Raw genomic sequence first — 57,671 nt, forward strand, 5'->3', positions numbered from 1 at the left:
TCAGCTTGTTTTGCTTGTAATTCTGCTGCTTTTTCTTTTATTCTCTCTTTTATATTTTCCGGAGCATCCGGATTAACATAAGGATTTGTTAAAACAATGGCATCTAAATTCTTTTTAGCTTTATAACGCCAAGCTCCAGCATCAACATAAGGTTCACCATTTTCACTATTTTGCAAAATAAATGTGAAATTATTTTCTTCATTTGGATTAAACTGAATCAGTGTAAGTGAATCTGTTGTAGATAATGTTTTTGCTTGATCTTTAACTAATAAAGTTAAAGATCCTCGCAGTGCTCCGTTAACTATTAATTTATTTCCTAATGAGGAACCTATGTTTGTATTAAAATCTAAGACACCTTGCCCATTGAGATCATTTTGAACAATTAAATTAGTATAACCATTACGACGGCTTTTTAGTACAATATGAGCATTATCCTCTAAAGTTAAATAACCTACTTGACTGTTTTGTGTTAATTCCCACAGACTATTGGAAAAAAGATTTATATGTGTTCCTGCTTTAGCAATAGCCCTTCCTTGAAATATTACATTACTTAAATTAGCTGTACTTTCATTGTCTAGAATAATATGTCCTTTCACTAATGTTTGAGGAATAGTATTTAGAACCTCTTGAGAATAATTTGGTTTATTGCATTGTGTATTACCATTATAGTTTGAACGATAACAAACATCCTGCCCTGACTGATATCCTAAATTTAAAACAGCTTTGTCAGTTACTGAAAAGATCGTATTTACTTCACTAACATTACGACCAATCGTCAAAGTAGCACTGTTTTTAACTATCATTGCTGACGTAGTATGAGATGTATTTATCCACTCATTATCCAATATCACTTCTTTATTATTAATGTCTCTTGCGTGTGGAACTGGACGCCCAGAAATAATAACATTGCCCTCTTCAACCTCTAAATTACCATTCAAATTTATCGTTCCATTAAGTAAAAGTGTTGAATTAGCTATTTTGGGGCGATAAATAACATCTAATGCTCCATTACTACCTTTGTTAAAATCAGTTTCTCCTAAAGTTCCTTCAAAAGTTTTATAACGAAATTCTGTTGATGTATTTTTACTATCAACAATAAATTGCATAGCTGTTGCTTTATCACTGCTGATAAACTTCCAATTTTTTGAACTATCTTGATTGGTTGGATAGTATCTCCAAGGTTCATCACCAACTAACACAAAATAATCTGTTCTGCCAGCAGCCCATTGATTTTTATATTCATACAGATCTTTACCTTTTTCTCCGTGTTGTCCCCATTGTATCTGATCAGCAGTGAAAGGTTCTGTTCCTGTAAGTGTTAGTGTTGCACCTATGTTAGTATTATGGTTAACAATCTGTGCCCCAGAATCACTATGGCGAATATATTGCATAGTTAAGCTATTTCCATTTAAATCTAGACGCCCACCACGAAAACCAAAATAAAGATTATCAGGATTAATTTGATCCTCACTATTTAAAGTTAAAATTGGTCGCCCACTAGTGATGCCTACTTTATTGAATGCCTGTTTTAGCCCATTCTCATCTTCACGCTGATTAAAAATAACAGTGCCATCACCGATACTGATATCCCCTAAATTCTTGCCTTTACCATTTACATAAAGCATTCCAGCACCAATTTTTGATAAACGGTCATTTTCTGGATTTTTCACTTTCCATACAACATACTTCCCTTCGGCTATGGAAATACCACCACCAAGCCAAGTTTGATCTTCTTTTGGTGCAACTGTAAAATTGGTATTAAAATAAAGTGCTCCCGCTCCTTGATTAATATCTTGGTTTAGGATTAATTTTCCATCAGTATCACCATTAAAAATTACATCTTGTCCATAATCAATTGATGGACGAGATTGGTGACTATCATTGGCGGATAAAGATTCATTATATAAATTCACTTTTAATGATGCTTGCTCAGAATGAATATGGCTTGTTGATTTGTCATTATCATCTACTGCCCACTCCCATTCTGTATTTGTATTATTTTGAACAATGCCAGCAGTAAACTTATCCTTAACCAATTTAATATAACCTGGGTAATGTATGTTAAAAACAGTGATATACGGTGCATTAGGCGGTTGTGTTCCACCAATTAATACACCAACAGCCACCCATTTCTTTAACTTAGAATCATAACCCAGTAATGGTGAACCGCTATCTCCAGCATCTCCCCACGTTGGCATTACTCCATAATCAGTTCCAAATAAGCTTCTTGAATCCTGTACCCAAGTGTTATCCGGTAATTTGTTTCCTTTTGACCATAATGTATGCCCTTGCACTGAATGAACACCTAGTATTCCACCACCTGTTAGAAAATTATAAGCATCAGTTATGTTTGTAATCTTATTTTCTACTAGATCATAAACAGATTGATCTCCACTTCCTACACGGACATAACTTAAAAAACGTCCACTACCATTAATGCCATAAGTGTTATAATTTTCTTTATCATTATTTTCAATAAAAGCATCTGTTACCGATATAGGCGCAACTTCTGTTACTAACTTATGCAAGCGCGGAACGTGATAATCTGTTTCGTATGCCCTAGGTTTTTTTAAGTATCCATTTTCTCCTGACGTCATTTCATTCCTGCTAGTCAGTAAATAATCAAAAGTATGAGAATCAGGTTTATTATCCTGATCACCAAATTGGACACTGCCATATCCTCTATTATGTTGAACACTACTTACAAAAGCATTATCAATTAATGAGGCAAATCCACCATTTTTGTTAGCGATGTTTAAGTCAGGCATAGGTATTCCTTGCATCATTATCCCAATTTTTTCATTATTTTTATTAAAAATAGGAATATTACTTGCACCAACTGTAAATTGACCTTTATTTTCTGCAAAATCACGGAAATATTGATAATCAATATCCGCACGAACTCGAGAAGCATTTGCCACCGCACTTGCTAAAATAGATGAAACAAAAAATGCAACTTTAGTATATTTAAATCGAAGAATAGAGTGTAATAGCATAAATTTTATTAGATATTAAAAAAAGTGGTGAAGTATATAGAATCTCAAATAAAGAATTGAATAGATAAGATATTTTTCATTAAGATTTTTATATAGTTTTTCATAAAAATGAAAACTTGATTATAAATATATAATTTCTTTTTCCAATACATATAAATATTAAATAAATGAAAGTTTTCATTAAAAAGATCAAAGTTGATGGATTTTTGACTACTTACTATTTCTTCTAAAGAAGACAAATTTAAAAAATATGATTTATAACAATTCAAATCTAAACTTTTTGATAAAAATGCTATCTTTTTAAGCGATTGATTCTTTTCTATTAAAAAATCTTTTGCAATTCTTTTTTTTCACTCTATAATAACGTCCGTTTTTACAATGCGACCGTAGCTCAGTTGGTTAGAGCACCACCTTGACATGGTGGGGGTCAGTGGTTCGAGTCCACCCGGTCGCACCATTGTAAAAAATCCATCCTTTTTAGCTTTGTGATCTGTTGCTTTTTATTATAATAAAGTGTTGATTTATAACGCTTTTTGTTGCTTTTGTTACTTCTATTTTTTCCGTTGTTGTGATCTGGTTTTGCGTGTAATAACATCAAATTGCACCAGAATTACAATCGGATTACACCGCTTTTCACAAGTTAAATAGGATATTTTCAATATGGCAACCTTTATTAAGCGTAATGGGCGTTGGCGCGCTCAAATCAGAAAAAAAGGCGTTTCAAAATCTAGAACTTTTCGCACTAAATCAGAGGCGATTGTTTGGGCTAATAATATTGAGGCTCAAATCGACACCGGTTTATACCTTGATGTGGTTGATGTGCCATTTTATGCGGTGATTGACCGTTACATTGAAGAAGTGACACCACGAAAACGTGGGGCAAGAAAAGAGGCGCAAGTGCTTTGTCGTTTTCAGCGGTTGCCTGTCGCTCAAAAGTCGCTTAAAGATATTTCTGACCTTGATTTTATTCGCTGGCGTGATGACCGGCTTAAATCGGTTTCTCCGTCAACTGTTCGTCGTGAATGGTCGACATTAAGCAATATTTTCAATGTCGCTATCAATGAATGGAAACTGTTGCACGCCAACCCAATGAAAGGCATTAGAAAACCTGCCGCTGCCAAACCTCGTACTCGCCGTTATAGTCAAGCGGAAATCAAGGCGTTGCTTGATAATTCGGGCTTTTCATTTGATGAGGTGCCAACTACCGCCACGGCAAGAGTCGGTGCAGCGATTTTGTTCGCCATTGAAACGGCAATGCGTGCCGGTGAGATTGTCGGCTTAACCTGGAATAATGTTTATTTTGAAGACCGCATTGCACACCTGCCGCAAACGAAAAACGGCTGGTCGCGTGATGTGCCGCTTTCTAAAACGGCAATTGCTATTTTGCAACTGCTGAAACAGATGCGGCGTGATGATAGCGTTTTCCAGTTAAAATCCTCTCAATTAGATGCGTTATTTAGAAAATTAAAAAAACGGTTAATGATTGATGATTTGCATTTTCACGACACCCGGCGTGAGGCATTGACAAGGTTGGCAGAAAAAGTTGATGTGATGACGTTGGCCAAAATTTCGGGGCATCGTGATTTGTCTATTTTGCAAAACACCTATTATGCCCCTGATATGAAAAAGGTTTCGTTATTACTTGATTAATGCTTCTCTATATGCCAATTTTGTGGCTGCCTTTTTCTTCGCTCTGCGTTTGGCAAAGGCAACCACTTCTCCAGCCATCCAACGTTGTCGCGGTTTTGGCTCTGGTTTTGTTTTCTGTTCTGATTTCGTTTCTTGCTCTGCTGTTGGCTTTGACTCTTGCTCTGCTGTTGGCTTTGACTCTTGCTCTGCTGTTGGCTTTGGCTCTTGCTTTTTCTGTGCCTTCACCTCTATTGCTTTTGGAAAATCCGGATCTGCAAAAATCACTCGATACAAATGCCCTTGCGAGAATTGGAAATAATCGGCAACATTCTGCACTGTCCATAGTTCGGTGCTGGTTTCATCCACTTCTTTTGAGCGGATTAAAAATTCTATCACTCGCAATTTGTCATCCATTTTTTTCAATTTGTTCCAAATCATTTCATTAGTGATAGCTTGTTGATTGTTTTCTTGTTGCATTTTTTACTCCTATTGTTGCATTAAAGTTAATCAATATTTTTAAAAAGATACTTCTTCGCTAATATTTAGTGTGTTTTTGTGGCTTCTTGCCCATTCTCGCAAGCGTTGCTCGCTGTCATTTTCTGAATTTGGTTGTAAATCAAACATTAATAACCGTTCATTTTTTAACTGAATGTATTGTTTTCGATTAATAATTAGCCTATTTCCCTCCATTAAGTAATTGATATGTGCATTTGTACAGTATCCTAAAAGCTGTTTTAGCTCATTTTTTAGTTTTTGTTTAATTTTTAGGCGGTTACAGTTACTGACACAAGTCCTAGGGCGGGCAAGCCCGCCATTGTTTAATTCGTGCCACGTGACAACGTCATTTTCTTCTATCACGTCTTGCACTTCTGCTGATGCGTCACTCTGCGTGCTGATTTGCTGCTCTTCCGCTGTTTTTTTGACGATGCGCCATTTTTTTGTCTTGGTGTAGACAATTTCCGGATTGACAACCTTTTTCGGATTTTCTTGCACGCCAACTACTTTTCTATAGGTTAAGCCGTCTGCGTTCGGATCACTGTCAATGTAGTGCAGTACAATTTGTTGTTCTTTACGACTTGCACCTGCGCCACCCTGCAACTGCAGCATTGAGGCAAAATCGCCCACGTCGGCAATGGCTCTGCCTTTGTCAATCGTGTCATTCTCTTGCTTTTTGGTTAATTTGCGTAATTCACGCCATACACCAATGCTTGCCACACCGAAGAATTGAAATTGACGAATACCCCAAATGCTCGCCCACGCATTGGCGCGTTTAGCGTTGTCTTTGAAGGTGATGTCGGCTTCATCACTCATTGCGTTATCTGTGGCAAAGCCGTCTAAGTTTTTTTGTAAATATTTCATTATGTAACCTACGGCGGAACGTTTCGGATTGCCGGTTTCAACTGCCATTACTTTAAAACGGTGTTTTTCTGCGCCTTTTTCGTCGCCATCTTCTGCAAAAGCTTTTTCTTTAAAAATGGTTAAGGCTTGTTCCGCTTGATACGGCTTGAAGTAAACCAATAAATGCCAATGCGGCGTGCCGTCGTGATGTGGTTCGGCAACACGCACGCCGCTCAAGCTGATATCGTGCTTTTTTAGCAAGGAACGATATTGCGTCCACACTCGGTTAAGATATTGGTGCGTTTGTTTCGGGCTTGCGCCGTTGTATTTTTTATTGTCTGTACCGTTGATTTTTTTAGCGTGATATTTTGATGGGGCGGTCAAGGTGATAAAGTAACCTTGCAAGCCGTTTTCTTCCGACCACTCTTCGATACCCTTAATCTGAACGGTCATCTCAATGCGGCGAATTTGTGGATTACTGCAAGAACGTTGATACATACTTAATAAATCGGCGCGTTCATCCGGATCATCAATGTTTTCTAATGCCATTGATTTTAGAAAATCAAAATTGCTTTTTTTGGCTGCGCGCCATTCGGAAAAGCATTGGTTTGATACATAAGGTGCTATTCTTTTTTGCACTTCTCCAGCGGCGATAGCAACGTGTTCAAGCTGTCTTCTGTGTTCTCGATATAGACGGCGTTTCCAGCGGTCTTCTTTGCTGATGGTGATCAAGGCTCTGTCTACCTGTTCCGGCTTTAACGTGCCGGTGCGGCGGTATTGTTCCCATTTTTGAATGGGCAAACCGATATTTTCCAGCACTTCACCGCAACGGTGATATAGTGCTAAAAAGATTTCGTTTTTTTGTTCGTTGCTGTAAGCCTCGTTTTTTTCGGCTTGTTCTTTGATGAATTGATATTGCATATCGCTTAACTTTAACGCCAATAATGCCGCCAATTCGTCGAGGCGTTTTGGCGTGAGTAGAAAAAAGGGTAATCGGCTATCTTTCAACGCTTTTTCTTTTTTGGCGTGCTGTTTTGCCTGATCTGCTTGCTCTTGTTGATGCAATTCGTACAGTTCGTTTTGGTATTCTGCGTTGATTTCTGCCACTTGTTCCGGCGTTAAGCGTTCACGGCTGTTAAGCTGTTTTTCGTAACGTTGCCTTGCCGTTTGCAAGGCTTTTTGTTTAGCTTCTTCCATTGCTTGGTCGTATTCATAAGCAAAGCCTTTAGCGTCCAGCCAGTTTAAATTGATGTGATATTGTGACAACACCAATGCGAGGCGATGCTCGACAAATTCGCGTAAGGTTTCGTTAGCGTGTTTGCGTTGTTTGTTGCCAACTTTGTAGGCTATTGAACCGTCATCTTTAACAGATTTATATGCCTGCACGTATAGTTTGCGAAAATGCTCTCGCTGTTGCTGACGCGGTAAAATTTCAATCCACTTTTCAACGCTGCTTAAACTTTCCGGCGACAACAACATAATTTCTTGTTGTGCCGGGGTAAGGTGAGGTGCTGACAACGATCTCTGCGTTGCTTTCGGCATAGCGTCCGCTATAACGGGCGATTGCTCGTTATGGCTTGGCTTTGCCTGCTCCTGCTGTCTGCACCCAAACATTGCATTACTCCTCTGATTGCAATCTTATGCGTTCATTTTTGAACTGTTCTGCTAATTCAATGAATTTGTTGATTTGTGCTTCCAGCGTATCTTCTGCCGTTGCTAACTCACCGGCAGTGAGGCTTAATAGCATTAGATTAGGGCTTTTAAATTCAGTGCTATGCACTTCTTTCCACATCCCTAAATTTAGATCCAGGCGGTAAATAGTTTGTTGATAACCGGTTGATGTGGCTTCAATTTTGATGCGGTCGGTGCTGTCGATAAAAATGGCTTGCATTAGCGCACCTCCTCACTGTTTAAGGCGACAATCGTTTTTTTCAAGGTTTGCAATCTGTTCAGCTCTTTGAGGTGATATAGTGTCAATTCCTGTGCTTGCTCGTCGTCAATATTTTGCATTACGTCTTCAAGGCAAAATTTCACGACGCTGCGACGGTGATCGATTAGTCTGTTGAGTTGCGGTAAGTTAATATGACAAAGCACTGTGCGTGCCGGTTTAATATGATCATATGCTGCGTTAATTTGTACTTTCATTCTCTCACCTTGTTTTGTATTAATAGAACATTCTTAAATTTAAGTGTTGTGGGTATTTGTGGCGTAACCTTGACAACATTGCCACCGCTTCACCAATGCGTTTACGCTCTTCCGGCTCAAACTCGGAAAGCAGCTCTCGTGTTGGTAAATCTGCCAAACTGCATAGCAAGTTTTTTTCGGCGTGGGAGTTATGTTTGTAACAACACTCGACCAAATCGCCCGGTTCATCTAGCTTTTCTTGTCGTAACTTAGCAAAATAGCCGGTTACTATGGCTTTGTGTCTTGCCTCCGCTGTTTGTCCGCTTGTTTGTGGCAAGCGGAAAAATGGAGTGTGTGTGGTTGTTTGCATCATCACTTTCTCCACCCATCAGCCGACTTTAAAAAAATGCCGCGTGCGTTTAACGCATCTTCTAACAAGATATGCGTCATATTTGCTACAGTGCGGCGTTCCTCTTTCGCAAGCCGCTCAACGGCGACACTCGTCGCTCTGTTTAGTCGAACTATCGGCGTACTTTTAGCCTTGTTTTCCATTGGAAATCCTCCCCTTTTGTGCTATGTTTGTTTCTGTTGTAACTAATGTTGCTTTAATTTACTTTATTTAAATTATAATTTAAAAGATTTAAATTGTAAATAACATAGGAGTACCTCTGTGAAAAACACTATTGAAATAAATTCATCTGAAATAGTGGATCGTATGAAAAAAATTTCTAATGTATTTCAGGACAAAGAACTCGCGGAAATTTTAGGGCTTACGGCTGCATCAATAGTTTCTTGGAAAAAGCGAAACACAATCCCACTAGAAAATCTGATAAAAATTTCCAATCAATTTAATGTTTCTGTGGACTTCTTACTGTGGGGAGAACAAACAGAACAGCTCTCTACTCAAGAAAAAATGGCATTGATTGCGTTTAATGATCTTGATGAAAGAGGGAAAGTAGATGCAATAGCCTATATGTCAGGCATTAAAAATAAGGCTGCTTCTATTTCCCAAACCGTGCAAGGCTCTTCCAACAATGTGGTTGGCAATGGGAATATTCATATTATAAAGGATAAGTAAAAATGTCTGATAAAATTGAGCAAAAAGTGCAAGGGAATAATAACAATATTCTTGGCAAGAATGGAGATATAAAAGTAACTCGTTCTCCAGTAAAGGTTCCTGTTTTTTATGAATTTCAGAATACTTGCGTTGATAGTGTTGATGTTGATAGCGAAATTGATCATTACTTAAAAAATGGGTGGGAATTAATAGGAATGGAGTCAATTAATGGTGTAGTTAGACGACGCGGGAAAATTCTTTATTCTCCAGTGAAGTTAAGGTTTAGAAGAAAAATTAATTATTAATGATCAGTTGTAGCTGCTTTTATTGGGATGTAAGGAGATAAAATGGCAAAGAACAGTGATTAATTTTTATACATATTCTAAATGAGCTGTTTACGGTATAATGACTAAAAAACGAGGAGGTTATTATGTCGAAAAAAAATCAGTTTTTAAAATTTGAAAAATATCAAGAGAAAGAGGTTTATCAAGATGCTGTATTGCATCTTGCTGAAACTGAACAACGATTAAAACAAAAACGCAAGGAGTTTGAAGATGTCAAACAATGTGGAGCAAGACTTACTAAACATAGATTTTCTTACTGATTTTATTTATATTGATGAAATTAAAACGCGAAATTTTCTTGCTCAATTTATTAATCAGGGCGTGCTTTCCTCTCTTAAAGAAGAATTTAGCGAAAGCGATTCCTATTCTTCAAAAGTTGGTCTCAATAACGTTTTTGTTGCTGAGAAAGGCGGACAACAACTAGACTCACAAAAATATTCTCGTGAATATGATGCCTCTTATTCTTTGCCGCTTACTTTACTAAACCTCTTAAGTCAACATAGTTTTATTAAAGATAAAATTACAGAGGCTGATATTGGAAATATTGTTCATATTTCTGGAGAATATCGAATCTTTGATATTTCTTTGTTAGATAAAGCTCTTCCTCTTTTGCAAATGATTACCGAAATAGATAGCGATAATAGTGAGGTTCCCCCTATTCATGTAATGTCTCAATTTATGCAGCTTTTCCCTAAAAGCTTGCAAATTGATATACGTGATGAATATGGACACCATTATTGGTTACCTTTAAAAAAAGAGGCGATGAGAATTAATCCTGAAGATATCGTGCTTTCTAATGGCGTCATTAATCGTGATCGTTGGCACGTTGTGGGCATTCTTGAAAACAAACCTGATAATGATCCAGCTATGCGAAAAGGCACCCAGCCTTATAAATTTTTAGATAATAAAGCAGATTTACTTCAAATGAGCTCCGCAATTAAGGAAATGATGGGGCGTAATATACACAGCTATTCGATTACCCCTATCTTAATCTTTAGAAAAATTTCAAAATAAGGAGATTGCAATGAAAAATTTAATTTCTTCTGTCGTTAAAGAAGATGGCTATGATGAATTTTTGACAAAGAAAATTGAACAAGGTAAGAAAGATATTGAAAATGGGCATTTTGTGACACTTGAACAATGGAAACTGGAAACCGAGCAACAACTTCAAAACAAGGCGACTGAACTAGAACAATTAAAACGCGAGGAAATGTTGGGATATGCTTAAAGCGTTTGTTATTTCCGAACAAGCAAAAAAGGATTTAAGTAATATTTTTGATAGTGTTTCGGATTATACCGGCTCTGTCACTTCTGCAGCAAAATTAAGGGAAGCATTTTTTGATAAATTTGAACTTATCCGCCTTTTACCCAAAACAGGCAAACAACGAAATGACGACACAAGAGAAACTTTCTGCCGTCATTATCGTGTTGTTTACCGTGAATTTGATGACCGAGTTGAAATTTTGACGGTTATTCATTCTCGCCGGAAGTATCCGCAATAACGAACAATTAGGAGATGGCAATGAAAATTTTAATTTCTCTTGCTGTTAAAGAAGATGGCTATGATGAATTTTTGGCGGGAAAAGTTAAAAAGGCAATTAGCAACGCCGACTCCTGCAATGTGGTAAGCTTTGATGATTGGCTCGCTGATATTAATCAGTTTTCTGATAAGTTGATCATTGAGCTTGAGCAAAAAATCTCACTATAAAACCTCACGTAATTTATTGTTTTCTTTTCTATTTCAATAATTTATCTTATTTCTTTTGTTTTTTTACTATTTCTTAAACTGAAAACCGCTGTAATTCACTGAAAAAATTTCAGTTAAGATCGTTTTAACGTGATCTGTTTCACGCCGCTAACGACAAGCAACGGTGCAATATTGCCAACTGAAACTTAACTGAAAAAACATAAAAATTTATTATAAAAAACGAGGGTGAGCGAGTGAATTTTTCGTGCCGTACGTTTTGACGTGGAAAATTTTACGCAACAAAAAAGGGCTTGCGCCCTTTATATATGTTATTGTTTTTATTTATTATTTCTTGTTGGCCAACTATTCAATTATTGGCGTTAACTTCGCTTTCTCCGTTGTTGCTCTGCTTGACTGGTTTGCAAATGCTGATGATTGTGATGGCGTTGGCGAGCTGCCGTGAGTGTGACTTGCTGCAGTTGCGGCAACATCGGCAATAATCTGCAATGCTTCCTCTAAGATTCTGTAAATATTCTGCCCCTCTGAACCGGCGTAAGACTTCGGCGCAATGTGTCGGATTTTCTCCTCTGAAACCACCTGCATTAACCCACTTATGCGCTGCTCCAACGTACCACCAACGCCAACTGTCATATTGCTGGCACTGACTTGCGTAATATTGCCCACAACCGACGTTGTCAAGTTTCCGCCAACTTCCACTGTTTTGTCTGCGTCAATCTCGCTTGTGCTTGTGCCGATTTGCTTTGTTTCCGTGTCGGTTTTGATAACTCTGTTGAGCGATTTATCTGTGATGGTTTGATCTGTTTCACGTGTTTTATTGCCTGCTGCGTCTGTGCGTTCGTACACCTCCGGTCGTTGCTGCTTGAGCTGTTCGCCAATCGCTACCGCCGGCACGGTTTTGTCTTGTGCTAACATTGTGCGCACAAACGGCATATCCTGCCGACCATAAGCAAAGCCCAGTTCGACAATCGTCCCCACTTCCGGAAATGCAAAATCACCGCCCTGCGACCCTGTACTGGTTACCGGCAACGGCACTGCGGAATAAACGCCGACCTTTTCATCGTTGCCGTTTTCATCCAGCAACTGCACCTCCACCGCATACTTCGGGCGAAATGGATCAGATATATCACCGCCTGCACTTGCGTCTGCAACACCAACAATTCTTGCCAGCCGTGGCAAGTGATAACCACCTGCCAGTTCCGGAAACTCTTTCTCTATCATATTGCGCCCCGGTGATTTTCGTTCCGGCTTGCCGTTGCTGTCACTTTCTCGCCAATACAGAACCAACTCATCGCCGACTAATTCCGTTTTGCTGATCACTTGATTATTAATAATCGCACCCGGTCGGATTGCTGCATAAATTGGCAAGGTGATAGTATTGCTGCCGCTTGCTAGCATATCAGCACTGTCAACAGTAATGGCTCTGCTTGCCCAACGGCTGTCGTTATGACTGCCGACATAAACCGAACCGTCCGGCGACTGCTGCCAAATGTATTTGGGAATATTAAATAAATCACCCAATTTATTAATTAACTGATAGCCCGACCCCGAATGGGTAAAATTCGGAATTGGCGTGGTCGCATAAGATTGCGCCGGCGTTTTAACGGCTATTCCTGTTTGCTGTGTCACAAAAGCGCAAACATCGTTCAGCGTGGCGTGTCGAATAGAACAATTTAATGCACGCTCTAACTTAGCGGCATTTTCTTTAATCAACAATTTTTTATAGCCCGGCTGCTCGTCCTGCTCTTGCTCGACAAAACCCTGCAAATATTGATAAAAATAATCATAAGTGCCGACCTTAATCGTAACCGGCTTGCCGACAAAATCACCCTCATCTGCGGCAATCACTACATAGCCACGCCCAGTGTTATTCAGCTCCAGCACCACCATTAAATCGCTGATATGATACTCTTGCCCTGCTATCCAGCATTCTTTGATAATTTTCACTACTTAATCTCCTAAAGGGGTATTTTTCCCCAAATATTTATCAAACTTAGTTCGCAATGGATTTTCTTTATTTTGTGTTGATTGAGATTGCGTTGTCTGTGCTTGCGTGGCTTTCTCTTCGGTTTGTATCTTCGTTGTTGGCTTCTTTTTGCGCTGTTCTTTTTTCTCACTCACACTGTTGACCTCGCGCAATTTAAAAGAGACTTGCCACGCCAATAAATTAGGCTGCTCTACGGCGGAAATTTCCTCGCTGAACTGCACTTCACGCATATTTACCGCCTCTGCGCTGATAGCTGCAACACGATATTTCACCTGTTGCCCTTTGCTGTCGACCGCTTCCGCTAAATTAAACAGATCAGTAAGGTGCTGCTTGTCCCGATAGGCAATGTTTCCCACTACATCAATCTCTTTCGCTTTCACTCCCTTATCTGTTTTTTTGGTGCTGGATTTCTGTCCGCTCATATCTTTTTCCTCACGGCGCATACTGACGGTGAGAATAATATTTGACATATAGATCGGCTTGCCGTTTAGTGACAATTGCACTGACGGTCTACGTCGTTGATTTAATAACCCCACTGAAAAACTCATATGATCATCCCTCTAATATTTGATAAATCCGCGCCCACATAAACAATCAACGCGGTAAAAATATATTCTGACGACGGCGCACCGCTATTTAATCTTAATGCGATTTGCGCCAATTCGCCTGTTTCACAAAAGGCATAAACTTGCGCTTTCGTTGATAACAATTTATCCAGCTTTTGCTTATTCTCCGCTTCTCGCTGTTGCTTTTTTTTCAATAAATTTTTTATTAACGTTGACGGATCGCCACGCACTGCCATTGCAACCGCATTAGCGTTACGCATTATGCCGTTTAGCGTTTGCGCTGATTGCGGTGTAATATCCGCGCCCGGTGAAAAAGCCGGATAACCTACGGTTGGCGTTTTAACCATTTTTGTTGCCGCTAAATCTTTTTGTGATTTCGCATAGTCGTAAGACTGTTTAAACACTGGATCGGGCAACAACACCGCTACCTGCTCCAACTGTGCAATAAACGCATCAATATTTTGTGTTGTAATCATAATGCCGACCACATCCACACTGCCTGCCGGTCGGTTAGCGTCTGACTTGTCGACAAACTTATCCGCGATCGCCTTGATAGCATTTTGCGGCGACAAATAGCGACCGTCTTTGGTTTTGCTGCCGTGCGTCCAGTTATGCACCCCCAACTTCGTGCCGGCTACCGATAAATTTACCTGTTGCGCCTTGCCGCTTTGTATCTGTTTTAATTTTTCTTTCGTATCCTGATTAAGTTGCAAGGTTGCCAATCGCCACATAATATCTCCTAAAAAATAAGCGGAATATTCCGCTTATTATTAAAACTTATAAACCATATTATCTTGATAATTCACATTATGATTTACCCTTACATTAATTTTTTGTTCAACCGCATCAACAAAATGCCGATAATTTTTCTCCTTGTGTTTTATTAAAAAATCAATATAACGATTGAATTCACTTTTCGCAGAAGAAAACATAATAAAAGGCGGTCTGATTAATCGCATCAATTCCAGAAAATCAATTAAATCAAAATAGGTTTCTTTTTTATATGTTGACTGTTCGGTGCAGATATACGGCGGATCAAGTAAAAATAACACCTTTTCTTTGTGTCGGTGCTGATTGATTAAATCTTTAAAATCCATCCTTACAATATCCAACCCATTCAAATAATCGTCCGCAACTGGATAATCTCGCTTTGTCAAATTATTCCACAATGACTTTTTAAATAATGCCTCAAGGCTTTTAACATCGTTGCCACTAAATAACAACCAGCTAGTCAACGCCTTAATATCTTTATAACCATCAAAACGGCGAATAATATCAATAATTTCTTTTTTCTTTTCGTTTGATAATCTCGCTTCCGGCTTAACATCAATTAAACAATAGGCAAGTTGCTGTCTTAATTGATTGGTCTGTTTAATATTTGCCAATCTTTCCGCATAATTATCATAATCGTTAAAAATAACCCGCGCTTTTGAGCAAATATCTTTCGCATTTCCGGCTAATAATCCCGACCCTCCAAATACATCAATAATTGTCCAGCCTTCGCCATCATTATCAATATTTTCTATTAACGCCTTTTCAACCAGTTTTAAAAAATTCCGTTTTTGTCCGGTAAATGGTAACGGCGCTTTTGTGTATCGTTTACGCACTGAACTTCCCCTTTTATTGTTATTATTATTTTTAGCAATGCGATTAAATTAAAAATTAAATAGCCTCAAAATCCTCCGGATACTGTCGCCGTTTCAGCTCGCTTTCGTAAGCCGTCTGGCAATGTTTCGGGTCACGAAATAAGGCATTGACAAAGCGAAACCAAAAACGCCAACGGGCTTTTGGCTTATCGGCAAGTACCGCTCGGCGGTAGCAACGGCTGGAAAAGGTTTCATCCGCCCCACCGCCGGTTAAAGCATTAAACCATTGGTCGGTGGCAATCAAAACGTGATAACCCCAACGTTTAAATTTACTTTTGTGTTTGCGCATTTTTATGCTCCTCATATGTTTCTGACCAGCCAATCGACCAATCGTATTCAAGCGGTTTTTCGGCTTGTTCGAGTAAAATTTTGTGCATGTAGGCGTTCTCAAACATTGACTCTTTCAGCTTCGCCGCCGCATTCCACACCGCTTTAAATTTGTCAAAATCCAACGGTTGCGCCGTGTTGTCTGCGCAAATCAGGGTAAAAATACGTGGCTCTCCGTTGCTTTCGGTTTTGCCGTTTAAGTCAAAATCGGCTTTGATTTCTACCAACGTGGCACGCCCTTTTTCGTCTGTATCGACCCATTTGCCAATCTCCGGCACATACACACCGCCGTTTACACACGCATCGCGTTTAGTATTGATAGCGTTACGGATTTGTTGGCGTTGTTGGGTAAGTAGCTCGGCTTGTTTTGACTCATCGAGCCTCCATTTACCATCCTGCCAAATGTGCGAAAAGCTTGGAGCTTTGCCTGACCAACGCAATTTACCACTTTCCACCCAAACTGTACCGCCTCTTGTTATACTTTCAGAAATAGCATTAATCTCATCTTGTGTTTCTACCAGATAACATCCAACAGGAATTGGCTCAACTACATCTCTAAAACAATAATTGTTAATATCAAATAATCTCATATTAATTACTCCAACCGATGCAATGTACTTGTATAGTCACATTTGACCCTGAACAAAACACTTTAACTTGATTACCACTTAGGCTTACTATACCGAGACTGTATTTACCGACCCCAACATCTGTTGCCGTCGGTATATAAAAACCATTAAAAGATTCGGGCAACCAAAGTTCGGTATCTCTACTTATATTTACTTGCATGATAATTATTTTTAAACCAGAACCATCAGCCCTAATTGGTATTTTGAACACTTGCGCACCTAAATAATGATTGGGATACCAGTTGTCATAGGCTTTTGTTTTGTCCATAAATCTATCGCCAAGCCAGCCGTACATCCTTGACCAAATATTACCTTCGTGCGTCACAGTCATGACATGCTGACGACGGTCAGTGTTGTAATCGTTGCCAGGCGGTGTTGCAAAGATACGTAATTCATCAGCCCAACCCCCGACGTCAAATGCATGTAAAGATACTTGCGGATATCTCCCGTTATGATTTATAAAGTCGATTCCGCTTGCCGCTTGTCCTGTGCTTTTAATTGTTAACCAAGCGCCCGTGTTTTCTATCCCCAACCAGTTCATTGTATCGCCAGTTTTATGTACAACTTCATGGTCTATCGCTAATGTACCTGATTTAGCAGGTACAAAAATTTCGTGTGCATCTTGTGTCCAAAATTTCCACCGTTTATCTGGCAATGCTTCAAGCCTACTTAACCAATTACCAGCATTACCTTGCCTAATTACATCAAATCCTCCAAATTCGCTATTAGGTGTATTAACAGATATATATCTACCCGTTACGTTAATGTACGGCGCTGTTAAATTACCCGTTAGATTTCCCCCAGTTATCGGCAAACTTGCTGCTTTCGCATTACTTTCGGCTGTTTCGGCGCGTATATATGCATCTACAGCTTTGTCATAGGCGGTTTTAACCGCTTTACTGGTCGCCACCGTATCGCTGCTGGCTGAGGTGACGGAATCGGATTTTTTACTGCTTGGAATAGCGGCATTGGCGGTCGTTTGTGCCTTATTCGCCGCCGTTTGTGCTGCATTGGCTTCATTCACGCCATCCACCGCTTTGTCATAGGCAGTTTTAACGGCGTAACTTGTTGCTACTGTCTCTTTACTTGTTGATGACACCGAACTGGATTTTTTGCTTTCCGCAATATATGGCGGAGCGTTATCTGTTAAGCGCCTATCTGTAATTGTGCCGTTACTGGCAATATCTGCGATAATTTGCACATAGTGCTGGTAGCCATCCGATCCAACATAATCATTTTTACTTTGCGTTAAATATTTAATTTCGGTCTGATATGCACCGGTAACTGTGGCGTGATGACAAACATCAATATAGATTGATGCCGGTAACGTTGGCACGGTAACTTCTGCCGTCCGTTTAATTTCTGCTCTCACACCCTCAATATAAGCGCGACCACTATCTAGCGTGTAGACATTGCCGCTTTTACGTTTCAGCAAAAAGGCATTATCAAAAAAGACGGCTCGACCGTATAAGTCCCGATTTGTTAGACGGATTTTTTCATCAATACCGCTTAATCGCATTGTAAAATCAATTTGCCACGTTTCAGCGCTAACCGATACATTCGCTAATTCTTGCGCACGTGGAAATTCAAGCAATACGCTGCGAGTAATACTATTCCCTTGCTTCTGCTCTTTATTCTTAATTTTTGATGTTAGCCCGGTATAAATTCCGCAAGCTAATAAATTTTGTGATTTATTAACTAAGCCAACCCAGTTAAAGTCAAAATCGCCAATTTCAGTGCCAATAGTGACAGAATAAACAATTGCATTTTCATTCAGCGCACCGATTTGCGACACTGCTTGTCTATGTACTATTTTATTTGCTTGCGGTATTGTCAAATGACTATCTAAATTGCCATCATTCAACCCCGGGATATTGGCAAAAATAAACTCGTCAAAAACCACTGGAGTATGATTGACAACTGAATCTCTAATATAAGTTTCAAATGCTTGTGTTAGCTTGCTCGCCATAACTCACCTTATTATTGTTATTTTGGTATATAGCACACATAATCGTGATTAAAACTTCTTGCTGATAAATGCAGTGGTAATTTTGTAATCACTTCATAAGTATATCTGCGGCACGTTCTGCCGTATTTTCTAATAATTAAATTGAGTAACTCTCTGTTATGTGCCATTTGCGAGTCACTTAAAATAATTTTAATGACATCCCAATTTTCTGCGTCGAAACGCTCTTCAATCTCCACATAACCAATCCCTAATCGCGCAAAAATGCGGATAAATCCTGCTTTACTTCCTGCATCTTGCGCATTAATAAACGCATATTTCACACGCTTGCGAAACAGTGCTAACGGCTCATTCTCGAAACGCTCAACATCTCTCGCATAAGCGATTAAATTCAACATTGTTTCGCTGCAATTATCTTCATCAAGCAATTTCAATGGCAACTCAACCATTTTTTTGATAGATAACTGCCACCACTTCGCAAACAGGTCAGCAATTTGCCTCGTGGCAACGCCCTCCATCCAGAACGGTAATTTAATATTCATTAATTACCCCCCCCCCGTTCTTCTTTTACGGTCAGTGTCTGAATTCTAGGCACACTAATATCACTTTCAATGTCTTGCTGCTCCCAAATTAGCGAACCAATTTCCGGGCAAAGTTGATGGATCTCTTCACCCAGCAATGACCAGCTAAACCGGCGATAAGGATAGGTTTTGGTTACCTCAAAATTATTATTCTCACGAAACGCACAACGGATAATATCTTCAACACGCTTTAAAGTTTCCGCTTTTTGCGCGGCGGATAAATTAAAATTGCTGTAAAAATAGACTCGACAAACAATGTTATGTTTAGTCTCCGGCATTGCATAACACACTAAGTCATCGCCGTGGCCGTGCCAACCATCATCCCGAATATGCTTGTTAACTTTGTCAATAAACGACTGACTTGCCACACCGGTATCCAACAATAAATACATATTTGCTGTACCCGGGCCGCGTGGTGCATCGTGTTTAAAATAAATGCGGTCGACCGATATGCCGGCAATTTCTGCCGCCATTGCTCTATAAACGCTATCAATATGATGTTTACCGCTAGCAACAAATTGATTGCGACAACGCATTCGCAATTCGTCATCGGTTTCCTTGTCTGCGCCCGGCGTGGTTAACCAACCCTCACTGTTTTCGACACTGACCACGCCATTAATTTGTTCCGCTAGAATGCGATAATATCCAGCCGCAAGGTTGTAGCTTGTGCCGGCTTGCTCCGCAATAACCGGCACTTCTCCCGACAAATGCCCTTTCGGAATAACGGTATCTTCAGTCACAATTAATTTAAAAATAACATCATTAATACGTTCTGTTTGCACAACTGTTCCAGCTTTGATTGTGATTGGCGTTAAATCGCTTTGTTTTGTAAAGGTGATAACACCTTCCGCTTTTGTTGCCTGTTTAAAATCAAGTCCCACACTCCAAGCCATCATTTGCAGCCAAGCACCCCGTGCGGTGCGTAAAAACAGATTGGGTAAAATCTCCGTAATTAAATGATCTGTTAGCCATTTCACTGGCTGAACGGCGATAGCAGTCACTAAACGCCAAAACGGCGACATTCTGCTGGTATTGGTAATTAAATTTTCTGCCGCGGTGAGCTGCTCAAACTGCTGTCTGATTTCATTTTCTTGTGTCGGCAATCCCGACTCTCTTAAAATCTGCTCAAACTGACTCATTTAAATTCACCCCTAATTCAATCGAGCCAAAATCATAAGTTTCGGCAGTAATAAACAAGCGATTTAAACCCTCTTCGGTAACAAAGATTGTCCCGGGCACTAAACGCTCATCGTCCTCAATCAGAAATATCATTTGCAAGATAATATCGCGCCTTAAAATGCGGCTACGCTCTGCGATCAAGGCGGTAACCAATCCACTTTCTCTCAATGCGTGTTTAATATCCTGCGCAATCGAAATGCGGTTATTGCACAAAATCGGCACGTTACCGCTATCCAGCGTTAAATCGTCATTAGTGATTAAAAGGTCGAAATATTTATCAGTCATATCCTGCCCCTAAAGCCTGCCTATCTTGCCATTGTTGCGTTTCACGTCGCCACCTGTCCGGATCATCTGACTTTATCTCCATCTTATTGATCACCATTGAGTGGCTCACGTTTTTATTTTGCGTCATCGCGGTTGAAATCAAACCCTGCGTGGTTGTGTTAATCTGCGGTCTGGCATTCGGCTTAATGCTCTCATCAAGCTGTAAATTGCTGTTTTTGGTCGCTGTTACGTTTGATGTGGTAATGTTGTTTTTGGTCTCCAGAACCGACGACTCCACTTTAATTTCCGGAATTTTAATGCCGATATAATCGCCCACTTTATTGACTTGTCGAATAATCCAATTAAGTGAGTCAAAAAACATCTTTTTAACCCCTTGCCAAACATCGCCAAAAATATTAGTAATGCCCTGCGCCAATGCGCCGAAAATTTGCATTGCATCGCCAGCCTCCCAGCCGGCAACCACACCGTCCCACATTGTCAACAAATCATCCGCAACATTGCCGAATATCTCCACAACGTTTAAAAATTGCGTTGCCAATAACTCGACAAACCCGGCAACAATTTCCAATCCGGTACCAAGCACATTGCCAATCACCATCCCGATCTGCACAAATCGCCCAGCTTCTGCACTGCTTGCACGCATTCCGCCGGTAATGCGGCTAAAAATATCCGCAATTTTCCCGATTGCGGTTTTAAAAATGGCAAATGCATTGGATAATGGTTGCAATCTGTCACTAATGCTACCGAAACCGATTTTGATACCATCCCAAACGGCAGCCAATTGTGATTTGAATTTATACGCCAACATAGCAACACCACCGATAAGCAGTGCCACCATTGATAACGGGCTAAACAGTGCCATCACTACCAAGCGCAAATAGGTAAACGGATTAAGCAAACGAAACGCCACACTAAACAGATTAGCAAACAAACTCTTAGCCATATTTAACGGCTTAACTAGTAGATTGATGCCCGACCCGACACCGGTAAACATTGATTTAAGTGATATTCCATTGCCTAAAATGGATTTAAACAGATCTGGCAACAACGCCAAACGCCAGCGCAAACCGTTAAAACCGGATACTGCACTGCCCCACATTGAGGTAAAGGCATTTTTTAGCAAAAATGTCCATTTCTCCGTGGTTTTGATTGGCTGCACCGGTGCGGTAAAGGCGCTAATCAGCGTTTTACCCAATCCAGCACCGCTTGCACCAACGCCAACAAGTGCGCCACGCAAACCGGTAATTGGCAACAACGCCCCTTTCGCACCAACCCCCATTAACTTAAACGCCCCAACCAATAGCATTAATGACGCACCGGCACCGGCTAGTGCTGTGATACCGATACCAATAAAACCGATCAGTCTTGCGATATACTTGTTAGCATTCAACCAGTCGACCGCATATTTGCCCATATCAGCAATTTTATTGGCAAGTGGCTCAATCTTTTTCAGCACCTGCCCACCGATACTGTCTTTAATATTGACCATAATCGCACTAAGCCGTTGCCACGGATCAGTCATCGCTTGCGCCATTTTCTGCAAATCTGCCGTGCCACTAACATTGCGTAAATCTTTGATATTGCCGGTGAGGTTTCTAACTTGTGGTATTAATAATTTAATTAATGCCGTTGCTTGATCTGAACCAAACGCTGACGTAATAAGATCTGCTGATGCGGTATTGCTTAAATCGCCGTATTTATCCTTGATACGCTGTAAAATCGTGACCATATCCAGCATTCTGCCGTTTGAATCGGTAAAGGTTAAACCGAGCTTTTTCTGCGCTTTGCCCACACCAGCTAAAAAGGCTTTATATTGCGTTGCTGACTCACCGCCTCCCATTGTGGCTTGTAAAGCCCCTAATACGGCGAATTGCTCCGCAACTTCTACGCCTGCCGCTTTTGCTGATGCTCCCAACGTGGAAAAGGCTTGTGCCATTTTGCTTCCGTCAGTCTTAAACATTTTTACCGCAAGTGCGGTTTGTCCGGCGATTTTATCCACCCAGTCGGATTTACCTATTTTTGCCGCTTCGTCCGCAAAAATGCCGTACATTGTCCCCATATAGTTGGTGATGGTTGCCGCTGTGGATTTCGTGCCTTTTGCCAGCAAGTTAGACGCGGCGGTGAATGCAGATAACTCATCGCCGTTTAAGCCGGCGATTGCGGATTGAATATCGTAAGCCGAGCGCACAAATTCTGCTGCTGCGCCACCAAAAGAAGAGCTGAAAGAAAGGGCTTTGTTTTTCAGTTGCTCCAACGATTGCTCTGCCACGCCGAGCGATTTCACTTCACCTAACGCGCGTGAGGTTTCAAGCGCCGGTTGCAAACCACTGGCAATCGAATAACCGGCAGCAACAATACCGGCAGCGCCTGCAGCAATATTCCCCATTGCTGCTTTACCCTTACCAGCAAGCGCATCAAACTGCCCCATAATCCCCTTAATCGGTGCAGTCATCTGATCATTAAGTTTTAAAATATACTCAAGACCGGCTATTCCCAACGCCATAACATTACCCTAAAAACACTTTCCGATACCAACTGCCACGGCATCGGATAAATTCTCAAAAAATTGCTTGTTCAACCATACCGCCCGAGCGAGATTAATTTCTGAATTGTCGGCTTCTGGCAAATAGTGCATTCTTAACGCTATCGCCTGCGAATAACCGTTTTTCTCAATTGCACTCGCTCGTTCAGCTAGTTTTTTACTGTAACTTCAATTTTTGGCACAAATACCGAGTTAATTTTTTCGGCAATTTTCGCCGCAACACCCGGCGCATTAATGATGGTGAGCAAATCTTCTTTGTGCTCCTTGCTTACCACCTGCAATAAATAATCTTTCACCGGCGTTAATACGTTTCCACTGGCGACCTCATTAAATAAAGCATCAATCGCCGCATTATCACGATTAAACACCAGCTCAACGCCACCAATATTAATGGTTACACTTTCTTTGCCGGTAAGCTCTTCCAGTAACTGCTGTGCTGTTTTAGTTTTCATTGTCTGTCTCCTGATTATGTTGATTTATACAGTGTTTTAATTGTTGATATGCCGTTACACAAATATCCGTTTGATTTAAGGATTTATGCAACGCCATTACTAAATCTTTATTTGTGGTGATATTTACCGTTATTTGCTGACAAGCTGTGGTTATCGGGCAAAATATCGGTTGTTTAGTTAGCTTTGTTTCGGTTGTTGAGCAAGCGACTAACATCGCTAGGCACACGCTCATCACTCCAATTTTTATTACTTTCCAACGCTTCATTTATCGCCTTTTCTTGCTGTTGTGCTGCTTGTTGCATTTCAGTCACTTTATCTATCAATAATTGCTGTTGCTGCTGATAGATTTCCGCTTGTCGCTGCAACATTAAAATTTGTTGTTGATGTTCTAGCTTTAACTTTGTGATTTCTGCATTTTTTTGCGTTTCAAGTGCAATCATTTGTTTTTGCTTTTCAAACGACTGCAAAAAAAAAGCTGCACAACCGATAAGAACAAGCAAAATAATAAAACTATGACCTTTTAATAGTTTGATAAGCATAATTTTCGCTCCTGCTCACGTCGCTGACTCAAGCCGTTCGATTTTTTACCGCCGACATAGACCCACTTTAAAAACTGATCACACATTTGTGGCGTGTAGCCACTGCTTGCCATCTCGTACAAGGTTGATTTTCGCATCGCACTGCAACCGACATTAAAGGTGATGGAAACCAACGCATCGAACGCCCCTTGCGGCATTTTTTTGCCGTTGGCATAACGATTGACACACGTTTCCGCCTGTTTAATATCCTGCTTCCATCTGTCGGCAATTTCCTGCAAGCTGTATTGTCGCTGTTCAATCGGTTGCCCACTTAAACCACTGCTACCAATACCAACTGTCAACACATTAGCGGAACAGTAATAAGGCTGCGTCCTGCACCCCTCCGCATTGCCGATTAATTCCAATCCGGCTGTGCTTGTTCTTAAACCGTTACCACTGCTCAGCAACAGAATGCCAATTACTGCCGCCACTGAACAGACACTGCCTGCCGCTTTTTTTAACATTTAACCGACTCCGCTTTGCTTTCTGCCTCCGCAAGTCGCACATTCAATTCTAGCCGACGCAATTCGTACTCTTTTTGTTTATAATGCCAAGTGATCAACAAGGTGCAAAAACCAAACAAAATCCCAAACACCGCTGCCCATTCGTGTAAGCTCAAACCGCTCACAAGTGCCACTGCTGACCCTAAATAAGAAACCCCATCAAATTTATTCATATATCCCCCCAAAATTAGGCGAACAAGACCCTCTTCTGCTTATAATTGTTCTTCTGTTAATGCCGGTCTGTCGCCTAAAGCTGTTTACCCGATTAAATCTCGAGTATCGTATTCGGATAAATACGGAATACCGTTAATACGCACAAAGTCCGGGCTAGTGACAAAAAATTTCACTTTTGTGGTATGTTTTTGCCCGCCTTTAAAATCCACATTTAAAATATCGGTCGGCAACAACTTACACTCGAACGCCTCCACTTTTAAGCGTTCACCACCACGACTGGCAAAAAAGACCAAATCCACCGTTGGAATATCACGATACGATCCAGCTGCTGCCGCTGCTGCGGATAACTTGCCAAAATTTTTCGCATCCAGCTCAATTTCGCCCTCCCCCTTAACATCACCATCAACAAAGCCATCGGGAATGCCGCGCGTTTGTGCGACATCCGAACTATCACTAATGTTTAAGCTGACCGACTCCGCGTGTACCGGAAAGCCAAGCACGAAAAAATCAACGTTCATTCCTGAAATGCGTGCACCCATCTATTAATCCCCCAAGGTTTCTAAATCTAAGAAAATATTTACCGTGATGTCTTTCGGGCAATCGTAAGGGCGAATCTTCATATAAAGCTCAACCTTAACTTTGCTCTTCCAAACAATGGTAATTGCATCATCTTTCGGCGGCATACATTCACCCGGGAATTGTTTACCTGCCACTTCTGCGCCTTTGCTCATATCGCGCAACGGTTTCGCAAAGTAATTTTTGTGATACTCTGTGCTGGCTGATGTTGAGTTAAACGAACGATCCGCAATTTTCGCGATTGCCAACAATCGCACTTTTCGTGCTGCTTTATCTGCCACGCGCACATTCTCAATCACCTGATAATCGCCACCTTCCACATCTAACGTGCGACCATCTGACCAGTAGTAGCCGTCATAATCCGGATACCACATAAAGGTGGAATAGCGTGCCTGCTCCAACGCTTTTAAATGCGCAATACTAATTTCTACGCCGTCTTTATCTTTCGGCTTATTACTGCCAATATTGACCAACGCACCGGTCTGCACACGTGCTGGGCTGTCGGCAATGGTTACCGCTGAATTAGCGAGTCGTCCAGCCAACGCACCAACATCATTACCCATTAAATTCGGCACTAACATCACGTGATCAGCAACCACTGTTTTTTGCAACTCTGTCAAACGGGCCACATATTGATCCCACGTTTCGCCGTTGCTGGAATCAGTGCTGCAGCCATCCAACGCTTGAATAAAAAACGTTCTGCGACTGTAAGTCATTAACAATTCACGCGATAGCGTTTGTAATGCGTTAATTGCTGTTTTATCAATGCCGGTTGTGTAAGTATTGACAACATACTCAAAACTAGACACTGTTTGCGCATCTCGCACAATTTGTGCAAAGTCATAACTTGATTCATCCGCAATATAGACGTGCGCAAACCAATCCGTGTTGGCATTCACCATCGCTGTGTAAACCTGTTTTTTTAGTGCGGTATCACTTGCACCAAAAATTTCATTAAAATCACTGTCCGGCGTGACGGCTAATAACTTGCCTTTATTTTTTGAGCCAACACCAACAAACAGTGCGTGCCGCTCAATCTCTTTTGTTTCGCCGCTTAATAAATTAAGCGTGTTAATCGTTGCTGATGGAAATGTCATATTTTGCCCCTTTTGTTGTTCTAAATTTTCAGCACTTTTTCAACCACTTCCGTTAGAATTTCCGCATTGTGTTGCGTATCGGTATTTAATGCCGGTCGTGCCGGCGTGCCTTTCTTATCGCCTTCATTTTTATTCTTTAAAATTCTTGCAATTAAACCGGCTTGACCTTTGGTTAGTCTCGCCTGAATGCTTTTTATTGATGGGGATACTTCCTTCCCCTTTTTGTTCTTTATTTTGTAACCTAAACTTTTCAATTTTCTGGCTTGTGCTGTCGAACAAGGATCGCTCTGACTAGCTAACTGCCTTCTTAATTTCTCTAACGTCCGAGCATTGACACTGACCGTCATCTCTTGCCCATAATGCTGCACAATTGAAATTAATTGATTTTTCTTACCTCTATAACCCAGCTTTGCCTCATTGCCATCATTCTTGATAATATTGAGCAATGTTCCTCGCCTACGGTACATCTTTTTGTTGCTGCCGCTGCGACGTTCCGCCCATTTTTTACCGTCCGGCGTTTCTTGCTTTTTGATATGCTCTTTAGCTTCATCCTTTATTTGCTTTAACGCCATTTTTAATAGCTTTGTTTTTTTCTCTTTCGGCAAGCTCAATAATTTAACTGTTCGCTTTAGGCTTTTTATTGACTCTGCGGTTAATCCCACCTTTTCAGTCATCAATCACCTCAACCTCTTCAGCGATATAAATCTCAATTGGATTAATGCGATAACTTATGCCGTCAATCATCAAGGTATCTTTTGCCGGCTTTTTTGTTGCCGTTGCCGTGATAGGCTCTTGAAACTCCACGATAAACGTCAGATCAGCAGTGTCATCATCATAAATATCCACATCAAAATCGGTGTCGGCAAAATCAAGCTGATAACGCAACTCGTCGTTCTCATTCAACCAAAGCTGAATGTTCGCCATTATTTCGGCGACATTGATTTGATTAAATGGCAATTCATTGAATAAGAACGTGGCTTTATAGCGGATATGCGCAATCTCTATGCCCTCCGCTGTTACGTTTTTACCCTGATCGATCAACGTACCACTTTCCATCCACGCCAATAAATTTTTACGATAACGCGCCGGCAATTTCTGTTGTAAGAACACTAATAATTGTTGATATAACATTAAATTAGCCATACGCCGCTCCGCTTTTTACCTTTGATTGCTCTGACCGCCATTGCCGCTTCTGTTAACAAGGCTTTACGTTCCTGCACTAAATCCCGATTTTCGTGCACTTCTCGCGCCGATAGCGTCATAAACTCTGGTAACAAATCCGCTTTTGCACGTGCAAATACGGCTTTTTTGTACTGTATTTGTAAAAAGTTATCGCCATCAAATCTCACGCCGCCAACGTTTTCGACATAGGCGTAACCGTCTGATTGATATTTTTCTACAACTTCTGCAAGATCAATTTCCATTTCTTGCATTGCTTGCACCAACGCCGCACGCACCATTTCTAAAGGTATTTGAAACGGTATCGCACGTTGCCGTTGAAACTCTGCAATATTGATATTCCCCCAAAATCCAGTGCTTTCGATTATTTCGTCTTGATATTCGGTTACATTGCCGTTTAGCATTGCTCACCTCGATTAAGGTGTGCCTCACGCAACTTTGCAATAGCGTCAGCAAATGTTATTTGTGATACTAATGCTGTTGGATCGGCACCTGGTGAGAGTTTTTTTATTCTCATTTCAATCCGCTCAATCAACGAATTTACGCCGCATTTCTGATGGAAACGTCTTGCACACATTAAAAAATAAAGGGCAACCACCAATACGTCTAAATCATCAATTGAAGCGGCGTGAATTTTGCCGTTTCCCGTCCTGATTAAAATTGATGCTGCCAGCTTATACCATTTAGCAGTCACGACTTCGTGCAACCGCCACGTCTGCGCCACTTTTTCAAAAGTTTTGCTAAAATACGGCTCCACGCTCTGCGCAACTGCTGCCAAGTTATCCGCCCAACTAAACACTTGATCAGCGACAAACGTCGGCAAGTTGCTTTTAAATCTATCCGGCATTGCCTGATTTTCGGCAATGGCTCGCTCGGCAAGTCGTAAAGCGTGATCAATATTGCCCACATCAAACAGATAGACAATACAATAGACAAGTACGTCATTTTGATACCGCTCCCCTTTTTGAAAATACTCATCCACAAACGGCAACCATTTCGGCAAGAAATGGTCGCGCTTGTACTCCGCACGCTCTGCTATACTTGAGATTTCGCGGATACGTGCAATATCATTATTTAAAGCAATCTCCAACACCTGCGTGGTTGCGTTGCTGTTTTTAACTACCTGATGCACCTTATCCGGCGATTGCTGCTCCAACGCCTTTAACGCCAGAACTCGCTTTTGATAATCACGAAACCCCATTAGCCACCTCAATCAGTTAGTCGTCTTCGCCCGGTAATTTAACGTTTTCGAATTCGATTGCGGTAAATAAGCCGGCATCTTCAACCACATAACCTTCGTTGCGGTAATAGCTGTCAACAATGCCTTTTCTGTCCTCGTCGTTTCTGTACGAACGGCGCACACTGGCATCCTGCACGTAAATCGACAAGTTGGATAATGTTGTCACCACTGCACCACGTGCTGGGAAATTCGGTGGCACAATGCCACGCATACCGCCAAATGCCCCGAGCAAGTTTTGCGAACCTAATACCGCCTTTTCTGTCGGCGTTAAGCCGTGTGCTTTATTGATTAATTCCGCTTCTTTGCCGATTAAATCCGCACCGACTAAAAAGACTAAATCATTACGATCACGGTGACGCAAATCAATGCCGCTTTTTAGCTCTGCCGCTAAATGATCAAGATTTTCAAAGTCCGCACCCTCGCCGAAAATTTTAATTTTTCCGACCGTTGCACCGTCCTCCATCACGTTCTCCGGCTTCTCCTCGCGTGCAAGCTGCATCCAGCCTTTATTGACATCCGACATATCTGCTGCCGAGGTGTTTTCCGCAACTGATTTGCCATACCAGCCAACTTTTAATTGGTCGAGGGCGATTTGCGTCTGTACAAATTCGGCATACAACGCCGCCAAACGGTCGCCAAAACGGGCAAAATTATCAAACATTGCCCACGGCACAATAATGCCGCTGTCGGTCTCTGCCAGCTGATATTTGCCTTGTGTATGGTCTAAACGTGCCAAATAGCGTCCGTCTTTCTTTCGTCCGGTAATTGATTTTTCTGTTGCGCCACGCAATTTGTAGCCTGACAAATCGGTCACATAATCAAGATTGATGGATTTTAAAAATTCAGATCGCTGCTGAATATTCTCGCCAAGCTCCGCTGCTTTCGGCACTTCAAGTGCAAACGACTCGCCCCGAATTAATGCATCTACGTCTGTGCCGTAATAATTTGCGACATTGCGCAAAAATGAATAAAACTCCGCCTTACGTCTCATTTTGTCCCCTTTTTTTATTTGTTCCGACCGCTTAAACGGCAAAATTTAACGCCGATTTTGTCGGCTCACCCTGTGGAACTTCTGTCACTGCGTGTTGCGTTGCCTTGTTAAACGCTTCTGTCAACTGCTCCACTTTTGCCGTCAACTCTGCTACTTGTTGCTCTGTGGCAAATTTTGCTGGCTCTTCTTTTTCTGTTTTCGTTGCAAAATTTGCCGGCTCTGTTTTTTCTTGCTCTACTTCTGGTTTTGACTTAATAGCGGAAAAACCTGCCGCAATCGCCGCGGTGATCGTTTGTTCCAGTTGTGCAAATTGCTGTTCGTTCATTGACTCTTCCTCTTTGTTGTTATTATTTTCGGAATTGGAATTAAAAAGACGCGTAAAAAAGCGTTTTAATGCTGATAACTCTTGCTGCTCTTCTTTAGTAAATAAGGTCGCTTCCAGTTTTTCCGGCTGCCCTACAATCACATCATCTTTGATACGCTTAGAAAAATGGAGCTGCGTTGTGCCAATGCTTGCCGGACTGTCTGTGACGGCTAAACCTGTCAAATAGGCGGCGTTGGTATCGGCAAAATTTGGTGTAATTTCAATGCTGGTAAATAATCCGACTCCGTCTTTGTTTAGCTCAAGCAAGCGCGCATTTGGTGCCAACCGAGCATACAATTTTGTTTTTCCGCCTTCATCTGTTGCTTTCAGCTCTTTGACTTGCCCAAAATTTGACAAAAAGCGGTAATGTTCCAACCAGATATTCGCGGTATAGACTGACGGATCATAATTCTTCGCCATTGCGTGCAAGTCTGCCGCTGAAATCTCCCGACCGTCTGCGGTTTTACCGCTGGTTGCCACACAAACAAAATCGGTTACAAGCTCCAATTTATCTGCCATTTTTTACACTCTCTCCACGCTTAAAAATAAATCTGCCGCTATCTTGTGATTTTTTTGCACAAATTGCATCCGCCAAAATTCGGAAATGGTCGGATATGGTCGGTTATCCTCGCATTTCCGACCATTTCCGAAAATTGCTACACGATTTTTTAGCCAAGAGTGCGCAAAATTACGCCTATGAAAGAAACAAAATTAAGAATCAGAAAATCAACACGTTATAGCGACGAGATTATCTACGCCGCCAAACACCTCTATTTAAAAAAATTCACGCCGCAAGAAATTGCACAAGAATTAAAGCTAAACAGTGCGCGCCCCATCTACTATTGGGCGGAAAAATACAACTGGCGCAACCTGCTGAATGAACACGGCGTTGAGGAATTGATCTCGCTGCGCATTTTGACGCTGGTCGACCGCGAAAACAAAAGCGAACAAGAAATTAAAGAGTTGGAATCGCTTATCGACAAAGACCTGCAGTATAAAAAACAACGTGCTACACAAGCGGCGAAAAGCACTGCAGCAATGACATATAACGACCGGCACAACGAACAGCCGGATCAAAGCCAAAGCAAAAAATCAAAACGGCGCAAGAAAAACGACATTTCGCACGTCACGCCGGAAATGATGCAACCGTTTTTAAATACGTTATTCAAATATCAATTGACTTGTCGAGATAATAAACACCGAAAAGTGCGCAATATTTTAAAATCCCGACAAGTCGGTATGACCTACTATTTCGCCTTTGAGGCGTTAGAAGACGCTATTTTAACCGGTGATAACCAAATCTTTTTATCTGCCTCAAAACGGCAAGCGGAAATTTTCTTAACCTACATCCGCAAAATGGCATTGCAGTTCTTTAACGTTGAGCTAAAAGGGAATCCTATTGTTTTAAGCAACGGTGCAGAATTGCACTTTTTATCGACTAACAAAAGCACCGCTCAAGGCTATCACGGGCATATCTACGGCGATGAATATGCGTGGCTACGCAATTTTACCGAGTTTTATACTGTCGCCTCCGCAATGGCAACGCATAAAAAATGGCGTGAAACCTACTTTACTACCCCAAGCTCAACCCGACATAGTGCCTACCAATTTTGGAACGGTGATGACTGGCGCGGCAAAGATGCAAAACGCAAAAATATACCATTCCCAAGCATACAAGAGATGCGTGACGGCGGTCGTGAATGCCCTGATGGTCAATGGCGGTACGTTATCACCATTGATGACGCATTAGCCGGCGGTGCCGGCGAGCTGTTCGACCTTGAGGCATTAAAGCGCAAATATAACAAAGCTGCATTTGATCAGTTATTTATGTGTAAATGGATTGATGATGCCGACTCCATTTTCAACATTTCGCAACTGCTCAAATGTGCAACCGACATTAGCAAATGGCAAGACTTCCAGCCGGATAGCGACCGCCCTCTTGATAACCGTGAAGTGTGGTGCGGCTATGACCCGGCAAAAAGCTACGACGGCGCAAGTTTTGTGGTGATTGCTCCGCCAGTGCTGCCTGGCGAAAAATATCGCATCCTAGAACGCCACCAATGGCACGGCTTAAGTTATAGCTATCAAGCGGAACAGATTAAACAAATCTACCAACGCTACAACGTGAGCTATATCGGCATTGACACCAGCGGCGTTGGCGTGGGCGTGTATGAAATGATCACCTTGTTTGCACGGCGTGAAACCGTGCCGATTATTTATAGTGTAGAAAGCAAAGCGGCACTCGTCTTAAAAGTACACCATTTAATCGAAAAAAATATGTTGGAATGGTCAAACCAAGAGTCTGATATTCCGGCAGCATTTCTGATGATTAAACAAACTACTACAAAATCTGGCGATAGGGCCACCTTTGTTGCAGAACGCACCAGCCAGAATCAACACGCTGATGTGTTTTGGGCAATTGCTAACGCTATCAACCGCAAAGAATTAAACAACAAACCGCGCCGACGCTCTACGTGGGCATTAAACTAAACTAAAAGGAAAAACTATGGCTAAATATTATTTAAAACAAAAGCAAAATAAAGCGGTAACGAAACAGATGCCGCAAGCGTTTAATCTTTTCGAGCCGAGCGGACTTGAACATTTAGGGCTTGTTGTTGATAACACCTTAAATTGTTACCTGCCGCCCTATAATCGGGCTATTTTAGCAAAACTACCATATCACAACGCCCAACATTGCGGCATCCTGCAAAGTCGTGCCAATATTGTCAGTGCCGGCTTTGTCGGCGACTTTGTTGATATGAAAACACTCTGCTTAAACCTTATCCAGTTTGGCGATGTTGCCCTACTAAAAATTCGCAATGTGTTTGGTGAGGTTATCCGCCTGCACGTGTTATCGTCCCTCTATTTACGTGTTAAACAAGACGGCAACTATCTCTATTTGCTGCGCAAATCGCTCTACAACGACACGGCGCAATATTACCACTACGAAACAAACGACATTATTTTCCTTAAACTCTATGATCCGCTACAACAAACCTACGGCGCGCCGGATTACGTCGGCGGTATTGAGTCCGCATTATTAAACAGTGACGCCACCATTTTTCGCCGTCGTTACTACTCAAACGGTGCACATATGGGCTTCATTCTCTACACTACTGACCCCGACTTAGATCAAGATGCGGAAGACGCCATCAGAAAAAAAATTGAACAATCAAAAGGCGTTGGCAATTTCAAAAGTATGTTTATCAACATCCCTAACGGCAACCCTGACGGCGTGAAATTAATCTCCGTTGGCGACACCGGCAGAAAAGACGAATTTGACCGCATTAAAAACATTTCCGCGCAAGACGTTTTAACCGCTCACCGCTTTCCACCCGGCTTATCCGGCATTATCCCGAGCAACACCGGCGGATTAGGTGACCCATTAAAAATTTTAGCGGCATACCGCGAAACCGAGGCATACCCACTACAAGATTTTATTGCGGCACAAATCAACAAAGACCCAGAAATCAGCAATAAAAACAAAATCTTATTTAAAAGAGATAAGCAAATAAAGGCAAAATAATTTATTAAGTTCTCAACAAAAAACCGCTAAAAAGCGGTTTTTATTAAAAATCTCTTGCATTTTATTATTATATTGAATATAATAAACGCATCTAGCAAGGGCTAGAAACAGGAACGCCCCGACCTGTTCAGTTACGGGGCATTGAATAGGAATTAGGATTATGCGTCACATTGCTTTAATAATCCTGTTCATTTTACTAATGGCGATTAGCGCAAACGCCTATTAGCAATGAACCAAATCCTAGCGGTTGCTGGCACGACCGCTAGGTAATTCCTAAACACTATAAACAACATAAACACAAAAAGCAAGAGGTAAAAAGAAATGGCAAATAGCAACACCGAACACAGCAAAAAACTACGCGCGAAAACTGCTGCCGCTTACAATAAAAAAGCACTTGAAGAAGGTAAGGTTAAGGCGATTTCACTGAGACTTGATGCCGATCTTGCTACTGAATTCGATGCTGTTTTGTCCGAATTAGCAAGCACCCGACCGCAAGGCATTAAAAAACTTTGTGAAATTTATCGCAACTTAAAAAAAGATTAAGCACCTCAACACTATCTAGAAGTCTATTTTAAAAATAGACTTCTATACGTCTAGACTGCTATAATGGCAAAACAACATTTTACGCTATTGTCTACTATGCCAAAATCATTAACAGTCTTTTGCAAAGTTTGCCATCACAAATCCGCCATTACCAAAACACAAAAAGAACACCCGGAACTTAGCCGCATTTATTGCCAATGTTTAAACCCACAATGTGGCCACCGTTTTGTCCTCAACCTGCAATTTTCCCACTCCACCAAAACATCACAACTTATTGCTAATGATTTAACTTTAACCTTAATTCAACAACTGTCCGATGACGAAAAACGCAAAATTAAACAATTATTAAGCAATCAATAAAAAATTGAACATAAAACCATCAATTACACCGATTTACACCATCAATTATAAATGTTTGATTTAATTAGATTTTAAAGATAACCCGGTCGCACCATTCTTATTTTTAATATCTTATATTTCCAACCCATTTAATATCGTATAGATAGTTTTAATTAATACATTTTTTAATTTAATCATCCTATTCTGATGAATTTTTAGTTATGTTGTTGATTTTAAACGAAATTTATTAAAATTATTATACTTAACCTTGCACTGTTTTCTTTTTGTACGAACAGATTTACGCTCAGATTAAGAAATCCTTTATTTTTAAATAAGTTATTTTTTGTCAATTATAGATCGCTCATTTCAAAAAATTTTTCTGCTTGAGTTTTTCTCTAAACACATTATATTGACAAAAATTTTTTTCAGAATACAACATATTGTGTTAGGGATCTTTATTAATGAATACATCACTTCGAGTAACTAAACGTGATGGGCGTTTAGAGCCTATCGACTTGGATAAAATCCATCGTGTAATTACTTGGGCGGCAGAAGGTTTAGAGAATGTTTCTGTTTCGCAAGTAGAATTGCGTTCACATATTCAATTTTATGAAGGCATTAAAACCTCCGATATCCACGAAACAATCATTAAATCTGCTGCAGATTTAATCAGTAAAGATACTCCAGACTATCAGTACCTTGCTGCTCGTTTAGCTATTTTCCATTTACGTAAAAAAGCTTTCGGTCATTTTGAGCCACCTCGTCTTTATGAACAAGTAAAGCGTTTAGTTCGTATGGGAAAATACGACGCTTCTCTTTTAGTAGATTATTCCCGTGAAGAATGGGATGAAATGGATACTTATCTCGACCATTGGCGCGATATGACTTTCTCTTATGCGGCAGTCAAACAGTTGGAAGGGAAATATCTCGTCCAAAATCGTGTAACCGGTGAAATTTATGAATCTGCACAATTTTTATATATTTTGGTTGCAGCTTCCTTATTTGCACAATATCCAAAAGAAACTCGTTTAAATTATATTCGCCGTTTTTACGATGCAACTTCCACTTTTAAAATTTCATTGCCGACACCAATTATGGCGGGTGTTCGTACCCCAACTCGTCAATTCAGCTCCTGTGTATTAATTGAATGTGATGATAGTCTAGATTCAATTAATGCAACTTCTGCCGCTATTGTGAAATATGTGTCACAACGTGCCGGAATTGGCGTAAATGCCGGAGCTATTCGTGCATTGGGCAGTCCAATCCGTAATGGAGAAGCGTTCCATACCGGCTGTATCCCATTTTATAAACATTTCCAAACAGCAGTGAAATCTTGCTCTCAAGGTGGTGTTCGCGGTGGTGCTGCAACGGTTTATTACCCAATTTGGCACTTAGAAGTTGAAAGTTTATTAGTATTAAAGAATAACCGTGGCGTTGAGGACAATCGCGTTCGTCATATGGATTATGGCGTTCAATTAAATAAATTGATGTACCAACGTTTGATTAAAGGTGCGGACATTACTCTGTTTAGTCCATCTGATGTTCCAGGGCTTTATGCCGCTTTCTTTGCCGATCAAGAGAAATTTGAACAACTCTATCTAAAATATGAACAGGATCCGAATATTCGTAAACGCTCTGTTAAAGCTATCGAATTATTCTCATTATTAATGCAGGAGCGTGCATCAACCGGTCGTATTTATATCCAAAATGTAGATCATTGTAATACTCACTCGCCGTTCGATCCTGCAGTGGCACCGGTGCGTCAATCCAATCTCTGCCTTGAAATTGCGTTACCGACCAAGCCGTTGCAACATATTCACGATGAAAATGGTGAAATTGCGCTTTGTACCCTTTCTGCATTCAATCTTGGTGCATTAAACAATTTGGATGAATTGGAAGATTTAGCTGATTTGGCAGTACGTGCATTGGATGCTTTATTGGATTATCAAAACTATCCAGTGAAAGCAGCTGAAATTGGGGCAATGGGTCGTCGTGCGTTAGGTATCGGTGTTATTAATTATGCCTATTATTTAGCCAAAAACGGTGTGCGTTATTCGGACGGTTCTGCCAATGATTTAACTCACCGCACTTTTGAAGCGATTCAATATTACTTATTGAAGGCATCAAACCAATTAGCAAAAGAGTTCGGACCTTGTAAATTCTTTGATGAAACTACTTATTCCAAAGGTATCTTACCGATAGATACATACAAAAAAGATGTAGATAGTTTAACCAAAGAACCATTGCACTATGATTGGGAGAGTTTACGCAAAGATATACAGGCATTTGGATTACGTAATTCAACATTAACCGCATTAATGCCGTCAGAAACCTCTTCACAAATCTCTAATGCAACCAATGGTATTGAACCGCCACGTGGCTTTGTCAGCATTAAAGCATCGAAAGACGGTATTTTGCGTCAAGTCGTGCCGGATTATGAAAATTTAAGTGAAAATTATGAATTGCTTTGGGATATTCCGAATAACGATGGTTACTTGCATTTAGTTGCGATTATGCAAAAATTTATCGACCAATCCATTTCGGCTAATACCAATTATGATCCGCAACGCTTTGAAGACGGCAAAGTGCCTATGAAAGTGTTGTTAAAAGATTTGTTGACAGCGTATAAATATGGTGTAAAAACGCTTTATTATCAAAATACACGTGACGGTGCCGAAGACAGTCAAGAAGATCTTGATGATGGCTGCGCCGGCGGTGCTTGTAAGATTTAATTCTAATAAAAAGGTCAGTGCTTCTGACCTTTTTATTGTCGGTATCTAATTCGAGGAAATAAAAATGGCTTATACCACTTTTTCACAACATAAAAACGATCAACTTAAAGAGCCGATGTTTTTCGGGCAAAACGTGAATGTGGCACGTTACGATCAACAAAAATATGAAACTTTTGAAAAACTTATTGAGAAACAGCTCTCTTTCTTCTGGCGTCCGGAAGAGGTGGATGTTTCTCAAGATCGTATTGACTATCAGTCTTTACCGGAACACGAAAAACATATTTTTATCAGTAATTTAAAATATCAAACACTGCTCGACTCAATTCAAGGTCGTAGCCCAAATGTGGCATTGTTGCCATTGGTATCCATTCCGGAATTAGAAACTTGGATTGAAACTTGGACCTTCTCGGAAACCATTCATTCCCGTTCTTACACACACATTATTCGTAACATTGTTAATGATCCTTCGATTGTGTTTGATGATATTGTCACCAATCAAGAAATTATCAAACGAGCAAGAGATATTTCGGCTTATTACGATGATTTAATTCGTGATTCACAACTCTACTCACTTTATGGCGAAGGCACTTACACCGTTGACGGTAAAGAATATCAAGTAACATTGCGCAATTTAAAACGCCAGCTCTATCTCTGCTTGATGAGTGTTAACGCATTGGAAGCGATCCGTTTTTACGTCTCTTTTGCCTGCTCTTTTGCTTTTGCAGAACGTAAATTAATGGAAGGCAATGCGAAAATCATCAAATTTATTGCGCGTGATGAAGCACTTCACCTTACCGGGACACAACATATTCTAAATATTATGGCGGCAGGTCAAGATGATCCGGAAATGGCAGAAATCGCCGAAGAGTGCCAACAAGAAGCCTATGATCTCTTTGTTGCTGCTGCCGAACAGGAAAAAGAGTGGGCAAACTATCTGTTTAAAGACGGTTCAATGATCGGCTTAAATAAAGATATTTTGTGCCAATATGTAGAATATATCACCAATATTCGTATGCAGGCGGTCGGCTTACCACTGCCGTTCACCACGCGTTCCAACCCAATTCCTTGGATTAATGCTTGGTTGGTGTCAGACAATGTACAGGTTGCACCACAAGAAGTGGAGGTCAGCTCCTATTTGGTGGGTCAAATTGACTCTAAAGTTGATGTTGATGACTTTGAGGATTTTAAACTTTAATCCTATCTTCTGATAAAGGCGTAGTATTACGCCTTTATTTTTTCTTATATTACCTCGATACTCCATTTTAGTTATGTTATACTTCTCTCGCCTAAATAATAGGCATTTTTCTTATTTGATTTTTACTTAGAAGGAAATCTAACGATGAAAAAATTAATTTTATCATTATCTTTACTTGGCGTAGCGATGAGTGCGTCTGCTGCTGATTTAGCCCCTTCTTGCCAAAAATATTTTGAAGAGTATGAAGGTATGCTTAAAGCAATGCCACAAGCACAAGCTGACGCATATAAACAACAATATGAAGCTGCAAAACAACAATTTGCTGCATTACCTACCTCTGCACAAGATCAAAGTTGTACTCAAGCACTTGAGCAACTAAAACAATCTAAAGCTGCAATGGGCATTAAATAATTAAGATACATTTCTTAATGGCCCCTCGCACATATTTGCCTCAGTGGGGGGGGGTATTTTTCCTAACCTATCATCTATTTCTTTGTTTTATTATCTCCTTTTCTAAGTTCCTTTGATTACTTATTTTTCATCCATCTACAAATCTATTTTTATCTCTACCCTAACCAAATTCAGCAGATAAAAAAATCAGCCAACGATTTACGCCAGCTGATTTCTTTTAATAATAAAAGATAATGAATGATTAGTTTTGGGTTGCTTGAATTGCGGTTAAGGCAATGGTGTAAACAATATCATCCACTAATGCACCGCGTGATAAATCATTAACCGGTTTACGCATACCTTGAAGCATCGGTCCAATAGAGATTAAATCTGCTGAACGTTGTACTGCTTTATAAGTGGTGTTACCGGTATTCAAATCAGGGAAGATAAAGACTGTCGCTTTACCTGCCACCGGTGAATTTGGTGCTTTAGAACGTGCCACATCTTCCATAACTGCGGCATCATATTGCAATGGACCATCAATAATAAGATCTGGACGTTTCTCTTTCGCTAAACGAGTCGCTTCTTTTACTTTATCAACATCCGCACCTTTACCAGAAGTACCAGTTGAATAAGAGATCATTGCAACACGAGGTTCAATACCAAATGCTTTCGCAGAATCTGCTGATTGAATCGCAATTTCAGATAATTCTTCTGCTGTCGGGTTAGGGTTAATAGCACAATCCCCATAAACAAGTACTTGATCCGGCAATAACATAAAGAACACAGAAGAAACTAATGAACTACCCGGCGCAGTTTTAATTAATTGAAGTGGTGGACGAATAGTATTCGCAGTAGTATGTACCGCTCCTGAAACTAAGCCGTCAACTTCATTTGCTTCAAGCATCATTGTACCCAGCACAACGGTATCTTCGAGCTGTTCACGCGCCAAGACTTCTGTCATACCTTTGTTTTTACGCAACTCTACTAAACGAGCCACATAATTTTCACGCACATCGGTAGGATTAATAATGGTAATACCTTTACCAAGCTGTACGCCTTGTGCTTCGGCAACACGTGCAACGGAAGTCGGATCTGCCAACAACACACATTCCGCAATGCCACGTTCCGCACAAAGTGCCGCAGCTTTAACAGTTCGAGGTTCATCCCCTTCAGGCAATACAATACGTTTTTTCGCATTACGCGCTAATTCGGTTAATTGGAAACGGAATGCCGGCGGTGATAAACGATGAACTTTAGAAGTTGTTTCCACTAAAGATTCAATCAACTCTTTATTGAACTGTTGTGCCATATAATCTTTGATGGCTTCGATACGCTCTTTATCATCAATCGGCACTTCAAGATTAAAACTCTGCAAACTTAATGCAGTTTGCCAAGTTGTACCTTCAACACGGAAAATTGGTAATCCGGTTTCAAAAGCACGTTCACATAACTTAGCCACATTATTATCTAAACGGTATCCACCAGTAAGTAACATTGCCCCGATTTCAACGCCATTCATCGCCGCTAAAGCAATCGCTACAACTACATCAGGGCGATCAGCAGAAGTTACCATTAAATTTCCAGCTTTAAGATGTTCAATGACGTGCGGTAAACTTCTTGCACAGAAGGTAATACCACGAATACGACGTTTATTAATTTCACCCTCTTTTAAAATGGATGCGCCTAAATGGCGAGCGATGTCGATTGCACGGCTGGCAACCAATTCCGGATTCCACTGAACACAGGCAAGCACACGAATCGGACTTTTTTCAAAAAGTTTATACACAGTGTGTGCATTAAGATCATTATGTTGGAAAGAATCAAAAATCTCTGCCAAATCCAAACGAGTACGTCCACTTTCGTCTGTCGGTGCATTGAATTTATTAATCACCACACCCAATAAATTCGGGTTATTTTTACCACCGAAAAGAGAGGCTGCCGCTTCAACACGCTCTTTTAGTTCTACTGGTGTATCGGTTGCCGGTGCTGTAACTAAAATAATTTCCGCATCCAATGCCTGCGCAATACGATAGTTAATGCTGTTGGCATAAGAGTTTTTGCGAGTTGGAATTAAGCCTTCGACCACGACAATTTCATTGTTTCTTGCTAAGATTTGATGACGTTCAACAATTTTTTCCAACAATACATCGGTTTGGTTTTGTCCGATCATATTTTCCGCTTCGCTTAATAAAAATGTTTTCGCGGTATCAATAGTTGGGCTTTGATAAAGAATAGACGTGGTTCTATCTAAAGTATCTTCACCACTGATAGGCTGAGAGATCGGTTTCATAAAACCGATTTTTGCACCTTTTTGCTCAAGGGCTTGGATTAAACCTAAACTGACACTGGTCAAGCCAACGCCGGTACTGATTGGAATCAGGATAATAGTTCTTGACATAATAACCTTCTTACTCAGGAATAAAAAACAAACTGCCGATAATTTATCGGCAGTTCAGAAAAACAATTATTTAACGCAAAGACGTGCTGTATCTTGTGCAATCACTAATTCTTCGTTTGTCGGAATTACAATAGCAATAGGTGAATCTTCAGTAGTAATCACACCTTCGTTACCAAAACGCGCAGCAAGATTACGTTCTTTATCAACTTTATAACCAAAAGTTTTTAAATGCGCTAAAGTCAATTCACGAACGTGCGCAGAATTTTCGCCGATACCGCCGGTAAATACGATTGCATCAATCGGTTCACCCACAGCAACCATATAGCTACCGATATATTTTGCTAAACGATAGCAGAAAACGTCTAAAGCACGTTTTGCCGCTTCTTCTTTATCGTAATTATCTTCCGCATAACGGCAATCACTGGTTACTTCGGTTAAGCCTAATAACCCGGATTTTTTGGTAAGAGTAAGCTCAATTTCATCCATACTCATTCCCAATGTTTTTGACATAAAGAATGTGACCGCCGGATCAACATCACCGCAACGTGTTCCCATTACTAAACCTTCTAATGGAGTTAAGCCCATTGAAGTATCAACGCATTTACCGTGACGAATTGCAGAAACTGATGCGCCATTACCTAAATGGCAAGTAATCGCATTAATTTTATCTTCAGCAATATTAAGGCGTTTCGCTGCTTCTTTAGTTACATAATAGTGGCTGGTACCGTGTGCACCATAGCGACGAACACCGTGTTCTTTATACATTGAATATGGCAATGCGTATAAGAATGCTTCTTCAGGGATAGTTTGGTGGAAAGCAGTATCAAACACGACAACATTTTTATCTTTCAATTCAGGGAACATTTTGAAAGACTCTTCAATTCCGATTAAGTGTGCAGGATTGTGTAACGGTGCAAATTGAATTGCTTCACGAATGCCTTCAATAACGCTTTCATCAACAATAGTTGACGCTGTAAAACGTTCACCACCGTGTACGATACGATGTCCGATTGCGGCGATATTCTCTTTTAAAGACGGATCTAATGGGAAAATATGTTTCACGATAAAATCAAGTGCTTCACTATGCGCTGCACCTGCACCCAATTCAGCATTCCCTTTTTCACCGTGCAATTTCCATTTAATACGTGCATCAGGCAAATGGAATGCTTCGGCAAGACCGGATAACTTCTCTTCTCCGCTTTCAGGATTTAAAATAGCGAATTTTAATGATGAACTTCCACAGTTAAGAATAAGAATAAGATTTTGCGTCATTGAAATAACCTATCTTGTTGAATTAAGAGTAATCTGTTTGAATAAACAGGATGATAAATTTTGTGGCGATAGGATACACTGTTATGCGTAAAAAATAAATTTCAAAGCGAATAAAAGCAAAATTTTTTTAATTTTTCAAAAAAAGTGTAACCTATTTGGGTCAGATTGGTTAAAAAAATAGGATTAATTTATGTTCAATATGCTAAAACAAGGTGTTAATTATGCTGCAATGTGGCAAGAAATCAGTCATATCAAAAAGCTGCAAATGATCTTCCCGGAACCTAGAATTATTAAAGCGACAAAATTTTCTCAACAATTATTAATGCCCTTGTTATTGTTAACCCTTGCCTGGCAATATTTTGTCATCGGTTATCATATTGCTTCGTTCGCCAGTACCATTTTGACGATTATTTTTATCATCTCGTTGCCTTTACAAGGTTTTTATTGGTTAGGAAAACGTTCGTTAACGCCATTAAACGAAGGCACCTTGGCGTGGTACTTTAAGATCTATCAAAAATTGAGTTTACAGAAAGCCTTACCGGCAATGGAAACACAACCCACATTTAATGACTTGGTTCGCTTATTGCAACTTGCCGATAAAACGTTAGATCAGGATTTTTGGGAGGAAATTTGATCAAAAAAGAAAGGGAATAACGACTTATTCCCATCTATTCGCTGCTTGTTGGTCAGATTCTCTGCTATCCAGCCAACGATCACCGTTTTTTGTCGTCTCTTTTTTCCAAAACGGCGCTTTGGTTTTTAAAAAATCCATAATAAATTCATTGGCTTGATAAGCACTGCCACGATGGGCGGAGCTGACAGCCACCGCTACGATTTCATCACCGGTATATAATTGTCCGACCCGATGTACGATATAAATACGCTGTAATTGCCAGCGTTGTGCTGCCTGTTCAGCAATTTCTCGGAGTGCTTTTTCCGTCATTGCCGGATAATGCTCAAGATATAAACCGGAAACATTGTCACCTAAATTCATATCCCGCACCTTACCGACAAAAATGACTGTCGCCCCACTCTCTGCAGACGCAGAAGACCATTGATAAATAGCATTTTGATCAAATGGCTCAGTCTGCACGCTAATTTCAATTTCCGCCATTTTAACCTCCGGTCACCGGTGGGAAAAAGGCAACTTCATCTCCTGCTTGCAATGGTGTAGATAACGGCACAATTGATTGATTCACCGCTACCAAAATGCGCCCGGAATTTAAGGCTAATGCCCAACGTTCACCTTTTTCTGATAATGCTTGGCGTAATGCTTCGGCATCTGCATATTTCGCTTCAACTTCGATCGCAGACTCGCCGATTAACTCTCTTGTTTGCGCAAAAAAGACAACTTTAATCATTCCGCCTCCGCTTTAAAATGACCCGATTTACCGCCCAGTTTTTCCAATAAACGAATACCGTCAATTTTCATATCTTTTTGCACCGCTTTACACATATCATAAATGGTCAAAGCCGCTACAGACACCGCCGTCAATGCTTCCATTTCCACGCCGGTTTTTGCGGTCAACTTGCAATAACTTTCAATACGAATGCGATTGTGTTCCGGTTCGGCAAAAAGTGAAACTTCCACTTTGCTCAATAACAACGGATGACATAACGGAATTAACTCCCACGTCCGTTTTGCTGCCTGAATACCGGCAATCCTCGCAGTCGCAAAAACATCACCTTTATGATGTTTCCCCTCTATAATCATCGCTAATGTTTCCGCTGCCATTAACACGTACCCTTCGGCTCGTGCTTCACGTACGGTGTCCGCCTTGGCAGAAACATCCACCATATTCGCTTCACCGGATTGATTAATATGCGTAAATTGACTCATATTGTTCCCATTAAATTCAAAATTAACCGCCGATCGAGGCAAGATGCTGTCTGACGCCGCTATCACCTTGATGTAAAAAGTGATGTTCTCGTTTGCCTTGCAAGGCAGTGATCAAACGTTGTTGCAATTCAGTCTGTTGCTCATCATTTTGTAACCAAGGACGAATATCAATGCCCTCTTCTCCAAACAGACAAAGATGCAGTTTCCCTTTTGCAGAAACCCTTAAACGATTACAGCTGGCACAAAAATCTTTTTCATACGGCATTATTAATCCGATTTCACCAACATAGTCCGGATGCTTGAACACTTGTGCCGGGCCATCAGTATAATGTTTTTGCTGTAATTGCCAGCCCGAAGCCAATAAGCGTTGCTTTAACACCGCACCGGATAAATGATGTTGGTGAAAAAAAGCATCCATTTCGCCGGTTTGCATTAATTCGATAAAACGCATTTGAATCGGTTGATGTTTAATCCACGCCAAAAATGAATTAAAACCGTGATCATTTAAATTTTTCATCAACACTGCATTTACTTTGATTTTTTCATAACCGACTGCAAACGCACGTTCGATACCTTTGAGAATATCATGCAATTTATTCTCTCCGGTAATCAGATGAAAAAGACGCGGATCTAAGCTGTCCACACTGACATTAATTGAATCAATGCCGGCTTGCTTCCAACTCGCTACCTCTTTTGCCATACGGTAACCGTTAGTGGTTAAAGCAATTTTCTTGATCGATTGTTGACGGCGAATCGCCTCCACCACTGCAAGAAAGTCTTTTCTTAATGTCGGCTCTCCACCGGTAATCCGCACTTTTTCCGTGCCTAATTCGGCAAAAGCACTCACAAGACGCGCTATTTCATCAACACTCAGGAACATCTGTTTGTTGCTTGGCGGCTGATAGCCATTCGGCAAACAGTAATTACATTTGAAATTACAGACATCTGTAATAGAAAGACGAAGATAAAAATATTGACGGTTGAATGCGTCAATCAATCGATCTTCGGATGATGTAAACATTTTGATAAGTTGTTGCATAGACACCTTTCTAAATACGAGAGGATAGATCGTTTCCCATCTATCCTTGAACACATTGTGTTGGCATAGCCACCATATCTTACGACTTAGGTAAACTAGCTCGGAGTATGCTAAAAAATTGCTTTTATTGTATTACACTGTTCGGCAGTTGCAATAACCTGTTGCCGTTATTTCACGCAACTATTTTGCTCTTGCCACCCATTTGCCGTCAATATAATCAGCCATCCATTTGGTCGCCTTACCCTCTTTCTCAGAGTTAACATATTGGCGTTTCTCTTTACGGCTAAAACGAATCACCGTCGGATTACCTTCCGGATCTTGCTGCGGTGCATCGGCTAAATACTGCAGTTTTTCCGGCAAACGATCACGATATTGTGCCAATTCCGACACTTTTGCCGGACGAGTTTCCCGAGATTTCGGGAAATTATGCGCCGACATAAAGACACCACTGGCACCGTCACGCAAGACAAAATAGGCATCCGATTTTTCACATTTTAATTCAGGGAACGGTATTGGATCCTCTTTTGGCGGTGCAACTTCACCGTTTTTTAAGATCTTACGAGTATTATCGCATTGTGTGCACGCCATATATTTACCGAAACGGCCTAATTTTAAATGCATATCCGCACCGCATTTATCACACTCAACGACCGGCCCATCATACCCTTTAATTTTAAACTGCCCCTCTTCAACTACATAGCCGTCACAATTCGGGTTATTACCACAAATATGCAATTTACGGTGCGCATCGATTAAATAACTGTCCATTGCCGTACCGCATTTCGGACAACGTTTACGTTCCATTAACGCTTTGGTTTCTGAATTATCATCAAGCACATTCAACAATTCCGCTTCCGGAATTAAATTAATTGTGGTTTTACAACGCTCTTTTGGCGGCAAAGCATAGCCGGTACAACCTAAAAATACGCCGGTACTGGCAGTACGGATCGCCATTGGACGACCACAACTTGGGCAAGGAATATTGGTTTCAACCAAATGATTCGGTTTCATTCCCCCTTCCAATTCGTCCAATTCTGCTTGTGAAAGTTTAGTTGAGAAATCAGCAAAGAATTGATTTAACTGCTGTTTCCAATCTGTTTTTCCTGCTGCAATTTGATCCAATATGTCTTCCATATTGGCTGTAAAATCATAATTCATTAGATCAGGGAAAGATTCATTAAGGCGATCGGTAACAATTTCTCCCATTTTTTCTGCATAAAAACGGCGATTTTCTGTGCGTACATAACCACGATCCTGAATAGTCGAAATAATCGAGGCATAAGTTGATGGGCGACCAATCCCGCGTTTTTCCAACTCTTTAACCAATGCCGCTTCAGTATAACGTGCCGGCGGTTTAGTGAAATGCTGGCTTGGTATTACTTGCGAGAGTGTTAACGCTTCACCTTTTTTCACCTCCGGCAAAACACGATCTTCCGCATTTTTACCAAGTGGCGGCAATACTTTTGTCCAACCATCAAAACGCAATACGCGCCCTTTAACTTTCAAGGTGTAGTCATCTGCTGTCGCCGTTACCGTTGTAGAATCATAATTCGCCGCTGTCATTTGGCACGCCAAGAATTGACGCCAAATTAAATCATAAAGACGAATTGCATCTTTCTCCATTCCTTGTAAATCATCTGCTTTTAACTGAATATCGGAAGGGCGAATCGCTTCGTGTGCCTCTTGCGCATTCTCTTTACTCGAGTAAAAATTCGGCTTTTCCGGTAAATAAGCTGCACTGAAATTATCGGAAATATATGCTCTTGCCATCGTCAATGCATCCTGACTCAAATTAGTCGAGTCGGTACGCATATAGGTAATATAACCGGCTTCGTATAAACGTTGTGCCAACAACATGGTTTTCTTCACGCCAAACCCTAAACGAGTACTGGCGGTCTGTTGCAATGTCGAGGTAATAAAGGGGGCTTTAGCACGTGATTGAGTCGGTTTTGTTTCAACTTCAGTGACAATGTAACGTGAATTTTTTAAGGTTTCCGTTGCTTTGTCGGCACCTTGTTTATCTTTTATTTGCAATGGTTTGGATTGATAATGCGTTACTTCAAAAGGCAATAACTGCTGCTCCGCATTTTTTGTTTCCACTGCGATTTGCCAATACTCTTCCGGTTGAAACGCTTTAATTTCTCGCTCACGCTCTACCAACAATTTTACTGCTACTGATTGCACACGTCCGGCAGACAAACCTCGTGCCACTTTTTTCCATAACAATGGGGACACCATAAAACCAACCACACGATCTAGAAAACGGCGAGTTTGCTGTGCATTTACACGATCCATATTAAGTTGCTCTGGATGACTAAACGCTTGTGTAATCGCATTCTTTGTAATTTCATTGAAAACAACACGACTAAAACGATCATCTTCACCACCAATCACTTCACGCAAATGCCACGCAATCGCTTCTCCTTCTCTATCCAAATCGGTCGCGAGATAAATATGATCAGATTTTTTCGCTAAAGATTTTAATTCACTGACAACCTTTTCTTTGTCCGGAAGAATTTGATAATTTGCTTTCCAATTATGATAAGGGTCAATGCCCATACGTTTCACTAACGCATCGCGCTCTTTCTTTTGTTTAATTTTAGCTTTTTCTTCCGCACTTAATCCTTTTGTGGAAACTGGCTTCGCTTTCTCACCATTGCCACTGCCGGAAGTCGGCAAATCACGAATATGGCCGACACTTGATTTAACAATATAGCTGTTGCCTAAATATTTATTAATGGTTTTAGCCTTGGCAGGTGATTCCACAATAACTAACGACTTACCCATAATTAAACCTAATAAATTCCTCTTATAAAAAACAGACAACTTCTCGTCGCATCAACAGACATTTTTGTCATTTGCTGTGCTGCTGTTATAACCAGTTGATGTGGCGTAGAAGAAAAATTTAGTTGGCAACAATAACAGCAAAAATTGAAGATAACAAGACAAAGCCAACTAAAATCAATAAACTTCATCTCATTTCAGCAAAAAAATAAATTTTCTGATACGATAAACGCCACTCAAAAAAGTGAAATAAGAGAAGAAGTTATGAAAGATGCCATTATCATCACCGGTGCCGGTCGGCGTGTCGGCTATGTTTTAGCACAGCATTTCGCCAAAAAGGGGGAAAATGTCGTGATCTCTTATCGGCACACTTATCATCAGCTGACTCAACTGCCGAAGAGTGTGTTACAACTACAAGCTGACTTTTCTGAATTGAATAATATTGAACGCTTTGTATCACAGATAAAAACACATTGCGAATCCGTTAAAGCCATTATTCATAACGCCTCTGCTTGGTAAGCGGAGCAAAACGCAGATATTTTGCAAGATAGCCGGTTATTTCAAGCTTTAATGCGTATTCACGCTGAATTGCCTTATCTGCTAAATCGTCAACTCTTTCCTTTATTACACGTATCAGCGCAACAACGTCAAGCAACATCAGACATCATTCATATTACCGATTTTGTCGCTTACAAAGGAAGCCAAAAACATCTTGCCTATGCCGCCAGCAAAGCCGCATTAGAAAATTTGACCCTCTCTTTTGCAGCTCAATATGCACCGCTAGTAAAAGTGAACAGCATTGCCCCTTCTTTAATTATGTTTAATGAAAATGATAGCGCAGAATATCAGCAAAAAGCATTGCAAAAATCAGTAATGCAAAAAATAGGCGGTTATGAAGAGATGATTAAAGCGGTCGAATACCTCTTTTCAAGCCAATATATTACCGGAGAAACCATTAAAATAACCGGCGGCAGGCATTTAAAATAGCTTTAATAAATAAGAATAAATCTTGATTGAAATAATTTATTATTTGACAAATAAGAACTATTCTTGTTGTTTATCTAAAATAATAAAAAATATTTTATTTTTATTAAATAAATCGCTAAACTACAGCGGAATTATTTATCAGAGGAATTAAGTATGTTAAAACCAGCAATGATTGAAAAACTTAATCAACAAATTAATTTGGAATTCTATTCTTCCAATCTTTATTTACAGATGAGTGCGTGGTGCAATGAACACGGTTATGAAGGTGCTGCTGCATTTTTATTACGTCACGCTGACGAAGAATTACAACATATGCAAAAATTATTTGCCTATGTCAGTGAAACCGGTGCATTACCGATTTTAGGTGAAATTGCTGCCCCGCAACACGAATTTTCATCATTAAAACAGTTGTTCACACTCGTTCTTGAACACGAACAATTAATTACACACAAAATCAATCAGTTGGTTGATGAGAGCTTCGTTGAGAAGGATTATTCTACTTTTAATTTCTTGCAATGGTATGTTTCTGAACAACACGAAGAAGAAACACTGTTTAAACGAATCCTTGCTAAATTTGATCTTGCCGGCGAAGATCAACGAGGACTTTATTTTGTCGATAAAGAGTTAGCATCATTATAATCAGGAGAAGTTAATATGTTATCGCAAAAAATTATTAATATGCTTAATGCGCAAATGAATTTGGAATTTTATTCTTCTAATCTTTATCTACAAATGAGTGCGTGGTGTACCTACCACGGTTTTGATGGCGCAGCAAAATTTTTACATACGCACGCTGATGAAGAATTACAGCATATGCGTAAATTATTCACTTACCTCAATGAAACCGGTTCTAGTGCGCGAATTGAAAAAATCTCGGCAGTACAGAATGAATTTGCTTCATTGAAAGAGGTTTTTGAGCTGGCGTATCAACACGAAAAACTTATTACCGCTAAAATTAATGAGCTGGTTTCTGCCACTTTTGAAGAAAAAGATTACTCCTCTTTTAATTTCCTACAGTGGTATGTTTCTGAACAACATCAGGAAGAAACTTTGTTTAATGGTATTTTAGATAAACTTAATTTATTGGGTACAGATAATAAAGGTTTATACCATTTTGATAAATATTTAGCGAATTCTGTTGTTGCTTAATGAAAAACAAAAAATAGCAGTTTAATTCTTAATTAACTGCTATTTTTTTCTGCTTTTTTATTGAGAAATTGTTTCTGTTGTTTCAGTATGCTGTGATTGTGGTTGATAATGACAGCTGCGATATAAAAAGGCACTGACTAAAATTGCCAACATCACTAAAATTTGGATTAATCTCTTTTTTGTCAACTTTTCTGCCGCCATAAAATATTTACCTCAAAAGATGTATTTTACACTTCTTAATAATTTTGTTTTATGATACCATTTATTGCGTTAGATCAAAATTTTTTCAGATAGCAAAATCATAGATTTCACTATCGTTGTCAGTTATGAGGTATCCGTAGATGAAAGGATTAATCGATAATCGCGTTGGACGCAGAATTCAATCCGGTGGTTGCGCCATCCACTGTCAGGATTGCAGTATTAGCCAGTTGTGCATTCCGTTTACGCTTAACGAACACGAACTGGATCAATTAGATAACATCATTGAACGTAAAAAACCTATCCAAAAATCTCAAATTCTCTTCAAAGCAGGTGACGAATTAAAATCGCTGTACGCTATCCGTTCAGGCACCATTAAAACTTATACCATCAGTGAAAACGGTGAAGAACAAATTACATCATTCCACTTGCCCGGTGATTTGGTCGGCTTTGATGCTATTCACAGTATGCATCACCCTAGTTTTGCTCAAGCCCTCGAAACCTCAATGGTGTGCGAAATTCCTTTTGATGTATTAGATGATTTGGCAGGTAAAATGCCGAAATTACGCCAACAAATTATTCGTCTAATGAGTAATGAAATTTTAAGCGATCAAGAAATGATTTTATTGCTCTCAAAAATGAATGCTGAAGAGAAATTGGCAGCCTTTATTTATAATCTTTCCAAACGCTACTCTGCTCGTGGTTTCTCCGCAAGAGAATTCCGTTTGACAATGACTCGCGGTGATATCGGCAATTATCTCGGTTTAACTGTTGAGACCATCAGTCGTTTACTCGGTCGCTTCCAAAAAAGTGGTATGTTGGCAGTGCAAGGTAAATACATTACCATCAATGATATGCCGGCATTGGTTGAGTTAGCCGGTTCTACCAAAGTTAAATTGAGATTAGCAATTTAATGATTTAATCCCAAGTAATAGCTTGCTTTCGATAATGACCTCCTTATAATAAAACAAACTACATAATAAGGAGGTTTTATGTACTTCAATAATATCCTTGTGGTCATTGATCCAGAAAATGAAAAGCAAGCTGCTCTTGAACGTGCTTTACATTTGATCAAACAACAAAACAGTTCTCAACCTGTTAATCTCACTGCGTTTCTTGCCATTTATAATTTATCCTATGCCGTTAGTGTTACACTCTCCTCCAGCGAACGTGAAGAAATGATCGCTGCCGTTATTGCAGAGAAAAAAGAGTGGTTACAGGGTATTTTGGCTCAATATGATTTATCTAACATCCAGCTAAAAATTGAAGTAGTTTGGGAAAGCAATGAAGCCGATGCAATTGAAAAAGAGATTGTGAAACATCATCACGATTTAGTAGTTAAATTTACTCACCAAGAAGATGATCTCTCTTCATTAATTTTTACACCTACTGATTGGCAATTATTACGTAAATCCTCTTGTCCGATTTTGATGGTTAAAGACGGTGACTGGCAACATCAGCGGCGCATTTTAGTTGCAGTAAATGTTTCTGACGACGAACCTTACCACGATGATTTTAATAAACAATTAGTGGGTTTGAGTATGAGTTTAGCGCAAAGTTTAGATCGTGGGAATATTCATCTTGTCAGCGCCTATCCAAGTGCTCCAGTCGGTATTACCCTAGACTTGCCGGAATTCAGTGTACCAGATTATGGTAACAGCATTCGCGGTCAGCACTTAATCAATATGAAAGCTTTACGCCAACATTTTGGTATTGCTGAAGATCATACCCACGTTTATGAAGGCTTACCGGAAGAGGTTATTCCTAAAGTTGCACAAGATATTGGAGCTGAATTAGTTGTATTAGGAACTATTGGCCGTACAGGACTCTCTGCTGTATTATTAGGTAATACAGCCGAACACGTTATTAGTCAGTTAAACTGCAATTTATTGGCGATTAAGCCATCTAAAAATTTAATTACTGATGATGAATAAATACTTTCCATAAAACGCTATACTCAGATTAAAAGGAAATAGGCATTTAAACTAAAAAGTGTTGGCAAATTCCAACACTTTTTACTGTAAGTATTTCTCATTATATCTGACAATTTATAGTCCTATCTCATTATCAGTAAGGTATATTTTTACCTCCCTTCAAACCAAACTTTTTCCGCTTTGATATCAATTACCTCTTTTTCAGAAGCTTTTATAAAAGATTTGGATAAAAACCATATTGCTGAAGACACAGCAATTCCCAATAGGCTGACAATAAAAAATAACACAATAATTGTGATATCAATCACGCTCAAGACTGCATTTTGTAATGCTGCGAATAAATTCTGCATCATAATATTCTCCTTTTAAAAACGAGGCAGATTTCCTCAACACCCACAGTTTAGAGCTGCCAAATTAGATAAAAATTAGTTGCAGCAACAGCATAAAACAGATAACTTTTATCGCTTTATAATATACATTCTATTATTCCTGATAAATGAAAGGAGAAAATATGAGTCATCAAAATGAGCTTAAACGCACACTGGACTGGTTTAAAGAAGCAAAACCTCAACCAAATCAACGAGATTTATCCACACAAATCGGTTGTCATTTTGAGGAAGTAGCTGAAATGTTGGATGCGTTAGGCCATACAGAAATGGCACACCGTCTTGAAATAATCGCCGATAGCTATAAGCAAAATCAACAAACTGAAAGATTACAGCAATTAACGCATCAACAAAAAGTAGAAGTACTGGATTCATTGGCTGATCAGGTTGTAACTGCAACCGGTGTTGCTTATATGGCAGGATTTGATTTTAATGCCGCTTTTGCTGAAGTAAATGCTTCAAACTGGTCAAAATTTGAAAACGGTAAAGCCATTTTTGACGAAAACGGGAAAATCAAAAAAGGGAAAAATTATTTTAAACCGAATTTGCAAAAGTTTGTTCCTGAAGCATAATCCCCTTATTTCCCTTATCGCGCTATTATAGAAAAAATCCGGCAATTTGCCGGATTTTTACGCTTAATACTAAAAAGATCAAACACCGAAACCTTTCAGACCAACCACGTGAACAAACTCTTGATTGTGCGCAATTTTACGCACCAGTTTGTAGGTTGTTCCTTTTTCCGGGCTGATATTTTCCGGTGCAGCGATTAACAACTGCATATCTAAACGATCGCACAACTCAAACAGGGTAGAAATGGATTTTGCATCCAAACGCGCTGCTTCATCAAGGAACAATAGACGGCAAGGAATAATATCTTTACCGCGTAAACGGCGAGACTCCTCTTCCCAACTTTGTACAACCATCAATAAGATCGACATCCCGGTACCAATTGCTTCACCGGTTGATAACGCGCCACTTTCCGCACGCAACCAACCGTCCGCACCACGAAATACTTCCACTTCCAAATCAAGATAATGGCGATAATCCAACAACTCTTCACCGATAGTCTGCGGACTACGTTGCCCCATATCAATATGCGGATTTAAACGTTGATATAATTTTGCCAGTGCTTCGGAGAAAGTGATCTTATTATTATTAAACAGATCTTCATATTCCGCTTTTTGACCTGATAACGCATCTAACAACATCGCGTGTGTATCGCGGATATTCACCACCAAACGGACACTTTTCACTTGCCCGAAAGCAATATTTTGTAAGCCTTGGTTCAGCAATCGGATACGATTCTGTTCACGTTGAATGGTTTTACGCATAATATTTGCCACGCTATCCGCACTGATTGCTAATTTCTGTTCGCGACTTGTCAACTCTTCAGTTAAACGAGAAAGTTCCACTTCCATTTGTTCAATTGCATCAATCGGATCATCGGTTTTCAAAATATCCTGACGAATACGTTCACGTAAATGTTGATAAACCGCAATAAAGAATTTCACTTTATTTTCTGGTTTCGCTGAATCTTCCGATAAACGCAACGCATCACGCAAATACTCATTATCCGTCACTGCATTACGCAACGCGCCTAATGCTTTATCCGACATAGAACGTAACTCTTCGGCAGAAAGATAAGCCAATTCACGACGATGTAAGCGTTTTTCGACATCACTATGGCGAGAAAGACGTTGTACGGCACACCAACTGATTTTTGCCATAACCACCATCTCACGCTGTGTCTTATAATCACGTTCCAATTTACGCAACGCTTTGTTTAAACTGTCACTTTCGCTTTCCAGCACGGCTAATTGTTTTTCTAAGTAGTTATAACGTTGGCGGTTTACTGATAGTTGCTGATAAAGCTCATCACGACGCGTTTTAGCTCGATTTTCAGCATCCGCATCCACTCTCACGCCAAGTTGCGCCACTTCATCCAACAATTCCTGCAATGTTTGTTGTTTTACATCGCGGGAAGTGGTTAAGCCGGTTAAAACTTGTTGATATTGAGAGAATTGATGTTGTGCCTGTTGTAACGCTTCACGCGCCTGTTCACGCTGTTGCTGCATCTGTTCTAAACGCTCGCGTAATGCAGTGCTTAAAGTTGAGGTTTCAATTTCGACACTTTCTTGATAAGCAAAGTGTGGCAAACGACTGACAACATCGGTTACGGCAAACAGTTTTTGCTGTATCAGTTTCTGTAATTCGACTGCACGTTGATAATCCTGTTGTAAAGTTTGGTGTTGTTCAGGATCACTTTGTAACGCGGTTGCAATCGGCTCAAGTTGCTCAATCCAGTTCCCTTTTTGACGCACAAACATCGCACTCTCTTCTGCAAGCTCCAACTGTTCCTGATAAACCTCAATCTGTTCTAACAGATCATCTTCATCCAATAACGACAAATGTGGCAATAATTTATTTAATTGTTGTAATTGCTGACGAATATCGGCAATTTGATGACGTAATTGCTGCTCTCGATCAGTGAATGTGGATAATTCACGTTCAATATCAGTTCTATGTTGCTGAGCCTCTTTCATCAACTCTTCCGGATCAACTTCAAAAGCTAAAGCAAGATGGCTGCCGACAAATTGACTTAATTGTTGATGCAGACGCTGACATTTTTGTACATCAAACGACACTTGAGCAAACTGCTCCGCAATTTCATCACGCTGTTCACGCAAAGTTTCTAAATGTTTTTCTCTTGCCGCACGACCAAATAATGGAATTTCAGGGAAAGTGGAATAACGCAATTCACGTTCCGACACCTGAACCACGACACCGGCATTTAATTCTTGTGCTGATAAAACACTGTCATCAAACGCATTCGGATCGCCTTCAATTAAGTAGAGATCATCCGGACAATCTTGTAGATCCTGCAACAACGGTTTTACCGCTTCTAAATCCCGCACCACGATCGCGTGGCGCGCCGGTCCATATAATGCAGAAAAATAAGGCGCATCGCTAATATCAACATCATCATATAATTCAGAAAGCAACACGCCACTAAATTTTTCAGCCAACTGATTTAAACGTGGATCTTCCGAACCATCCGGCTGCGTTAAACGCAAAATTTGTTGCTCTAGGTTCTCTTTTTTCTGTTGTAATTGATCACGTAAAATCACCAACTCACGTTCTTTATTAAGCTGAACCTGCATAAAATCCATTACACTTTGTGCACTTTGGAACTGCTGACTTACCTGTTCCTGAATACGTTCCAATGCTGCTTGTGCAGTTAGCCATAATGGTGCTTTTTGGGCATATTGTTGATATAACGCTTGATAGTGATCCCGTTGCTGACGCAAGCCTGAACGCTGTTCAATCAAAGTGTTTAATTGCTCTTCCAACTCTGCCCCAATCTCTTCTTGCTGCAACGCATAATTCTCCAACATTTCCGAACTATTCAAGGCTTGCCCAGATTGTTGGTTAAACACTGCTAATTGTTGCTGTACTCGGCGTTGCTGTTCAGCCTTTTGTTGTAATTCAGTTAATTTAGACTTTAATGTATTTGCTTGTTGTAACTGCAATTTTTGTGCAGGGTAATCGCGTAAGATCTGTTTAGCTGCCTCATAAGCCTGATCACGAGCAATATTTTCATCGTGAATCTTGCAAACCAACTGATACGCTTTATCAAATTGGCTTTTTGCGATATCCGCCACCGATAATTTCTGTTCTAACTCCAACACACGTTCAGTCAACACTTCTGCCTGTTCTTCAAACTCCGCTTGATACTGTTCCGCACTCTCCGCTGTTAAAGCGGTAATGCCGGTAATATTCTTAGCTTTTTCCAAAGTTTGAAGTGCTTGTTGATACTGCACACTGCGGGTTTGCTGTGCGTTTAATGCTTGTTGATAATCGGCTAATTGATCACGGATGGATTCAATTTCTTCCTCTATTGCTTCAACCTGTTCTCGTTGTGTTTCAAGATTGATTTGTGCCTCTTCAACAATACCTTGTTGCTCTTCAATATTTTCTGTTAATGATTCAACATCTTGTTGATAACGTTCAATTTTTTCTTGGTGACGCTGTGCATTTACGACCAAATTGTAATGATCATTAGCACTTTGATAATCAATTTCTAATGCTTTTTCTGCCTCTTTCAGTTGACTGACTTCCCGACTGAAATCAACGATATTATGCTGTGCTAAATTGAGTTGCTGTTTAGTGTTAAACAATTCGTGACGTTGTGACAAAATCGCTTCGATATTATGTCTACGCTCATTAGCGTGACGCATATAGTCTGCCGCCACATAGTCAGTGGATTGCGTAATTAAATGTTTGAATAAATCTCGATCCGCTTGTGTGACTTTAATCGCTTCCAGTGTCATACGATTTTCACGCAACGCTACTTCCATATCTTGGAAAGCTTTTTTCACACCAACATTTTCTGGCAATAAGTAATCGCGCAAAGACCTTGTTATCGCTGAAGAGATCCCCCCATAAAGCGAAGCCTCAATTAATTTATAAAATTTACTACGATCAGAGGAAGAGCGTAACCGTTTCGGAATAATCCCCATATCAAACATAAAACTGTGATAATCGGCAACAGAATGATACTGCTTAAAACTTGCCCCAAATTGTTCCACTTTCTCTTTAACTTCATTCAATCCGATAACTTTCGCTTGTGTTTCTGAAATTTTATCAGTGAAAACTTCTGTCGGTGAAATTGATAAAGACAAACCTTGGACAGAGAACGCTTTAATGTCTACTTTACGATCCCTTCCTGCAATTTGTTGCAGACGTACTCCCACTAATACACGTTGACGATGAGAATTAATAGTATCAAGGATCGCATAACAAACACCTGGGCGTAGTTTTCCATATAAACCTTTATCTCGAGAGCCTCCAGATGCTCCGGCTTCAGTGGTATTTCTAAAGTGTAACAATGTTAAATCGGG

63 protein-coding genes, 1 tRNA gene, 1 pseudogene and 1 riboswitch (1 of these 66 running past the window's edge) are annotated in these 57,671 nt (G+C 40.3%); of the genes and pseudogenes, 23 read left to right on the top strand and 42 right to left on the bottom strand.

From position 1 onward, the window contains the following. Positions 1-2,996, bottom strand: a 2,996-nt coding sequence (locus P375_RS07760; protein WP_280643111.1) for a S6 family peptidase, incomplete at its 3' end; no start/stop codon positions are given. A gap of 380 nt (positions 2,997-3,376) precedes the next feature. On the opposite strand from P375_RS07760, the gene P375_RS07765 reads away from it, so the two are divergent. After that, a tRNA-Val gene (locus tag P375_RS07765) sits at positions 3,377-3,453 on the top strand. Between the two features lie 203 nt (positions 3,454-3,656). Further along, on the top strand, positions 3,657-4,646 hold the full coding sequence (locus tag P375_RS07770; protein WP_039135885.1) for a tyrosine-type recombinase/integrase: 990 nt from the start codon (positions 3,657-3,659) through the stop codon (positions 4,644-4,646). Here P375_RS07770 and P375_RS07775 read toward each other — a convergent pair. From P375_RS07775 to P375_RS07800, 6 genes are read right to left on the bottom strand one after another with little or no spacing between them, the layout of a single operon-like run. Beyond that, on the bottom strand, positions 4,635-5,102 hold the full coding sequence (locus P375_RS07775) for a hypothetical protein (protein ID WP_039135887.1): 468 nt from the start codon (positions 5,100-5,102) through the stop codon (positions 4,635-4,637). The two genes, P375_RS07770 and P375_RS07775, sit on opposite strands and share 12 nt — an antisense overlap. A gap of 39 nt (positions 5,103-5,141) precedes the next feature. Continuing rightward, positions 5,142-7,577 (bottom strand): replication endonuclease, encoded by a 2,436-nt coding sequence (locus P375_RS07780; RefSeq protein WP_039135888.1) that lies wholly within the window; start codon positions 7,575-7,577, stop codon positions 5,142-5,144. Positions 7,578-7,581: 4 nt separating this feature from the next. After that, on the bottom strand, positions 7,582-7,854 hold the full coding sequence (locus P375_RS07785) for a hypothetical protein (RefSeq protein WP_039135890.1): 273 nt from the start codon (positions 7,852-7,854) through the stop codon (positions 7,582-7,584). Further along, positions 7,854-8,108 (bottom strand): hypothetical protein, encoded by a 255-nt coding sequence (locus tag P375_RS07790; protein ID WP_039135891.1) that lies wholly within the window; start codon positions 8,106-8,108, stop codon positions 7,854-7,856. The genes P375_RS07785 and P375_RS07790 overlap by 1 nt, the downstream gene beginning before the upstream one ends. A gap of 19 nt (positions 8,109-8,127) precedes the next feature. Then, positions 8,128-8,460: a hypothetical protein gene (locus tag P375_RS07795; RefSeq protein WP_039135892.1), complete on the bottom strand. Its 333-nt coding sequence runs from the start codon at positions 8,458-8,460 to the stop codon at positions 8,128-8,130. After that, positions 8,460-8,639: a hypothetical protein gene (locus P375_RS07800; protein ID WP_039135893.1), complete on the bottom strand. Its 180-nt coding sequence runs from the start codon at positions 8,637-8,639 to the stop codon at positions 8,460-8,462. Before P375_RS07800 ends, P375_RS07795 begins: the two co-directional genes overlap by 1 nt. A gap of 118 nt (positions 8,640-8,757) precedes the next feature. Between P375_RS07800 and P375_RS07805 the strand changes: the two genes are divergently transcribed. The 7 genes from P375_RS07805 to P375_RS07830 all read left to right on the top strand — a co-directional run bounded on the left by P375_RS07805 (position 8,758) and on the right by P375_RS07830 (position 11,196). Beyond that, positions 8,758-9,165: a helix-turn-helix domain-containing protein gene (locus P375_RS07805; protein ID WP_039135894.1), complete on the top strand. Its 408-nt coding sequence runs from the start codon at positions 8,758-8,760 to the stop codon at positions 9,163-9,165. Between the two features lie 2 nt (positions 9,166-9,167). Then, positions 9,168-9,449, top strand: coding sequence for a hypothetical protein (locus P375_RS07810; RefSeq protein WP_039135895.1), 282 nt, complete (start codon positions 9,168-9,170; stop codon positions 9,447-9,449). A gap of 125 nt (positions 9,450-9,574) precedes the next feature. Further along, a complete protein-coding gene (locus P375_RS12390) occupies positions 9,575-9,748 on the top strand; it encodes a hypothetical protein (RefSeq protein WP_155275410.1) in 174 nt (57 codons plus the stop codon). Next, positions 9,699-10,502, top strand: a complete 804-nt coding sequence (locus tag P375_RS07815) for a DUF6414 family protein (RefSeq protein ID WP_039135896.1) — start codon at positions 9,699-9,701, stop codon at positions 10,500-10,502. The genes P375_RS12390 and P375_RS07815 overlap by 50 nt, the downstream gene beginning before the upstream one ends. 10 nt (positions 10,503-10,512) lie before the next feature. Further along, positions 10,513-10,716, top strand: coding sequence for a hypothetical protein (locus P375_RS07820; protein WP_039135897.1), 204 nt, complete (start codon positions 10,513-10,515; stop codon positions 10,714-10,716). Beyond that, positions 10,709-10,990, top strand: a complete 282-nt coding sequence (locus P375_RS07825) for a type II toxin-antitoxin system RelE/ParE family toxin (RefSeq protein ID WP_013747273.1) — start codon at positions 10,709-10,711, stop codon at positions 10,988-10,990. The genes P375_RS07820 and P375_RS07825 overlap by 8 nt, the downstream gene beginning before the upstream one ends. 20 nt (positions 10,991-11,010) lie before the next feature. Continuing rightward, positions 11,011-11,196, top strand: a complete 186-nt coding sequence (locus P375_RS07830) for a hypothetical protein (protein WP_039135898.1) — start codon at positions 11,011-11,013, stop codon at positions 11,194-11,196. A 342-nt stretch (positions 11,197-11,538) separates the two neighbouring features. Here P375_RS07830 and P375_RS07835 read toward each other — a convergent pair whose 3' ends face one another. From P375_RS07835 to P375_RS07950, 25 genes are all read right to left on the bottom strand, one after another. Next, on the bottom strand, positions 11,539-13,140 hold the full coding sequence (locus P375_RS07835) for a hypothetical protein (protein WP_039135899.1): 1,602 nt from the start codon (positions 13,138-13,140) through the stop codon (positions 11,539-11,541). A 3-nt stretch (positions 13,141-13,143) separates the two neighbouring features. Next, on the bottom strand, positions 13,144-13,728 hold the full coding sequence (locus tag P375_RS07840; RefSeq protein WP_039135900.1) for a hypothetical protein: 585 nt from the start codon (positions 13,726-13,728) through the stop codon (positions 13,144-13,146). Beyond that, positions 13,725-14,477, bottom strand: a complete 753-nt coding sequence (locus tag P375_RS07845) for a hypothetical protein (RefSeq protein WP_039135901.1) — start codon at positions 14,475-14,477, stop codon at positions 13,725-13,727. The genes P375_RS07840 and P375_RS07845 overlap by 4 nt, the downstream gene beginning before the upstream one ends. A gap of 39 nt (positions 14,478-14,516) precedes the next feature. Continuing rightward, positions 14,517-15,353 carry a hypothetical protein gene (locus P375_RS07850; RefSeq protein ID WP_039135902.1) on the bottom strand — a complete coding sequence of 279 codons (837 nt, stop codon included), beginning with the start codon at positions 15,351-15,353 and terminating at the stop codon, positions 14,517-14,519. 55 nt (positions 15,354-15,408) lie between these two features. Further along, positions 15,409-15,681 (bottom strand): hypothetical protein, encoded by a 273-nt coding sequence (locus P375_RS12625; protein ID WP_039135903.1) that lies wholly within the window; start codon positions 15,679-15,681, stop codon positions 15,409-15,411. Next, complete coding sequence (locus P375_RS07860; protein WP_052121819.1) at positions 15,662-16,309, bottom strand: DUF4376 domain-containing protein; 648 nt, start codon at positions 16,307-16,309, stop codon at positions 15,662-15,664. Before P375_RS07860 ends, P375_RS12625 begins: the two co-directional genes overlap by 20 nt. Before the next feature lies 1 nt (position 16,310). Further along, positions 16,311-18,317, bottom strand: a complete 2,007-nt coding sequence (locus P375_RS12775) for a phage tail protein (protein ID WP_052121820.1) — start codon at positions 18,315-18,317, stop codon at positions 16,311-16,313. A gap of 17 nt (positions 18,318-18,334) precedes the next feature. Beyond that, a complete protein-coding gene (locus P375_RS07870) occupies positions 18,335-18,856 on the bottom strand; it encodes a phage tail protein (RefSeq protein WP_039135904.1) in 522 nt (173 codons plus the stop codon). After that, positions 18,856-20,034, bottom strand: coding sequence for a baseplate J/gp47 family protein (locus P375_RS07875; RefSeq protein WP_039135905.1), 1,179 nt, complete (start codon positions 20,032-20,034; stop codon positions 18,856-18,858). The genes P375_RS07870 and P375_RS07875 overlap by 1 nt, the downstream gene beginning before the upstream one ends. Next, a complete protein-coding gene (locus P375_RS07880) occupies positions 20,021-20,359 on the bottom strand; it encodes a DUF2590 family protein (RefSeq protein ID WP_039135906.1) in 339 nt (112 codons plus the stop codon). The genes P375_RS07875 and P375_RS07880 overlap by 14 nt, the downstream gene beginning before the upstream one ends. Beyond that, complete coding sequence (locus P375_RS07885) at positions 20,352-22,862, bottom strand: phage tail tape measure protein (RefSeq protein WP_039135907.1); 2,511 nt, start codon at positions 22,860-22,862, stop codon at positions 20,352-20,354. The genes P375_RS07880 and P375_RS07885 overlap by 8 nt, the downstream gene beginning before the upstream one ends. Before the next feature lie 9 nt (positions 22,863-22,871). Continuing rightward, positions 22,872-22,994 (bottom strand): DUF6890 family protein, encoded by a 123-nt coding sequence (locus tag P375_RS13005; RefSeq protein ID WP_413540351.1) that lies wholly within the window; start codon positions 22,992-22,994, stop codon positions 22,872-22,874. Positions 22,995-23,050: 56 nt separating this feature from the next. Further along, positions 23,051-23,353, bottom strand: a complete 303-nt coding sequence (locus P375_RS07890) for a putative phage tail assembly chaperone (protein ID WP_013747257.1) — start codon at positions 23,351-23,353, stop codon at positions 23,051-23,053. Beyond that, the gene (gene lysC, locus P375_RS12780) at positions 23,343-23,618 is read right to left on the bottom strand and encodes an Rz1-like lysis system protein LysC (RefSeq protein ID WP_348622411.1); all 276 of its coding nucleotides are present in this window, start codon (positions 23,616-23,618) and stop codon (positions 23,343-23,345) included. The genes P375_RS07890 and lysC overlap by 11 nt, the downstream gene beginning before the upstream one ends. Beyond that, positions 23,527-23,892, bottom strand: a complete 366-nt coding sequence (locus P375_RS07900) for a hypothetical protein (RefSeq protein WP_039135909.1) — start codon at positions 23,890-23,892, stop codon at positions 23,527-23,529. Before P375_RS07900 ends, lysC begins: the two co-directional genes overlap by 92 nt. After that, positions 23,874-24,395 carry a lysozyme gene (locus tag P375_RS07905; RefSeq protein WP_039135910.1) on the bottom strand — a complete coding sequence of 174 codons (522 nt, stop codon included), beginning with the start codon at positions 24,393-24,395 and terminating at the stop codon, positions 23,874-23,876. The genes P375_RS07900 and P375_RS07905 overlap by 19 nt, the downstream gene beginning before the upstream one ends. Beyond that, entirely contained in the window at positions 24,389-24,607 is a 219-nt protein-coding gene (locus tag P375_RS07910; protein ID WP_018346614.1) for an HP1 family phage holin, read from the bottom strand. Before P375_RS07910 ends, P375_RS07905 begins: the two co-directional genes overlap by 7 nt. Positions 24,608-24,691: 84 nt before the next feature. Then, complete coding sequence (locus P375_RS07915) at positions 24,692-25,147, bottom strand: phage protein (RefSeq protein WP_039135911.1); 456 nt, start codon at positions 25,145-25,147, stop codon at positions 24,692-24,694. Between the two features lie 3 nt (positions 25,148-25,150). Continuing rightward, positions 25,151-26,281, bottom strand: coding sequence for a DUF2586 domain-containing protein (locus P375_RS07920; RefSeq protein WP_039135912.1), 1,131 nt, complete (start codon positions 26,279-26,281; stop codon positions 25,151-25,153). Between the two features lie 20 nt (positions 26,282-26,301). Then, positions 26,302-26,955, bottom strand: a complete 654-nt coding sequence (locus P375_RS07925) for a phage virion morphogeneis protein (protein WP_039135914.1) — start codon at positions 26,953-26,955, stop codon at positions 26,302-26,304. Then, a complete protein-coding gene (locus P375_RS07930; RefSeq protein ID WP_039135915.1) occupies positions 26,948-27,424 on the bottom strand; it encodes a phage tail protein in 477 nt (158 codons plus the stop codon). The genes P375_RS07925 and P375_RS07930 overlap by 8 nt, the downstream gene beginning before the upstream one ends. Then, positions 27,412-27,864: a head completion/stabilization protein gene (locus tag P375_RS07935; RefSeq protein WP_039135916.1), complete on the bottom strand. Its 453-nt coding sequence runs from the start codon at positions 27,862-27,864 to the stop codon at positions 27,412-27,414. The genes P375_RS07930 and P375_RS07935 overlap by 13 nt, the downstream gene beginning before the upstream one ends. Beyond that, entirely contained in the window at positions 27,858-28,661 is an 804-nt protein-coding gene (gene gpM, locus P375_RS07940; protein WP_039135917.1) for a phage terminase small subunit, read from the bottom strand. Before gpM ends, P375_RS07935 begins: the two co-directional genes overlap by 7 nt. A gap of 16 nt (positions 28,662-28,677) precedes the next feature. Then, entirely contained in the window at positions 28,678-29,691 is a 1,014-nt protein-coding gene (locus P375_RS07945; protein ID WP_039135919.1) for a phage major capsid protein, P2 family, read from the bottom strand. Positions 29,692-29,722: 31 nt separating this feature from the next. After that, entirely contained in the window at positions 29,723-30,574 is an 852-nt protein-coding gene (locus tag P375_RS07950) for a GPO family capsid scaffolding protein (protein ID WP_039135920.1), read from the bottom strand. A 177-nt stretch (positions 30,575-30,751) separates the two neighbouring features. Here P375_RS07950 and P375_RS07955 point away from each other — a divergent pair, with 177 nt between their 5' ends. The 7 genes from P375_RS07955 to P375_RS07985 all read left to right on the top strand — a co-directional run bounded on the left by P375_RS07955 (position 30,752) and on the right by P375_RS07985 (position 38,801). After that, complete coding sequence (locus P375_RS07955) at positions 30,752-32,545, top strand: terminase large subunit domain-containing protein (protein ID WP_039135922.1); 1,794 nt, start codon at positions 30,752-30,754, stop codon at positions 32,543-32,545. Between the two features lie 16 nt (positions 32,546-32,561). Then, complete coding sequence (locus P375_RS07960; protein ID WP_039135923.1) at positions 32,562-33,581, top strand: phage portal protein; 1,020 nt, start codon at positions 32,562-32,564, stop codon at positions 33,579-33,581. 321 nt (positions 33,582-33,902) lie between these two features. After that, positions 33,903-34,124, top strand: a complete 222-nt coding sequence (locus tag P375_RS07965; protein ID WP_013747241.1) for a hypothetical protein — start codon at positions 33,903-33,905, stop codon at positions 34,122-34,124. Between the two features lie 63 nt (positions 34,125-34,187). After that, positions 34,188-34,484 (top strand): ogr/Delta-like zinc finger family protein, encoded by a 297-nt coding sequence (locus tag P375_RS07970; protein WP_230587053.1) that lies wholly within the window; start codon positions 34,188-34,190, stop codon positions 34,482-34,484. 440 nt (positions 34,485-34,924) lie between these two features. Continuing rightward, positions 34,925-37,195, top strand: coding sequence for a class 1a ribonucleoside-diphosphate reductase subunit alpha (gene nrdA / locus P375_RS07975; protein WP_039135924.1), 2,271 nt, complete (start codon positions 34,925-34,927; stop codon positions 37,193-37,195). Between the two features lie 64 nt (positions 37,196-37,259). Continuing rightward, complete coding sequence (gene nrdB, locus P375_RS07980) at positions 37,260-38,390, top strand: class Ia ribonucleoside-diphosphate reductase subunit beta (RefSeq protein ID WP_013747238.1); 1,131 nt, start codon at positions 37,260-37,262, stop codon at positions 38,388-38,390. A gap of 144 nt (positions 38,391-38,534) precedes the next feature. Then, on the top strand, positions 38,535-38,801 hold the full coding sequence (locus P375_RS07985; protein WP_039135925.1) for a DUF5339 family protein: 267 nt from the start codon (positions 38,535-38,537) through the stop codon (positions 38,799-38,801). A 241-nt stretch (positions 38,802-39,042) separates the two neighbouring features. On the opposite strand, the gene pta is transcribed toward P375_RS07985, so the two are convergent. Then, positions 39,043-41,181, bottom strand: coding sequence for a phosphate acetyltransferase (pta, locus tag P375_RS07990; protein WP_039135926.1), 2,139 nt, complete (start codon positions 41,179-41,181; stop codon positions 39,043-39,045). Between the two features lie 66 nt (positions 41,182-41,247). Continuing rightward, positions 41,248-42,453: an acetate kinase gene (locus P375_RS07995; protein WP_039135928.1), complete on the bottom strand. Its 1,206-nt coding sequence runs from the start codon at positions 42,451-42,453 to the stop codon at positions 41,248-41,250. 190 nt (positions 42,454-42,643) lie between these two features. On the opposite strand from P375_RS07995, the gene yfbV reads away from it, so the two are divergent. Beyond that, entirely contained in the window at positions 42,644-43,087 is a 444-nt protein-coding gene (gene yfbV / locus P375_RS08000; RefSeq protein WP_018346632.1) for a terminus macrodomain insulation protein YfbV, read from the top strand. A 24-nt stretch (positions 43,088-43,111) separates the two neighbouring features. Here the strand turns inward: yfbV and moaE are convergent, their stop codons facing one another. From moaE to topA, 5 genes are all read right to left on the bottom strand, one after another. After that, on the bottom strand, positions 43,112-43,567 hold the full coding sequence (gene moaE / locus P375_RS08005; RefSeq protein WP_039096797.1) for a molybdopterin synthase catalytic subunit MoaE: 456 nt from the start codon (positions 43,565-43,567) through the stop codon (positions 43,112-43,114). Between the two features lies 1 nt (position 43,568). Beyond that, positions 43,569-43,814, bottom strand: a complete 246-nt coding sequence (moaD, locus tag P375_RS08010) for a molybdopterin synthase sulfur carrier subunit (RefSeq protein WP_013747233.1) — start codon at positions 43,812-43,814, stop codon at positions 43,569-43,571. Beyond that, on the bottom strand, positions 43,811-44,293 hold the full coding sequence (moaC, locus tag P375_RS08015) for a cyclic pyranopterin monophosphate synthase MoaC (protein WP_018346635.1): 483 nt from the start codon (positions 44,291-44,293) through the stop codon (positions 43,811-43,813). Before moaC ends, moaD begins: the two co-directional genes overlap by 4 nt. A 22-nt stretch (positions 44,294-44,315) precedes the next feature. Beyond that, positions 44,316-45,332 (bottom strand): GTP 3',8-cyclase MoaA, encoded by a 1,017-nt coding sequence (gene moaA / locus P375_RS08020; RefSeq protein WP_018346636.1) that lies wholly within the window; start codon positions 45,330-45,332, stop codon positions 44,316-44,318. Next, positions 45,320-45,450: riboswitch (molybdenum cofactor riboswitch) on the bottom strand. (Overlaps the previous gene by 13 nt.) Before the next feature lie 62 nt (positions 45,451-45,512). Continuing rightward, positions 45,513-48,119 (bottom strand): type I DNA topoisomerase, encoded by a 2,607-nt coding sequence (gene topA, locus P375_RS08025; protein ID WP_039135930.1) that lies wholly within the window; start codon positions 48,117-48,119, stop codon positions 45,513-45,515. A 261-nt stretch (positions 48,120-48,380) separates the two neighbouring features. Between topA and folM the strand changes: the two are divergent. The 3 genes and pseudogenes from folM (at position 48,381) to ftnA (P375_RS08040) (ending at position 50,252) form a co-directional block, all read left to right on the top strand. Next, positions 48,381-49,103 (top strand): annotated as a pseudogene (gene folM, locus P375_RS08030) (dihydromonapterin reductase). A gap of 153 nt (positions 49,104-49,256) precedes the next feature. Next, positions 49,257-49,742 (top strand): non-heme ferritin, encoded by a 486-nt coding sequence (gene ftnA, locus P375_RS08035; RefSeq protein WP_021461510.1) that lies wholly within the window; start codon positions 49,257-49,259, stop codon positions 49,740-49,742. Positions 49,743-49,757: 15 nt separating this feature from the next. Further along, the gene (ftnA, locus tag P375_RS08040; protein ID WP_021461509.1) at positions 49,758-50,252 is read left to right on the top strand and encodes a non-heme ferritin; all 495 of its coding nucleotides are present in this window, start codon (positions 49,758-49,760) and stop codon (positions 50,250-50,252) included. 57 nt (positions 50,253-50,309) lie between these two features. On the opposite strand, the gene P375_RS12570 is transcribed toward ftnA (P375_RS08040), so the two are convergent. Further along, positions 50,310-50,453, bottom strand: coding sequence for a hypothetical protein (locus tag P375_RS12570; protein WP_013747226.1), 144 nt, complete (start codon positions 50,451-50,453; stop codon positions 50,310-50,312). 140 nt (positions 50,454-50,593) lie between these two features. Here P375_RS12570 and P375_RS08045 point away from each other — a divergent pair, with 140 nt between their 5' ends. Together P375_RS08045 and uspE are read left to right on the top strand one after the other, a co-directional pair. Further along, entirely contained in the window at positions 50,594-51,364 is a 771-nt protein-coding gene (locus P375_RS08045) for an FNR family transcription factor (RefSeq protein ID WP_013747225.1), read from the top strand. Positions 51,365-51,442: 78 nt separating this feature from the next. Next, a complete protein-coding gene (gene uspE / locus P375_RS08050) occupies positions 51,443-52,384 on the top strand; it encodes a universal stress protein UspE (protein ID WP_039135932.1) in 942 nt (313 codons plus the stop codon). Positions 52,385-52,533: 149 nt separating this feature from the next. Here the strand turns inward: uspE and P375_RS08055 are convergent, their stop codons facing one another. Beyond that, the gene (locus P375_RS08055) at positions 52,534-52,737 is read right to left on the bottom strand and encodes a hypothetical protein (RefSeq protein WP_039135934.1); all 204 of its coding nucleotides are present in this window, start codon (positions 52,735-52,737) and stop codon (positions 52,534-52,536) included. Positions 52,738-52,895: 158 nt separating this feature from the next. Here P375_RS08055 and P375_RS08060 point away from each other — a divergent pair, with 158 nt between their 5' ends. Continuing rightward, positions 52,896-53,342, top strand: a complete 447-nt coding sequence (locus tag P375_RS08060; RefSeq protein WP_018346899.1) for a nucleoside triphosphate pyrophosphohydrolase family protein — start codon at positions 52,896-52,898, stop codon at positions 53,340-53,342. Between the two features lie 78 nt (positions 53,343-53,420). On the opposite strand, the gene mukB is transcribed toward P375_RS08060, so the two are convergent. Continuing rightward, positions 53,421-57,671, bottom strand: partial view of a chromosome partition protein MukB gene (gene mukB / locus P375_RS08065; RefSeq protein WP_039135936.1) — the 3' portion only. 216 nt of this gene lie beyond the right edge of the window; 4,251 of the gene's 4,467 nt are visible here — the last part of the coding sequence; its start codon lies off the right edge, out of view; the stop codon is at positions 53,421-53,423.

Source organism: Gallibacterium genomosp. 2 (genome assembly GCF_000771895.1).
GTDB lineage: Bacteria > Pseudomonadota > Gammaproteobacteria > Enterobacterales > Pasteurellaceae > Gallibacterium.

Coding starts and splice junctions, on each gene's coding strand:
- P375_RS07960 (WP_039135923.1), top strand. CDS start 32,562: ATGGCTAAATATTATTTAAAACAAAAGCAAAATAAAGCGGTAACGAAA.
- P375_RS07870 (WP_039135904.1), bottom strand. CDS start 18,856: ATGAATATTAAATTACCGTTCTGGATGGAGGGCGTTGCCACGAGGCAA.
- P375_RS07775 (WP_039135887.1), bottom strand. CDS start 5,102: ATGCAACAAGAAAACAATCAACAAGCTATCACTAATGAAATGATTTGG.
- P375_RS07880 (WP_039135906.1), bottom strand. CDS start 20,359: ATGACTGATAAATATTTCGACCTTTTAATCACTAATGACGATTTAACG.
- topA (WP_039135930.1), bottom strand. CDS start 48,119: ATGGGTAAGTCGTTAGTTATTGTGGAATCACCTGCCAAGGCTAAAACC.
- ftnA (WP_021461510.1), top strand. CDS start 49,257: ATGTTAAAACCAGCAATGATTGAAAAACTTAATCAACAAATTAATTTG.
- P375_RS07935 (WP_039135916.1), bottom strand. CDS start 27,864: ATGCTAAACGGCAATGTAACCGAATATCAAGACGAAATAATCGAAAGC.
- moaE (WP_039096797.1), bottom strand. CDS start 43,567: ATGGCGGAAATTGAAATTAGCGTGCAGACTGAGCCATTTGATCAAAAT.
- P375_RS07930 (WP_039135915.1), bottom strand. CDS start 27,424: ATGGCTAATTTAATGTTATATCAACAATTATTAGTGTTCTTACAACAG.
- P375_RS08045 (WP_013747225.1), top strand. CDS start 50,594: ATGAAAGGATTAATCGATAATCGCGTTGGACGCAGAATTCAATCCGGT.
- nrdA (WP_039135924.1), top strand. CDS start 34,925: ATGAATACATCACTTCGAGTAACTAAACGTGATGGGCGTTTAGAGCCT.
- P375_RS07825 (WP_013747273.1), top strand. CDS start 10,709: ATGCTTAAAGCGTTTGTTATTTCCGAACAAGCAAAAAAGGATTTAAGT.
- moaD (WP_013747233.1), bottom strand. CDS start 43,814: ATGATTAAAGTTGTCTTTTTTGCGCAAACAAGAGAGTTAATCGGCGAG.
- P375_RS07820 (WP_039135897.1), top strand. CDS start 10,513: ATGAAAAATTTAATTTCTTCTGTCGTTAAAGAAGATGGCTATGATGAA.
- pta (WP_039135926.1), bottom strand. CDS start 41,181: ATGTCAAGAACTATTATCCTGATTCCAATCAGTACCGGCGTTGGCTTG.
- P375_RS12625 (WP_039135903.1), bottom strand. CDS start 15,681: ATGCGCAAACACAAAAGTAAATTTAAACGTTGGGGTTATCACGTTTTG.
- ftnA (WP_021461509.1), top strand. CDS start 49,758: ATGTTATCGCAAAAAATTATTAATATGCTTAATGCGCAAATGAATTTG.
- P375_RS07885 (WP_039135907.1), bottom strand. CDS start 22,862: ATGGCGTTGGGAATAGCCGGTCTTGAGTATATTTTAAAACTTAATGAT.
- P375_RS12570 (WP_013747226.1), bottom strand. CDS start 50,453: ATGGCGGCAGAAAAGTTGACAAAAAAGAGATTAATCCAAATTTTAGTG.
- P375_RS07800 (WP_039135893.1), bottom strand. CDS start 8,639: ATGGAAAACAAGGCTAAAAGTACGCCGATAGTTCGACTAAACAGAGCG.
- P375_RS12775 (WP_052121820.1), bottom strand. CDS start 18,317: ATGGCGAGCAAGCTAACACAAGCATTTGAAACTTATATTAGAGATTCA.
- P375_RS07955 (WP_039135922.1), top strand. CDS start 30,752: ATGAAAGAAACAAAATTAAGAATCAGAAAATCAACACGTTATAGCGAC.
- nrdB (WP_013747238.1), top strand. CDS start 37,260: ATGGCTTATACCACTTTTTCACAACATAAAAACGATCAACTTAAAGAG.
- P375_RS07830 (WP_039135898.1), top strand. CDS start 11,011: ATGAAAATTTTAATTTCTCTTGCTGTTAAAGAAGATGGCTATGATGAA.
- P375_RS13005 (WP_413540351.1), bottom strand. CDS start 22,994: ATGCACTATTTGCCAGAAGCCGACAATTCAGAAATTAATCTCGCTCGG.
- P375_RS07905 (WP_039135910.1), bottom strand. CDS start 24,395: ATGTTAAAAAAAGCGGCAGGCAGTGTCTGTTCAGTGGCGGCAGTAATT.
- P375_RS07970 (WP_230587053.1), top strand. CDS start 34,188: ATGGCAAAACAACATTTTACGCTATTGTCTACTATGCCAAAATCATTA.
- P375_RS12390 (WP_155275410.1), top strand. CDS start 9,575: ATGTCGAAAAAAAATCAGTTTTTAAAATTTGAAAAATATCAAGAGAAA.
- P375_RS07995 (WP_039135928.1), bottom strand. CDS start 42,453: ATGACGCAAAATCTTATTCTTATTCTTAACTGTGGAAGTTCATCATTA.
- lysC (WP_348622411.1), bottom strand. CDS start 23,618: ATGAAGCGTTGGAAAGTAATAAAAATTGGAGTGATGAGCGTGTGCCTA.
- P375_RS07900 (WP_039135909.1), bottom strand. CDS start 23,892: ATGCTTATCAAACTATTAAAAGGTCATAGTTTTATTATTTTGCTTGTT.
- P375_RS07915 (WP_039135911.1), bottom strand. CDS start 25,147: ATGGGTGCACGCATTTCAGGAATGAACGTTGATTTTTTCGTGCTTGGC.
- uspE (WP_039135932.1), top strand. CDS start 51,443: ATGTACTTCAATAATATCCTTGTGGTCATTGATCCAGAAAATGAAAAG.
- P375_RS07815 (WP_039135896.1), top strand. CDS start 9,699: ATGTCAAACAATGTGGAGCAAGACTTACTAAACATAGATTTTCTTACT.
- P375_RS07840 (WP_039135900.1), bottom strand. CDS start 13,728: ATGAGTTTTTCAGTGGGGTTATTAAATCAACGACGTAGACCGTCAGTG.
- P375_RS07785 (WP_039135890.1), bottom strand. CDS start 7,854: ATGCAAGCCATTTTTATCGACAGCACCGACCGCATCAAAATTGAAGCC.
- P375_RS07920 (WP_039135912.1), bottom strand. CDS start 26,281: ATGACATTTCCATCAGCAACGATTAACACGCTTAATTTATTAAGCGGC.
- P375_RS07810 (WP_039135895.1), top strand. CDS start 9,168: ATGTCTGATAAAATTGAGCAAAAAGTGCAAGGGAATAATAACAATATT.
- P375_RS07875 (WP_039135905.1), bottom strand. CDS start 20,034: ATGAGTCAGTTTGAGCAGATTTTAAGAGAGTCGGGATTGCCGACACAA.
- P375_RS07845 (WP_039135901.1), bottom strand. CDS start 14,477: ATGTGGCGATTGGCAACCTTGCAACTTAATCAGGATACGAAAGAAAAA.
- P375_RS07795 (WP_039135892.1), bottom strand. CDS start 8,460: ATGATGCAAACAACCACACACACTCCATTTTTCCGCTTGCCACAAACA.
- moaC (WP_018346635.1), bottom strand. CDS start 44,293: ATGAGTCAATTTACGCATATTAATCAATCCGGTGAAGCGAATATGGTG.
- P375_RS08060 (WP_018346899.1), top strand. CDS start 52,896: ATGAGTCATCAAAATGAGCTTAAACGCACACTGGACTGGTTTAAAGAA.
- moaA (WP_018346636.1), bottom strand. CDS start 45,332: ATGCAACAACTTATCAAAATGTTTACATCATCCGAAGATCGATTGATT.
- P375_RS07910 (WP_018346614.1), bottom strand. CDS start 24,607: ATGAATAAATTTGATGGGGTTTCTTATTTAGGGTCAGCAGTGGCACTT.
- P375_RS07860 (WP_052121819.1), bottom strand. CDS start 16,309: ATGAGATTATTTGATATTAACAATTATTGTTTTAGAGATGTAGTTGAG.
- P375_RS08055 (WP_039135934.1), bottom strand. CDS start 52,737: ATGATGCAGAATTTATTCGCAGCATTACAAAATGCAGTCTTGAGCGTG.
- P375_RS07985 (WP_039135925.1), top strand. CDS start 38,535: ATGAAAAAATTAATTTTATCATTATCTTTACTTGGCGTAGCGATGAGT.
- P375_RS07950 (WP_039135920.1), bottom strand. CDS start 30,574: ATGGCAGATAAATTGGAGCTTGTAACCGATTTTGTTTGTGTGGCAACC.
- P375_RS07770 (WP_039135885.1), top strand. CDS start 3,657: ATGGCAACCTTTATTAAGCGTAATGGGCGTTGGCGCGCTCAAATCAGA.
- P375_RS07945 (WP_039135919.1), bottom strand. CDS start 29,691: ATGAGACGTAAGGCGGAGTTTTATTCATTTTTGCGCAATGTCGCAAAT.
- P375_RS07925 (WP_039135914.1), bottom strand. CDS start 26,955: ATGACTGAAAAGGTGGGATTAACCGCAGAGTCAATAAAAAGCCTAAAG.
- yfbV (WP_018346632.1), top strand. CDS start 42,644: ATGTTCAATATGCTAAAACAAGGTGTTAATTATGCTGCAATGTGGCAA.
- P375_RS07780 (WP_039135888.1), bottom strand. CDS start 7,577: ATGTTTGGGTGCAGACAGCAGGAGCAGGCAAAGCCAAGCCATAACGAG.
- P375_RS07890 (WP_013747257.1), bottom strand. CDS start 23,353: ATGAAAACTAAAACAGCACAGCAGTTACTGGAAGAGCTTACCGGCAAA.
- gpM (WP_039135917.1), bottom strand. CDS start 28,661: ATGGGGTTTCGTGATTATCAAAAGCGAGTTCTGGCGTTAAAGGCGTTG.
- P375_RS07790 (WP_039135891.1), bottom strand. CDS start 8,108: ATGAAAGTACAAATTAACGCAGCATATGATCATATTAAACCGGCACGC.
- P375_RS07965 (WP_013747241.1), top strand. CDS start 33,903: ATGGCAAATAGCAACACCGAACACAGCAAAAAACTACGCGCGAAAACT.